At 74.8% G+C, this 52710-nt stretch carries 44 protein-coding genes and 1 pseudogene; 19 read left to right on the top strand and 26 right to left on the bottom strand.

The genetic code is table 11. The features are described from left to right. A partial coding sequence (locus tag IEZ12_RS04150) for a 3-methyl-L-tyrosine peroxygenase-related protein (RefSeq protein WP_229847221.1) occupies window positions 1-936 on the top strand: 936 nt, incomplete at its 5' end. Window positions 937-970: 34 nt separating this feature from the next. After that, window positions 971-1975: a clavaminate synthase family protein gene (locus IEZ12_RS04145; RefSeq protein WP_189270854.1), complete on the top strand. Its 1005-nt coding sequence runs from the start codon at window positions 971-973 to the stop codon at window positions 1973-1975. Window positions 1976-2084: 109 nt separating this feature from the next. Here IEZ12_RS04145 and IEZ12_RS04140 read toward each other — a convergent pair whose 3' ends face one another. Both IEZ12_RS04140 and IEZ12_RS04135 read right to left on the bottom strand, forming a co-directional pair. Continuing rightward, window positions 2085-3020, bottom strand: a complete 936-nt coding sequence (locus tag IEZ12_RS04140) for a hypothetical protein (RefSeq protein WP_189270853.1) — start codon at window positions 3018-3020, stop codon at window positions 2085-2087. Window positions 3021-3279: 259 nt separating this feature from the next. Further along, window positions 3280-3498, bottom strand: a complete 219-nt coding sequence (locus IEZ12_RS04135) for a hypothetical protein (protein WP_229847220.1) — start codon at window positions 3496-3498, stop codon at window positions 3280-3282. A 284-nt stretch (window positions 3499-3782) separates the two neighbouring features. Between IEZ12_RS04135 and IEZ12_RS39940 the strand changes: the two genes are divergently transcribed. Continuing rightward, on the top strand, window positions 3783-3908 hold the full coding sequence (locus tag IEZ12_RS39940; protein WP_268250231.1) for a hypothetical protein: 126 nt from the start codon (window positions 3783-3785) through the stop codon (window positions 3906-3908). Window positions 3909-3965: 57 nt separating this feature from the next. On the opposite strand, the gene IEZ12_RS04130 is transcribed toward IEZ12_RS39940, so the two are convergent. The 5 genes from IEZ12_RS04130 to IEZ12_RS04110 all read right to left on the bottom strand — a co-directional run bounded on the left by IEZ12_RS04130 (window position 3966) and on the right by IEZ12_RS04110 (window position 7814). Further along, the gene (locus IEZ12_RS04130) at window positions 3966-4604 is read right to left on the bottom strand and encodes a class I SAM-dependent methyltransferase (RefSeq protein ID WP_229847219.1); all 639 of its coding nucleotides are present in this window, start codon (window positions 4602-4604) and stop codon (window positions 3966-3968) included. 84 nt (window positions 4605-4688) lie between these two features. Continuing rightward, the gene (locus tag IEZ12_RS04125) at window positions 4689-5834 is read right to left on the bottom strand and encodes a 3-oxoacyl-ACP synthase III family protein (protein WP_229847218.1); all 1146 of its coding nucleotides are present in this window, start codon (window positions 5832-5834) and stop codon (window positions 4689-4691) included. Next, complete coding sequence (locus IEZ12_RS04120; RefSeq protein WP_189270850.1) at window positions 5822-6736, bottom strand: MBL fold metallo-hydrolase; 915 nt, start codon at window positions 6734-6736, stop codon at window positions 5822-5824. The genes IEZ12_RS04125 and IEZ12_RS04120 overlap by 13 nt, the downstream gene beginning before the upstream one ends. Further along, entirely contained in the window at window positions 6733-7347 is a 615-nt protein-coding gene (locus IEZ12_RS04115) for a flavin reductase family protein (protein WP_189270849.1), read from the bottom strand. The genes IEZ12_RS04120 and IEZ12_RS04115 overlap by 4 nt, the downstream gene beginning before the upstream one ends. Further along, window positions 7347-7814 (bottom strand): SRPBCC domain-containing protein, encoded by a 468-nt coding sequence (locus IEZ12_RS04110; RefSeq protein WP_189270848.1) that lies wholly within the window; start codon window positions 7812-7814, stop codon window positions 7347-7349. The genes IEZ12_RS04115 and IEZ12_RS04110 overlap by 1 nt, the downstream gene beginning before the upstream one ends. A 239-nt stretch (window positions 7815-8053) precedes the next feature. On the opposite strand from IEZ12_RS04110, the gene IEZ12_RS04105 reads away from it, so the two are divergent. From IEZ12_RS04105 to IEZ12_RS04090, 4 genes are read left to right on the top strand one after another with little or no spacing between them, the layout of a single operon-like run. Next, on the top strand, window positions 8054-9169 hold the full coding sequence (locus tag IEZ12_RS04105; protein ID WP_189270847.1) for an acyl-CoA dehydrogenase family protein: 1116 nt from the start codon (window positions 8054-8056) through the stop codon (window positions 9167-9169). Between the two features lie 13 nt (window positions 9170-9182). After that, entirely contained in the window at window positions 9183-10031 is an 849-nt protein-coding gene (locus IEZ12_RS04100) for an LLM class flavin-dependent oxidoreductase (protein WP_043910448.1), read from the top strand. Continuing rightward, entirely contained in the window at window positions 10028-11293 is a 1266-nt protein-coding gene (locus tag IEZ12_RS04095) for a beta-ketoacyl-[acyl-carrier-protein] synthase family protein (protein WP_043910450.1), read from the top strand. The genes IEZ12_RS04100 and IEZ12_RS04095 overlap by 4 nt, the downstream gene beginning before the upstream one ends. Beyond that, window positions 11290-12504, top strand: a complete 1215-nt coding sequence (locus tag IEZ12_RS04090) for a ketosynthase chain-length factor (RefSeq protein ID WP_189270846.1) — start codon at window positions 11290-11292, stop codon at window positions 12502-12504. Before IEZ12_RS04095 ends, IEZ12_RS04090 begins: the two co-directional genes overlap by 4 nt. Window positions 12505-12570: 66 nt before the next feature. Here the strand turns inward: IEZ12_RS04090 and IEZ12_RS04085 are convergent, their stop codons facing one another. From IEZ12_RS04085 to IEZ12_RS04050, 8 genes and pseudogenes are all read right to left on the bottom strand, one after another. Then, window positions 12571-13266, bottom strand: a complete 696-nt coding sequence (locus IEZ12_RS04085) for a LuxR C-terminal-related transcriptional regulator (protein WP_189270845.1) — start codon at window positions 13264-13266, stop codon at window positions 12571-12573. Window positions 13267-13517: 251 nt separating this feature from the next. Then, on the bottom strand, window positions 13518-14675 hold the full coding sequence (locus IEZ12_RS04080) for an acyl-CoA dehydrogenase family protein (RefSeq protein ID WP_043910458.1): 1158 nt from the start codon (window positions 14673-14675) through the stop codon (window positions 13518-13520). A 150-nt stretch (window positions 14676-14825) separates the two neighbouring features. After that, a complete protein-coding gene (locus IEZ12_RS04075) occupies window positions 14826-16007 on the bottom strand; it encodes a 3-hydroxyacyl-CoA dehydrogenase family protein (RefSeq protein ID WP_189270844.1) in 1182 nt (393 codons plus the stop codon). Beyond that, on the bottom strand, window positions 16004-17236 hold the full coding sequence (locus IEZ12_RS04070; protein ID WP_189270843.1) for an SRPBCC family protein: 1233 nt from the start codon (window positions 17234-17236) through the stop codon (window positions 16004-16006). The genes IEZ12_RS04075 and IEZ12_RS04070 overlap by 4 nt, the downstream gene beginning before the upstream one ends. Before the next feature lie 54 nt (window positions 17237-17290). Beyond that, window positions 17291-18070, bottom strand: a complete 780-nt coding sequence (locus IEZ12_RS04065; RefSeq protein ID WP_189270842.1) for an SDR family NAD(P)-dependent oxidoreductase — start codon at window positions 18068-18070, stop codon at window positions 17291-17293. A 132-nt stretch (window positions 18071-18202) separates the two neighbouring features. After that, window positions 18203-24250, bottom strand: a pseudogene (locus tag IEZ12_RS04060) (type I polyketide synthase); the annotation flags it as partial. A gap of 17 nt (window positions 24251-24267) precedes the next feature. Beyond that, on the bottom strand, window positions 24268-27219 hold the full coding sequence (locus IEZ12_RS04055; protein WP_189270840.1) for a type I polyketide synthase: 2952 nt from the start codon (window positions 27217-27219) through the stop codon (window positions 24268-24270). Between the two features lie 148 nt (window positions 27220-27367). Continuing rightward, on the bottom strand, window positions 27368-28375 hold the full coding sequence (locus IEZ12_RS04050) for an acyltransferase domain-containing protein (RefSeq protein WP_189270839.1): 1008 nt from the start codon (window positions 28373-28375) through the stop codon (window positions 27368-27370). Between the two features lie 204 nt (window positions 28376-28579). Between IEZ12_RS04050 and IEZ12_RS04045 the strand changes: the two genes are divergently transcribed. The 6 genes from IEZ12_RS04045 to IEZ12_RS04020 all read left to right on the top strand — a co-directional run bounded on the left by IEZ12_RS04045 (window position 28580) and on the right by IEZ12_RS04020 (window position 33119). Then, complete coding sequence (locus tag IEZ12_RS04045; protein WP_229847216.1) at window positions 28580-29638, top strand: ketoacyl-ACP synthase III family protein; 1059 nt, start codon at window positions 28580-28582, stop codon at window positions 29636-29638. 2 nt (window positions 29639-29640) lie between these two features. After that, window positions 29641-30978, top strand: a complete 1338-nt coding sequence (gene ccrA, locus IEZ12_RS04040; RefSeq protein ID WP_189270838.1) for a crotonyl-CoA carboxylase/reductase — start codon at window positions 29641-29643, stop codon at window positions 30976-30978. A gap of 6 nt (window positions 30979-30984) precedes the next feature. Continuing rightward, on the top strand, window positions 30985-31218 hold the full coding sequence (locus IEZ12_RS04035) for a DUF6059 family protein (RefSeq protein ID WP_189270837.1): 234 nt from the start codon (window positions 30985-30987) through the stop codon (window positions 31216-31218). Further along, window positions 31215-31532 carry a hypothetical protein gene (locus IEZ12_RS04030; protein WP_189270836.1) on the top strand — a complete coding sequence of 106 codons (318 nt, stop codon included), beginning with the start codon at window positions 31215-31217 and terminating at the stop codon, window positions 31530-31532. The genes IEZ12_RS04035 and IEZ12_RS04030 overlap by 4 nt, the downstream gene beginning before the upstream one ends. A gap of 323 nt (window positions 31533-31855) precedes the next feature. Beyond that, window positions 31856-32623 carry an AfsR/SARP family transcriptional regulator gene (locus IEZ12_RS04025; RefSeq protein ID WP_229847236.1) on the top strand — a complete coding sequence of 256 codons (768 nt, stop codon included), beginning with the start codon at window positions 31856-31858 and terminating at the stop codon, window positions 32621-32623. Window positions 32624-32678: 55 nt separating this feature from the next. Continuing rightward, entirely contained in the window at window positions 32679-33119 is a 441-nt protein-coding gene (locus IEZ12_RS04020) for a nuclear transport factor 2 family protein (protein ID WP_189270834.1), read from the top strand. A 34-nt stretch (window positions 33120-33153) separates the two neighbouring features. Here IEZ12_RS04020 and IEZ12_RS04015 read toward each other — a convergent pair whose 3' ends face one another. Next, window positions 33154-34245, bottom strand: coding sequence for a winged helix DNA-binding domain-containing protein (locus IEZ12_RS04015; protein WP_189270833.1), 1092 nt, complete (start codon window positions 34243-34245; stop codon window positions 33154-33156). 33 nt (window positions 34246-34278) lie between these two features. After that, entirely contained in the window at window positions 34279-35244 is a 966-nt protein-coding gene (locus IEZ12_RS04010) for a helix-turn-helix transcriptional regulator (protein ID WP_189270832.1), read from the bottom strand. 254 nt (window positions 35245-35498) lie between these two features. Here IEZ12_RS04010 and IEZ12_RS04005 point away from each other — a divergent pair, with 254 nt between their 5' ends. Continuing rightward, window positions 35499-36971 carry an MFS transporter gene (locus IEZ12_RS04005; protein ID WP_189270831.1) on the top strand — a complete coding sequence of 491 codons (1473 nt, stop codon included), beginning with the start codon at window positions 35499-35501 and terminating at the stop codon, window positions 36969-36971. 73 nt (window positions 36972-37044) lie between these two features. Here IEZ12_RS04005 and IEZ12_RS04000 read toward each other — a convergent pair whose 3' ends face one another. The 6 genes from IEZ12_RS04000 to IEZ12_RS03975 form a co-directional block, all read right to left on the bottom strand. After that, window positions 37045-38193 carry an epoxide hydrolase family protein gene (locus IEZ12_RS04000; RefSeq protein WP_229847215.1) on the bottom strand — a complete coding sequence of 383 codons (1149 nt, stop codon included), beginning with the start codon at window positions 38191-38193 and terminating at the stop codon, window positions 37045-37047. 132 nt (window positions 38194-38325) lie between these two features. Then, window positions 38326-39525: an FAD-dependent oxidoreductase gene (locus IEZ12_RS03995; RefSeq protein ID WP_189270830.1), complete on the bottom strand. Its 1200-nt coding sequence runs from the start codon at window positions 39523-39525 to the stop codon at window positions 38326-38328. 72 nt (window positions 39526-39597) lie between these two features. Beyond that, a complete protein-coding gene (locus IEZ12_RS03990) occupies window positions 39598-40794 on the bottom strand; it encodes a cytochrome P450 (RefSeq protein WP_189270829.1) in 1197 nt (398 codons plus the stop codon). Window positions 40795-40946: 152 nt separating this feature from the next. After that, a complete protein-coding gene (locus IEZ12_RS03985; RefSeq protein WP_189270828.1) occupies window positions 40947-42122 on the bottom strand; it encodes a CapA family protein in 1176 nt (391 codons plus the stop codon). Between the two features lie 145 nt (window positions 42123-42267). Next, a complete protein-coding gene (locus IEZ12_RS03980) occupies window positions 42268-43344 on the bottom strand; it encodes an SDR family oxidoreductase (protein ID WP_189270827.1) in 1077 nt (358 codons plus the stop codon). A gap of 51 nt (window positions 43345-43395) precedes the next feature. Then, entirely contained in the window at window positions 43396-44583 is a 1188-nt protein-coding gene (locus IEZ12_RS03975; RefSeq protein ID WP_189270826.1) for a wax ester/triacylglycerol synthase domain-containing protein, read from the bottom strand. Between the two features lie 420 nt (window positions 44584-45003). Here IEZ12_RS03975 and IEZ12_RS03970 point away from each other — a divergent pair, with 420 nt between their 5' ends. From IEZ12_RS03970 to IEZ12_RS03960, 3 genes are read left to right on the top strand one after another with little or no spacing between them, the layout of a single operon-like run. Continuing rightward, on the top strand, window positions 45004-46749 hold the full coding sequence (locus IEZ12_RS03970; RefSeq protein ID WP_189270825.1) for an acyl-CoA dehydrogenase family protein: 1746 nt from the start codon (window positions 45004-45006) through the stop codon (window positions 46747-46749). After that, entirely contained in the window at window positions 46746-47603 is an 858-nt protein-coding gene (locus IEZ12_RS03965) for a 4'-phosphopantetheinyl transferase family protein (RefSeq protein WP_100586131.1), read from the top strand. The genes IEZ12_RS03970 and IEZ12_RS03965 overlap by 4 nt, the downstream gene beginning before the upstream one ends. Before the next feature lie 42 nt (window positions 47604-47645). Then, the gene (locus IEZ12_RS03960; RefSeq protein ID WP_229847214.1) at window positions 47646-48461 is read left to right on the top strand and encodes an AfsR/SARP family transcriptional regulator; all 816 of its coding nucleotides are present in this window, start codon (window positions 47646-47648) and stop codon (window positions 48459-48461) included. A 53-nt stretch (window positions 48462-48514) separates the two neighbouring features. Here IEZ12_RS03960 and IEZ12_RS03955 read toward each other — a convergent pair whose 3' ends face one another. From IEZ12_RS03955 to IEZ12_RS03945, 3 genes are all read right to left on the bottom strand, one after another. After that, window positions 48515-48823: an acyl carrier protein gene (locus IEZ12_RS03955; RefSeq protein WP_043910482.1), complete on the bottom strand. Its 309-nt coding sequence runs from the start codon at window positions 48821-48823 to the stop codon at window positions 48515-48517. A 94-nt stretch (window positions 48824-48917) separates the two neighbouring features. After that, window positions 48918-50252, bottom strand: coding sequence for an acyltransferase domain-containing protein (locus tag IEZ12_RS03950; protein WP_189270824.1), 1335 nt, complete (start codon window positions 50250-50252; stop codon window positions 48918-48920). A 21-nt stretch (window positions 50253-50273) separates the two neighbouring features. Continuing rightward, window positions 50274-51098 carry an AfsR/SARP family transcriptional regulator gene (locus IEZ12_RS03945; RefSeq protein ID WP_043910483.1) on the bottom strand — a complete coding sequence of 275 codons (825 nt, stop codon included), beginning with the start codon at window positions 51096-51098 and terminating at the stop codon, window positions 50274-50276. 229 nt (window positions 51099-51327) lie between these two features. Here IEZ12_RS03945 and IEZ12_RS03940 point away from each other — a divergent pair, with 229 nt between their 5' ends. Both IEZ12_RS03940 and IEZ12_RS03935 read left to right on the top strand, forming a co-directional pair. After that, window positions 51328-51864 (top strand): anthrone oxygenase family protein, encoded by a 537-nt coding sequence (locus IEZ12_RS03940; RefSeq protein ID WP_189270823.1) that lies wholly within the window; start codon window positions 51328-51330, stop codon window positions 51862-51864. Between the two features lie 35 nt (window positions 51865-51899). Beyond that, entirely contained in the window at window positions 51900-52679 is a 780-nt protein-coding gene (locus IEZ12_RS03935; protein WP_189270822.1) for a cyclase family protein, read from the top strand. Window positions 52680-52710: the final 31 nt, after the last annotated feature.

Raw genomic sequence — 52710 nt, 5'->3', positions numbered from 1 at the left:
GCGGCGACGGCGGGGGAGTTGGTGGGCGCGCTGTCGGCGCTGGCTCCGGCCATGGCCGGTGAGGACGTGCCGGCGGAGTCGACCAGTCAGTCGTACTTCCGGGTCCGCGAGGTGGAGCTGTCGGACCAACAGGCTGCCCTGCACGGCGCCCTGGTCGTCCACCGCGGCCTGGAGGACCTGCGCGAAGCGCCGCTGTCGGGTGCCGACCTGGCGCTGGAGACGGCCGGGATGCGGCAGGCCGTGCTCGACCTCACCGGCACGACGCCCGGCGCCGGCCCCGAGCCCGCTCCGCCGGCGGCCGCGCCCGAATCCGGCCCGGGCCCGTCGCTGGAGAGCGTGTGGAGCGCCCGCTGGCTCATCGGGCACCAGGTCCATGTCCTGTTCAACGTCTGCGCCGCCGTCGCCGTGGCCGACGCCACTCGCGGCCTGCGCCACGGCGATGCCGATGCCGCACTGACCCGGCTGGCGGACGCGACGGTGTACGTGCGCGGCTTCCCGGCGGCGATGAATCACGCCAGTACGATCCCGGCCGACCACTACATGGCGGAGATCCGCCGGACCATGGCGCCCCCGTCCACGGACATCCCGCTCAGCGGGCGCCAGCACCGGGGCTACAAGCTGTTCCGGGCCGCGATGAAGGACCTGCTGATCGCACTGCCCGACTCCTACGATCAACTGGCCGACCGATCACCGGAGTTGGCCGACGCGCGCGGCGCCCTGCTGGAAGCCGACATCGTGGACGCCGAACGGCACGTCACCCTCGCCTACTCGATGGTCCACCTGCGCCGCTCCATCGCCCAACGGCCCGAGGGCCCCGACAACGCCGTCGCCGAACTGCGGCTCATGCGTCACCGCCGCGCCGCCCAGTACGCCCCACTGATCCGGTTCGGCGACCACTACATCGCCGACGCCGTGGCCGGCCTGCGCCACCCCTGAAACCCACGCCCCCGCCCCCTTCGGCAGGAGACCGATGACCGAGACGACGTCAGGCACCGAACGGCGCACCGCCATCGCCGCCGACTGGCAACTCGATCCCGCCGACGCCCACGCCTGCGAGCAACTGGCCCGCACCCTGTGCACCGACGGACCCGACCAGGTCGACAACCCCGCATGGGTGGACCGGGCCAGAGACGCCTGGGACGAACTCCCGCTGCCGCTGCGCCGCGAACTTCGACGGTTCCGCAGGCACTCCGGCCCGCACGGCACCCTGGTGATCGGCGGCCTGCCCGTCGGCCGGGCGACGCTGCCCCCGACACCTGCCGTACCCGGCTCGGTGCAACGCCGGGCGACCGTCCCGGCCGCGCTGCTCGCCATGGTGGCCTGCGGTCTCGGCGAGCCGCTCGCCTACCGGGCCGAGAAGTCCGGGGCCCTCGTGCAGGACGTCGTCCCGGTGCCCGGACAGGAGTCCTTCCACGGCAACGCCGGATCGGCGCCGCTGTCCTTCCACAGCGAGAACGGCTTCCACCCCCACCCGCCCGACTACGTGGTCTTCCTGTGCCTGCGCGCCGACCACGACGGGACGGCCGGCATGCGCGTCGCCGGCATCCGCCGAGCGCTGCCGCTGCTCACCCCGGCCGGCCGCGAGGCCCTGTTCGCACCGGAGTTCATCACCGCACCGCCGCCCTCGTTCGCCCCCGACGCGAGCGGGGCCGCACCCGAGCCCGTGCCGGTGCTGTTCGGTGCGGCCGACGACCCGGACATCCGCATGGCCCAACTCGTCACCACGCCGCTCACCCCTCGGGCCGCCGCCGCACTCGCCGAGTTCGGCCGCGCCTGCGAGGCGACCGCCCGCACCCTGCGCCTGACCCCCGGTGACCTGGTCGTCCTCGACAACCGCGTCACCGTCCACGGCCGCACCGCCTTCCGGCCCCGCTACGACGGAGCGGACCGCTGGCTCCAACGCACCTACGTCACCACCGACCTGCGCCGCTCCCGCGACCACCGCCCCGACGACGGCCACGTCCTCGCCCGCTGACCGGCTGCCGACACCCGGCAGCCGGTCCCGCGCCGTCAGCAGTCCTCGCGGCCCTCCGGTCGGTGAGCTGTTGTTCGCGCCGACCGGGGTACTCGCAGCACCTCGGCAGTCAACGACCTGTGCTGCGTTCGGTCAGCGGCCGACTGTCCTCCACGAACACCTTCAGCGACCGTTGATGCTCCTCCGCGCGGGCCGTGGCCCGTCCGCCCATGTTCCGCACCTGCTGCATCGTGCGATCGAAGTAGTCCCGGGGGGTGGAGTTCAGGTCGGACAGCGGCAGATTTCCGTAGTAGGCCGTGAGTGCGTCGCCTTCGGCGCGCAGCGTGACGTCGAACGACTTTTCCTGTGTCACGCTCGCCAGCGCCGCACGGCTGCCGGGCAGCCAAGGTGTCCAATGGCCGATGAACGGGAGGATCAGGTCGGGGCGGACCCCTCGGGCGTAGCCGACCGTCAACTCCTGGAGCCTGTCCCAGCGCGGCATCAGCAGGCGCAGCCCGCCAGTCCAGTACGCGACCTGCCGCTCGTCGGTGATGACGAGAGCGCCGCCGTCCTCTTCGTCCGGGCCGGACTCCGATTCGAACTCGTCGTGCTCGGCCTCGTCCAGCTCGATGAAGGCGTGGCAGCCGACAGGGAACGGGGACAGGGCCGCCAGGCTGCGCAGGGCTCCGCCGAGGGAGACGAGGTGCCTGTCGTACATGTACGCCATGTGCCGCTCGTGATCGGTGCCGCCGTAGGCGGGCGGAGCCGCGATGCTGATGGCGTCCGGGTTGTAGGTGTTGTCCGGGCGGGGAACGAGTTGGACGACCACGGGAAGGACGTTGCTGTCGTCCTTCCGCCCGCGACCGGTCCCTGCCAGGCCACTGTTCCGACGCTGGGACAGTTGGTCCTGGGCGAAGGCACGGAACGTCTCGCGCGGTCTACTCTCCTGCCACAGCCCCACGCCGATGGCGAACGTGGGGTCTGCTGCCGGGATCATCGTGATCCGAGCCTCGGGATCGGATTCGATGGAGCCGGCTGTGGCATCCGCTCGCTGTCGTTCGCTCATTGTCTGGTGTTCCTGGAGATCGCTCTGTCATTTGATGGACCGTCATGAGGAAGTCGCCCCAAGGCGTGCAGGGATCTTGCCCAGGGGCCTGGACCAAGCCCTGACTGCCAGTGCTTTTCGGGCGAAGCCTGTCGCCGTGCGGACGGAGCACTTCCCGATCCTGCTGATGGTATCGGCTGAAATTGTGACGTTGCGTGTGGGGAATCCTGTGGGGCGGGAGCGAGCGCAGGGGCCGGTTGGAGTGGGTTTCGTGAGCCTGTCAGCTGACGGTCAGGGTGCGGTCGTTGAAGTCGGCGACCATGCGGAGCCGGCCACCGAGGGCTTCGACGTAGGCGCGGATCGTTGAGGGCGCTGCGGTGTCGAGCGCGCCGTTCTCGAGTCGGGAGACGTCGGGCTGGGTGAGGTCCTGCTCGCGGCGGATCTCGGCGAGGCGGTGGACCCGTACCCCGGTGTCGAGCTTCTCCCGGCGTGCGGACACGCGAGGGCGGGGAATGCGGGGCTGCCGGTGGCGTCCGCGACGATGGCCGGCCATTGGGTGACCAGGTTCGGATCGAGGCCAAGGCAGGTCGCTTCGGTGCTGATCGCGCGGACAGGATCGAAGGGGCCGGGAACCTTTACGGCGGACCCGTTCACCCCTGACGCTGAGGACCGGTTGACGCCCTGATCTCCTGGCACCGGGAGCGCAGCCGCTTCCTGCCGAGCTGATCCTGACGCCCGCTCATATCCCCGGACCGTGGCGATCCGCTGCGGCTGCAGGGAATCATGCTCGCGAAGTCACATCTGAAGGGCTACCTCCTCGAAGAAGCCCTGGTCCGACTGCTGCGCAACAGCGGGTACCGCCGCCGCTCCCGGCTCCCGTCGGCCGGTCACCGCCGATGGCGCTCGTAGACCGTTTCCCGTGGGCCGAACCGCTCGGGCAGGTCGTGCCAGGTCGGTGGCCCGGGGTCAGCCCTGCGCGCGGCTCAGGATCCAGACGCTGTAGGTGTCGTTGGCCGGGTGCAACTGGTAGGTGCCTGCCCGGAGGTCGACGCGGAGGCCGGCGGCTGTCAGGTCTGCTTCGAAGTCTGCGGGGGTGTAGGTGCGGGCGTGCGGGGGTGCGTCCTGGAGGTGGAAGCCGATCAGGAGGCGGCCGGTGTCGGTGAGGACGGTGCGCATGGCGTGCAGGGCTTCGCGTTCGGTGTTCTCGGCCAGGTAGAGCATGACGTTGCCGACGCAGACGACCAGGTCGAAGGGGCCGTCGTCGGGGCCGAGGTCGAGGATGTCGCGTTCCTCGATGGGGAGCCCGGGGTAGGTCTCCCGGGCCTGTCGGACCAGTGCCTCGTCGGGCTCGATCGCGACCACGTCGTGTCCTCGCCGCAGGAGTGCCGCGGCGACCCGGCCCATGCCGGCGCCGGCGTCGAGTACCCGGGCGCCGCGTGGCAGGAGGGTGTCGGCGAGGCGGGCCTCGCCGTCGATGTCCTCACCGGAGGAGACGAGTTCGGCGAACCGCTTGCCGAAGTTTCCGCTGTTTCCCGCCTCCTGCCAGCGGGTTCGCCGCGTCGTCGACGGTATGGGATCCCCGGGTGCCGGCGTGGTGCTGTCCATGGTCCGCATCCTAAGGCGACGACGGCGCCGGAACCGGCGCCGTGGGGTCGGGCTGCCGGTCGGGCGGCGTCTTCGGCAGTCCGGTCAGGGTGTCGATGCCGAGGCGGTCGAGGAGCGGGGCGTTCCGGTTGCGGGTGCGCTGTCCTGACAATTCCCTTTCTCCGGGCGGCCGTTGGCGACCGGTCGGTCGATGGCCGGTCCGGGGCGGGGGCCGGTCCAGGTGCAGAGGGCGGCGGCGAGGTTCATGCCGCCGCCGAAGGCGGCGAGGAGGAGGTGGTGGCCGGGGGCGAGGAGGCCGGCGCGGAAGGTGGCGTCGAGGGTGAGGGGGATGGAGGCGGCGCCGGTGTTGCCGTAGTGGGTGACGGTGCGGCGGAGGGTGTCGGGGCGCAGGCCGAGTCGGGGGGCGAGTTCGTCGAGCATGACGCCGTTGGCCTGGTGGGGGATGAAGTGGTCGAGGTCGGAGGCGGGGAGGCGGTGGGCGGCGAGGGTGTCGTGGACGAGGGCGGGCAGTTCCTCGGCGACGAAGGCGCGGACGGCGCGGCCGTCCATCCGGAAGTGGTGGGAGCCGTCGGCGACGGTGCGGGCCGAGGCGGGGAGGCGGCTGCCGCCGGCCTGCACGCCGATCAGGCGGTGCTCGGCGCCGACGCCGCGCAGGATCGCCGGGTGCAGGCCGGGCCCGTCCGGGGTGGGGCCGAGCAGGACGGCGCCGGCGCCGTCGCCGAACAGGACGGCGGTGCGGCGGTCGGTGGGGTCGAGGATCCGTGAGTACACGTCGACGCCGATGACGAGCGCGTACGGGGTGGGGCCGAGTCCGGGGAGCAGGGTGCGGGCGACCTCCAGGGCGTAGACGAATCCGCTGCACACCGCGTTCAGGTCGAACGCGGCGGCGCGGTCCGCGCCGATCAGGTGCTGGACCAGGTTGGCGGTGGCGGGCTGCGGATGGTCGGGGGTGGAGGTGGCGACCAGCACGAGGCCGACCGCGCCGGGGTCGATCCCGGCCGTGGCCAGTGCGGCGGTCGCGGCGTGCGCCGCGAGGTCGGAGGCGGCCTGGTCGGGGCGGGCGTGGCGGCGCTCCCGGATGCCGGTCTTGCGGACGATCCACTCGTCGGTGACCCCGGCGGCGGCGGCGACCGGCCCGTTCGGCACCACCACCGGCGGCAGGTACGAGCCGGTGCCGAGGATTCCGTACCCGCCGGCCGGGGCCTGCGGGGGCGCGGTCAGGCGTGGCACTGCGGGAGACCTCCGTGGTAGGCGGCCATCTCGCGGAACGAGGCTGCCACGTCGAGCCGTTCGCCCGGGGCGAGGCCGTCGAGCTCGGCGTACGCCCGGTGCAGGTTGCCGACCAGCCGCTCGGCGTCGACCAGGCTCGCGTAGGGGCCGAGGTCGGCGGCGCGGGCGGTCTCCAGGGCGGACCGGCCGGCTTTGCGCCCGGCCTCGGCGAGGTCCCGGAGCCAGCGCAGGTACGCGGCGGTGGCGTGCAGCACCTCGGGCCCGCCGACCGGTCCGTGGCCGGGGACGACGACCTGCGGCTCCAGCGCGAGCAGCCGGTCCAGGGCGCGCAGCGAGCCCTCGATCGAGCCCATCAGCACGTACGGGGTGACGCCGGACCAGGCGACGTCGCCGGTGAACAGCACGCCGCGTTCGGGGACCCAGGCCACCACGTCGTCGGGGGTGTGGGCGGGGCCGACCTGCAGCAGTTCGACGGTCAGTCGGCCGGTCCGCAGCACCAGTCGGTCGCGGAAGGTCAGGTCGGGCAGCCGCAGGCCGGTGTCGCCCCAGTCGACGTCCGGCCAGATGCCGCGCAGGCCGAGTCCGGCCTCGGCGATGTCCGCGCGGGTGCCCTCGTGGGCGATCACGGTGGCCCGTGACGGGAACACCGCGTTGCCGAACACGTGGTCGCCGTGGAAGTGGGTGTTCACCACCAGGTCGGGGCCGTCGGGGGCGATCCGTTCGACCTCGGCGCGCAGCTGCCGCGCGCGGGCCTCGGTGGCGGCGGTGTCGATCAGCACCGAGCGGCCGTCGTCGACGATCAGCCCGGCGTTGTTCAGGCACCAGCCGCCCGGCAGCTGCTCGAAGGCGTACACGCCGGCGGCGATCTCCCGCAGGGTCGGGGGTCCGGGCGGCACGGTCATGGTTCCTCCGTAAGGGGTCGGTCGGCCCCGGACTGCCGGGGGCGGTGGGCGGGCCCGGGGGCGTCCCCGTCGGCCGGGGCGGCCAGGCCGGTGAACGAGCCGCGGTGGAAGACCAGCGGCGGCGTGCCCCGGTCGCCGAGGTGGATCGCCACCACCCGGCCGATCAGCAGGACGTGGTCGCCGGCCTCGACCTCGGCGTGCAGTTCGCACTCGACGCCGGCCAGCGCCGAGGGCAGCACCGCGTTCCCGGTGACGCCCTCGACGGCGGCGGTGCGCCGGACCGCGGCCCCGCCCTCGGGCCGGTCCGGCCGGGCGAAGGCCAGCGCGAGCTCGCGCTGCCGGTCGGTGAGCAGGTTCACCGCGAACGCCCCGGCCTTGGACACCAGGGGCCGCATCCGTCCTTCGCGGTTGACCGACACCAGCACCAGCAGCGGGTCCAGCGACACCGACACCAGGCTGTTCAGCGTCATCGCGGTGGTCTCGTCGCCGTATCCGCAGGTCAGCAAGGTCACCCCGGTCGGGAAGCGGCCCATGGCCTGGCGCAGCCCGGCGGCGTCCGGCTCACCCGGGTGGGGCGCCCGGCCGGCCCGCTGCGGGGAGCCGGTCCGCATCAGAGCACCTGGGCGAAGCGCGCCAGGGTCTCGCCCGGGCTGGGACCGTCGAGGGCGGAGAAGATCCGCTCGGCGTCGGGGCCGTGCTTGTGCAGGCGGACGTGCGCGAGGGAGACCAGGGTGCCGTCGTCGGTCGGGGTGAACTCCACCTCGATCTCGCTGGCCCGCTCGTCGTCGGGGATCGACCGGAAGCGGCCGTCCACCCGCCAGGTCATCGCCAGCCGGTGCGGCGGCTCCCAGACCAGGACCACGCCCCAGTCGATCTCGTTGCCCTCGACGTCCCACTCGTAGTAGCGGCCGCCGACGCCCGGCTCGAACGCCAGGCCGGCCCGCTCCTTCTCCAGCAGGACGTGCGACGGCGGCCACCACTCGGCGAGGCGTTCGGTGAACGCCCGGAAGCACTCCTCGGGGGTGGCGTTCACCGCCACCGACTTCCGGACGTCCGGGATCTGCTGCTGTTCGGGCACGGGCCCTCCTTCGCGGGTCGGGGCCCCTGGACCGCGGGGCCGTCGGCCACCCTGGCGCGGGCCGTTCGACGTCCGGTACAGCCCGGTTCGAGGCGGCCGGGCCGGGCGCCGCCGGGGCGGGGCCTTCCAACACGGCTGGATCGGACGTCGAAGCGCTCCGGCCACCCTTCCGGTGCCGGCCGGAGCCGGATGGACCGTCCGCGGCTGCCCGGCGCAGCGCGGGGTGAGGAACCGATGACGTGACAGAGATCCTGACCGACGACCGGGCGGCCCGTGCCGCCCTCGCGGCGGAGTCGGCCGGGCGGTACGCCCGGGAGGCGGACCGCGGCGGCGCGCTCGACCCGGAGACCGTGAAGGCGCTGACCGCGGCCGGCTACCCGCGGCACTTCGTGCCGGCCCGGTGGGGCGGCGCCGAGGGCACCTTCACGGAGCTGACCGCGGCGATGACCCGGGTCGGCCGGGCCTGCGCCTCCGCCGCCTGGTGCGGCTCGATGTTCGCCTACAGCGCCCGGTTCTCGGCGCACCTCCCGCTCGCCGGGCAGGAGGAGGCCTGGGGCGACAGCCCGGACGTGCTCTGGGTGTCCGGGCTGGTCCCCAGCGGCCGGGCGGAGGCCGTCGACGGCGGCTTCCGGCTGGACGGCCGCTGGTCGTACGTGAGTGGCGCGCTGTTCGCCGACTGGGCGCTGCTGGCCGGGCCGACCCCCGGGCCGGGCGCGCCGCCGCCGCGGTTCTTCGCCGTGCCGCGCGCCGACTTCGCGGTCGAGGAGAGCTGGGACACCGTCGGCATGCGGGCCACCGGCAGCCACACCGTGGTGCTGTCCGACGTGTGGGTGCCCGAGCACCGCACCGTGCCGCTGGCCGAGGTGGTGGGCGGGGTCAACCGGACCTCGGACCGCCCGCAGCACGCCGTCCCGCTGATGTCCCTGGGCGGGCTCACCTGCCTGGCGCCGGTGCTCGGCGCGGCGGCCGGCATGGTCGACGCCTACACGGGGCTGGTCGCCGCCCGGCGTTCCGCCCCCGGCGCCGGCCCGACCCCGCTGAACGACCAGGTCCTCGCCCGGGCCGCCGCCGAGGTCGACGCCGCCACCCTGCTCGCCGAGCGGGCCGCGCTGCTGCTCGACCAGGGCCGGGCCCGCCCGTTCGCGGCCCGCAACGCCCGCGACACGGCGCACGCGGCCCGGGTCCTGGTCGACACCGCGCACGAACTGGTCCGCACCGCGGGCACCGCCGCGCAGGACGCCGCGCACCCGTTGCAGCGCCACTGGCGGGACATCACGGTCGCCGCCACGCACGCCGCGCTGCGCTTCGACCGGATCGCCACCGCGTACACCGACGCCGTGCTCGCGGCCCGCTGAGCGGGGGCGGGAGATGGAGATCGGAATCGGCCTGCCCACCATGGCGGGCGAACTGACCGGGCCCGAACTGGCCGAATGGGCCCGCCGGGCCGAGGAGTGCGGCTTCTCGACGCTGGCCGTGCTCGACCGGCTGGTCTGCGACGGCTGGGAGCCGCTGCTCGCGCTCGGCGCGGCCGCCGCGGTCACCCGCCGGATCCGGCTGGCCACCCAGGTGCTGGTCCCCGGCTACCGGGGCAACACGGCGCTGCTCGCCAAGCAGCTCGCCACCCTGCAGCAGCTGTCCGGCGGGCGGCTGGTGCTCGGCGTGGCGGCCGGGATCCGCCCCGACGACTTCGAGGCCGGCGGCACCGACTTCCGCCGCCGGGGCCGCGCGCTCGACCGGCTGCTGACCGACCTCGCCGCGTTCTGGGACGACGGCGCGATCGGCCCGCGGCCCGCGTCCGGCCCGCCCCCGGTGCTGGTCGGCGGCCGCAGCCGGGCCGCCCTGGACCGGATGGCCCGGCACGGCGAGGGCGCGGTGCTGGTCGCCTCCGCGGCGATGTTCGCCGAGCGGGCCGTCGAGGCCCGGGAGTGCTGGACGGCGCACGGCCGCCCGGGCCGCCCCCGGTTGGTCGCCCAGACCTACTACGCGCTCGGCCCGCAGGGCCCGGACGAGGCGCTGGACCACCTGCGCTCCTACTACGCCTTCGCCGGTCCGGCGGCCGACCTGATCGCCCGTACCGCGCTGACCTCCGAGGACGCCGTCCGGCAGGAGGTGGCCCGCTTCCGGCAGGCCGGCTGCGACGAACTCGTCCTCATCCCGTGCTCCACCGACGTCCGGCAGCTGGACCTGCTCGCTGCCGCAGTGAAGGAGAACGCATGACCCGCAGGGCAGTCATCACCGGCATCGGCGTCACGGCGCCGGGCGGCGTAGGACGCGAGCCGTTCTGGGAGCTGATCAGCAGCGGCACCACCGCGACCCGGGAGATCACCCGGTTCGACGCCTCCGGGCACCGCTGCCGGGTCGCCGCCGAGTGCGACTTCGACCCGCTCGCGCTCGGCCTGACCCGTCAGCAGGTGCGCCGCACCGACCGGGTGTCGCAGCTGGCCATGGTCTCGGCGCTGGAGGCGGTCCTCGACTCCGGCCTGGAGATCGACGGCCGGCTCGCGGAGCGCACCGGCGTCGCGATCGGCAGCGCCGTCGGCGGCACCACCACCATGGAGTCGGAGTACGCGGTGCTCAGCAACTCCGGCGCGGACTGGCTGGTCGACCCGGCCTTCGCGGTGCCGCACCTGTACGACTACTTCCTGCCCAGTTCGATCGCCGCCGAGGTGGCGCTGACCACCGGCGCGCTCGGCCCGGCGTCCGTGGTCTCCACCGGCTGCACCTCCGGCATCGACTCGGTGGGCTACGCCGCCGAGCTGATCCGCGACGGCGACGCCGACGTGGTGATCACCGGGGCCACCGACGCGCCGATCTCGCCGATCACCCTGACCTGCTTCGACGTCATCAAGGCGACCTCGACCCGCAACGACGACCCGGCGACCGCCTGCCGCCCCTTCGACCGCACCCGCAACGGCCTGATCCTCGGCGAGGGCGCGGCCGTCCTGGTGCTGGAGGAGTACGAGCACGCCCGGCGGCGCGGCGCCCGGATCTACGCCGAGGTGGCCGGCTACGCCAGCCGCTGCAACGCCTTCCACATGACCGGGCTGAAGCCGGACGGCCGGGAGATGGCCGACGCCATCGACGCGGCGCTGGTCGAGGCCAGGGTCGCCCCGGACGCCGTCGACTACGTCAACGCGCACGGCTCCGGCACCAAGCAGAACGACGTCCACGAGACCGCGGCGGTCAAGCGCAGCCTCGGCGAGCACGCCTACCGCACGCCGATGAGCGGCATCAAGGCGATGGTCGGGCACTCGCTGGGCGCGATCGGTTCGATCGAGATCGCGGCCTGCGCGCTCGCCATGCAGCACGGCCTGGTCCCGCCGACCGCCAACCTGCACGAGCCGGATCCGGCGTGCGACCTGGACTACGTGCCGTTGGTGGCCCGGGAGCGCCGGCTGGACACGGTGCTGACGGTCGGCAGCGGGTTCGGCGGTTTCCAGAGCGCGATGGTGCTGACCGGAACGGGGCGTGCGGCATGAGCGAGGTCGTGGTGACCGGGATCGGCGTGGCCGCCCCCAACGGGGTCGGCGCCGAGGAGTACTGGAAGGCCGTCGTGGCCGGGGAGTCGGGCATCCGCCCGATCAGCCGGTTCGACACCGCCCGCTACCCGATCAAACTCGCGGGCGAGGTGCCGGAGTTCGACGCCGAGCAGGACTTCACCCGGCGGCTGATGCCGCAGACCGACCGGCTGACCCGGCTGGCCCTGTTCGCCGCCGAGTTCGCCCTGGAGGACGCCGAGATCGTCCCCGAGGAACTGCCGTCCTACTCGATGGGCGTCGCGGTCTCCAGCTCCACCGGCGGCCTGGAGTTCGGCCAGCGCGAGCTGCAGGCGCTGTGGGGCACCGGCTGGGAGTCGGTCAGCGCCTACATGTCCTTCGCCTGGTACTACGCCGTGCACACCGGCCAGATCTCCATCCGGTACGGCATGCAGGGCCCCAGCGGGGTGGTGGTCTCCGAGCAGGCCGGCGGCCTGGACGCGCTCGGCTACGCCCGGCGCCGGGTCCGCAAGGGCACCGCGGTGATGACCGCGGGCGGCCTGGACGGGCTGATCTGCCCGTACGGGGTGGCGATCCAGTCGTCCACCGGCGAGGTCGGCACCGGCACCGACCCGGAGCGCGCCTACCTGCCGTTCCACCTGGACAGCGCCGGCCACGCGATCGGCGAGGGCGGCGCGGTGCTGGTGCTGGAGAGCCGGGAGGACGCCGAGCGCCGCGGGGCGCCGCGGCTGTACGGCACGCTCGCCGGGTACGGCGCGGCCTTCGACCCCGACCCGGCGGGGCCGGGCGGCGACGGGCTGGTGCGGGCGGCCCGGCAGGCGCTCGCCGACGCCGGGCGCAGCGCGCAGGACGTGGACGTGGTGTTCGCCGACGCGGCGGGCACCTCGGCGCTCGACCGGGCCGAGGCGGACGCGCTGTGCACGCTGTTCGGCGAGCGCGGCGTGCCGGTGGCCGCCCCGAAGGCGCTGACCGGGCGGCTGCTGTCCGGCGGCGGCCCGCTGGACGTCGCCACGGCGCTGCTGGCGATCCGCGACGGGCTGGTCCCCGCGGTGGCCGCGGCGCCGCCCGGCCGGGTGGATCCGCGGATCGACCTGGTGGCGGGCGCCCCCCGGTCGCTGGAGATCGGCACCGCGCTGGTGCTGGCCCGCGGCCGCGGCGGCTTCGCCTCCGCGCTGGTGCTGACCGGGCCCTGAAACGCGGTACGGCGGCCGGGCCGGGGAGTCGTGGGCTCCCCGGCCCGGCCGCCGCACCGAGGCGGGCTACCGCTCGGTCAGCACCAGTGGACCGTGGGTGCGCCGGGAGGGCCGCTTCGGGGCGTGGCGGAGCGGGGCCGGCTCGGACCGCTGGGCGGGCAGGATCCGCGCCTCGTGCGCCTTGTTCACCGCGTCCAGCCGGGAGACCGCGCCGAGCCGGCGGAAGACGTTGCGCAGGTGGCGTTTGACCACGGCCTCGCTGACCGACAGCCGATTGGCGATCTGGCCGTTCGTCAGGGCGGCCGCCACCATGGAGAGGATTTCTATTTCCAATTGCGGGATCTGGATATTGTTCCGCTGATTGTCGATGCGCCGGAGCCCGTCCCGGGGAATCGATATGATGACCCGGTCGGAATGGGTGGCGATCGCCCGCACGGCGGATTTGAGTTCCAGTGGCGTGGCCCGTCTGGGAAGATAGGCGGCGATTCCGAGGCCGAGCGCCTCCAGGGCGCGGTGCGAGGCGTCCGAGGTGTCGGCGAAGACCGTCCTGGCCCGGCTGTCGGGGCAGCGCAGGCTGGTCGCCGCGGCCTCGGCGAGGTGGTCGAAATCTCCGCTCAGCACGACCACGTCGACGCTTTCCGGAGAGACCGGGGGGGCCTGGTCGGAGGGGTCCAGGGTGGCGACGACCCGAATGTCGTCCTCTTCGTCGAGGAGCCGGCACAGGCCGTCCAGCAGCAGGGTGTGTTTACCGGCGAGTAGCACGGTGATCAGAGGGGTCGGACCCGGTCGGCCGACCCCCGGAAAGGGCGGTTCCACCGGATTGGAATGCGAACTGTGCGACACACTTCCCCCTCATGATTCGAATCGAGGCTGACGCTCAGCGGCCAAGTCTGTCGCACGTCTGTCAATAACGCAATTGCTTTGGTGATTGACCACGGGGAAATCAAGATATTTCCGTGATTACCGCCCGACTGTCCGCCATTGTCCGCAGTCGCCGGGCTGCGGTGAAGTGCTCAGCGCCGTTTTGCGGTGGGGATCACGTAGCGGGTGTACAGCAGGTCGCGGATCACGTCGTCGCCGCCCTCCACCAGGCCGACGTAGCGCAGGTCCCGGACCAGCTTGCCGATCAGGTGGTCGTGCGTGTAGCCGAGCCCGCCGAACAGCTCCGAGCCGATCGTCGCCACCTCCCAGCCGGCCTGGCCGCAGTACATCTTCGCGGCGAGCGCCGAGCGCAGCGTGCCGGCCCGGTACAGCGCCGCCGCCGGGTCCGCCGAGGCCATCGCCCGGTCGAACTCGGCCGCGGCGGACCGGCACTGGTTGCGCATCACGTCGATCAGCATCTCCACCTGGCCGAGCTTGCCCGCGAACACGGCGTTGCCCAGCAGCGGCGCGCCCTTGACCTGCTTGGCCGCCGCGTACTCCATGGCGAGGTCCCGGATCCGCCGGCAGACGCCGATCGCGGTGGAGGCGATCAGGATTCGGCTGGCGTTCAGGCCGGCCTCCAGCAGCCGCAGCCCGTGCCCGCGCAGCAGGTTGGCCGCCGGGACCTCGCAGCCCGACAGCCGCACCTGGTAGGTGGCCGAGCCGCGCATGCCGATCATGTCCCAGCGCTTGACGATCTCGACGCCGGGGGTGTCGCGGGGCACCAGCACCACCCCGAACACCGCGTCGTCCTCCGCCGACCTGGCGGCCACCAGCAGGAAGTCCGCGGCGTCGGTGTTCGTGGCGAAGTACTTGTCGCCGTCCAGCACCAGCCGGTCGCCCTTGGCGGTGAACAGCGCGGCGGTGCGGCCGAGTTCGCTCCCGGCGTCCTCCTCGCTGACCAGGATCCCGCAGAAGCCGCCGCCGGCCGCCATCCGGCCGAGGTACTGCTCGGCCAGCGCCGGGGCGCCGTACAGCCGGAGCATCGTGGTGCCGAGCACCGAGAGGAACGAGGAGAAGGCGAATCCCGCGTCGGCGTAGGAGAGTTCGGACACGATGTCGACGCTGTCGGTCAGTGAGGCGCCGGCCGTGCCGTATTCGGCGGGCAACCACCAGTTCGCGAGCCCGGCCGCGTGCAGGGCCGCCGACGCGGCGGTCGGGGCGGGGGGCTTGGAATCGAACCAGCGCTCCCGGCCCAGCAGCTCCCGCTCGGCGAAACCGCGGGCCCGGTCGATCAGTTCGGCATTCATCGGTGCTCCTCGAATTGGCTCTTCCCGACCCGGCGGTCGGTGATCAATGGGGTCGGCGGCCGGTGCCCGGGCCGCTCTCCCGGACCGGCGCACGGCGTCGGGCGCCCGGCAGGATCCGAGAGAGCGGGCCCGAGGCCCGGCCGCCGGTGCTCACCCGGTGCGGAAGCCGCGTCCGTTCTTGCGGCCCAGCAGGCCCTGGGCGACGGCTTCGCGCAGCAGCCGCGGCGGCTCGAAGTCGGGCTCGCGGTACGCCTCGTGCAGCTGCTCCAGGATCGCCAGCGAGACGTCCAGACCGATGGTGTCCAGCAGCGCGAACGGTCCCAGCGGGAAGCCGAATCCGGACTCCACCGCGGCGTCCGTGCCGGCCGGGTCGGCATCGCCGCGCTCGACCGCGCGGACCGCGCGGGCCAGGTAGGCGAACAGCAGGTAGTTGACCAGGAAGCCGGTGCGGTCCGGCGACTCCACCACGGTCTTGCCGAGCCGCCCGCACAGCGCGCGGGCGGCGGCCAGCGCCGGCCCGCCGGTGGCGGGGCCGCGGACCAGTTCCACCAGCCGCATCACCGGCGCGGGGTTGAAGAAGTGCAGGCCGACCAGCCGCTCGGGCCGCCCGGCCGGCTCGGTGCAGCGCGCCACCGACAGGCTGGAGGTGGAGGTGGCCAGCACGGCGTCGGGCGCGCAGAGCGCGCCGAGCCGGGCGAACACCTCCCGCTTCACCCGCTCGTCCTCGGCGACGGCCTCCACCACCAGGTCGCAGTCGGCGAGCGGCGCCGGGTCCGCGCCGAAGCGGATCCGGGCCAGCGTGTCCGCCGCGTCCTGCCGGGTGGCCCGGCCGCGCCGCACCGCCCGGTCCAGCGAGCCGTCCACGCCGGTCCGGGCCCGCTGCGCGGACTCCGGCGCGCGCGCCACCAGCACCACCGGGACGCCCGCCCGGGCGGCGGCCTCGGCGATGCCGCCGGCCATCGTGCCCGAGCCCAGCACGCCCAGCCGGGCCGGCACCGCGGACCCGACCGGGTCCGCGGCGGAGGCCGGCCCGGCGTCCGGCCGGGCGGCGAGCAGGCCGGCGGCCGGGGCGAACGCCGGGTCGCCGGTGCGGGCCAGCAGGGCGACCAGCCTCCGGTGCACCCGGTCGGGGCCGAGCCGGTCGATGGCGCCGAACGGCCCCTCCGGCAGGCCGCAGCCCAGCCGCATCGCGGTGTCCAGATCGGCCCGGGAGGCGGCGCCCTCGTCGTGCAGCGCCACCGCCCGGTTCAGGTGGCCGAGCACCAGCGCCTCGGCGACGGCGTCGCACTGCTCGGCGAGCGCCGTCCCCGCCGCTCTCCGGCCGGGCGTCACGCCGAGGTCGCGAGGACGCCGTTGACCAGGTCGAGCAGGCCGCGCGGGGTGGTCGCCTCGGCGGTGCTCTCCTCCGGCAGCTTGATGCCGAAGTGCTGCTCCAGCTTGCTGGTCACGTCGATCACGGCCAGGGAGTCGAAGCCGAGGGCGGACAGCTCGGCGTCCAGGTCGTCGGCGGACAGGTCCGTCGAGTCCTCCTCGCCCACCGCGCGCAGCAGGAAGCCCCTCAGCTGGTCGAACGTCAACTCGGACACGGCAGTACCGCCTTCGCTCTCATGGGTGGTCGGGTCACGGTGCAGGTTCTCGGTGTACTGGCGGGCCACCGCGATGGTGGCCCGGCTGTTCGCGCCGAGCGCGGCGCGGACCGCGGCCCGGGCGTCGGCGAGGGTGCCGGGCGGCTGCGGCAGCGAGGCGAGCTTGCCGGGGTCGATCACCACCCGGTGGCGGGAGGTCACGGTGACCAGGCCGTCGCCGGCCGCCTCGAAGGCCCACTCGCCGGTGTGCGCGGCCAGCACGCCGGGCAGCCGGGTCTGCTTGTAGGCGATCAGCGTCGGCGCGAGGCAGACCCGGCCGGAGCGGGTGGTGTGCACCGAGCCGTCCGGGGACCTGGTGTCCATCTCCATCGACTGCAGGCCCGGCACCTCCTCGCGGACCTCCATCCGCAGCACGTGCGGGATCCGCTCCGGCCACTTCGCCAGGTCGCGGACGAACTCGTAGGCGTCCTCGACGGAGCCGGCGAAGGTGTCGGAGTCCTCGAACGCGACCAGCAGCTCCGGCTCCTCGGCGGTGCGCTCCACGGCGGCCTTCAGGGCGGCCAGTTCGGAGGTGCTGTTGGCGTCCACGGCGGAGGCGATCCGGTCCCGGTTCTCCGGGGTGTCGCCGACCGCCCGGTAGTGGTGGTCCAGCTCCACCGTGCAGGTCCCGTCCGGGCGGCCGGTGATCCGCCAGGCGCCGCCCATCGCCGCCACCGGGTCGCGCGGGGTGGTCTGCTCGAACTCGACGGTCAGGGCGGCCTCGTCCAGCGTGCGGGCGGAGGTCCAGGTCCGGAGCTCGCCGTTGGCGAGCGCCCAGATCCGGATCACCTGCGTGCGGTCGTCGCCCGACACCAGTTCGGCGCGGACGGTCGGCGGGAAGTACAGCGGCCAGGAGGTGACGTCGGCGACGACGCGGTACACGGCCGCGGCGGGGGCCGACACCTCGATCCGGTGGGTCGTCCGGATGGTGGTCACGATTGCGGGTGCCTTCCTGTTGCGAGGGTCCGAGGGATGGGGCGTGCGGGCGGGTCAGAAGTTGCCGAGGCCGCCGCAGACGTTCAGGGCCTGCGCGGTGATCGCGTCGGCGGTCGGGGTGACCAGGTAGCCGACCAGGCCGGCCACCTCCTCCGGGGTGCTGTACCGGCCGAGCGGGATCTTGGCGGTGAACTTCGCCAGCACCTCGTCCTCGGTGACCTCCCAGTGCTGCGCGTACCCGGCCCGGATCCGCTGGGCCATCGGCGTCTCCACGTAGCCCGGGCAGACCGCGTTCACGGTGATCCCGGTGCCGGCCAGCTCCAGGCCGAGGGCCTTGGTGAACCCGACCACGCCGTGCTTGGACGCCGAGTACGGCGCCCCGTACACCACGCCCTGCTTGCCGGCGGTCGAGGCGATGTTCACCACCCGGCCCCAGCCGCGGCCGCCCAGGCCGGCGGCGAGCACCTCCCGGGTCATCCGGAAGACGCTGGTCAGGTTGGTGGCGATCACGTCGTCCCACAGCTCGTCCGGGACCTCCGCGGTGATCCCGCCGCCGCTGCGGCCGGCGTTGTTCACCAGCACGTCCAGCGGGCCGAACGCGTTGGCCTCGGCGACGGTGCGGCGGATGTCGGCGACGTCGCGCACGTCGCAGGCGGTGCCCGCCGCGCGCACGCCCTCGGCGCGCAGCTTCGCCACCGTCCCGGCGACCGCGTCGCCGTCCCGCGCGCACAGGAAGACCGCGGCGCCGCGCCCGCCGAGCTCCCGGGCGACGGCCAGGCCGATGCCGCTGGTCGCGCCGGTGACCAGGGCCGTGCCGCCTTCTCGAAGTTCCATCGGACGCCTCTCCTTCACGATGTCGTCGGTCGCGCCCGAGCCTGGCAGGGGCGTTTGGAGAACGGATCCAGAGCGCTTCTCGCGCTCCGGCGGGCCGGCCCCGCGGCGGCGCCGCGGGGCCGGCCGGGCCGGTCAGCCCTCGGCGAGCCGGGCCCGGATGAACGCGACCAGCAGGTCCGGGGTCGGGTTCTCGATCACCACCTCGGCGGGCAGCCGCAGGCCGGTCACCGCGTTCAGCCGGTTGCGCAGGTCGACCCCCAGCAGCGAGTCGAAGCCGAGCTCCTTGAACGGCGTCCCCGGCTGGATGTCCTCGGCGCCGCCGTAGCCCAGCACCTCGGCCGCCTGGCCCCGCACCAGCTCCAGCAGGTCCGCGCCGTCGGGCCCGGCGCCGCTCGGCTGCGCGGGCTCGGGCCGGGCGGCCGCCACCACGGGCGCGGCCGCCGCCGGCCGAAGGTCGCCGAGCAGCCCGCCCAGCCGGCCGCCGCGCGCCGCCGCCGCGTCCAGCGCGATCGGCACGGCCAGCGCCCCGCCGCCCGCCAACGCACGGTCGAACAGCTCCAGCGCCCGCCCGGTCGGCATCGGCAGGATCCCGGAGCGGCCCAGTCGGGCCACGTCCTGCTCCGACAGGTGCGCGGTCATCCCGCTGCGCTGCTCCCAGAAGCCCCAGGCCAGGCTGGTGGCCTCCAGGCCGAGCGCCCGGCGGTGCTGGGCCAGCGCGTCCAGGAAGGTGTTGGCCGCCGCGTAGCTGCCCTGCCCGGGGTCGCCGAGCACGCCCGCCGCGGAGGAGAACAGGACGAACGCCGACAGGTCGAGGTGCGCCGTCAGCTCGTGCAGCGCCCACGCCGCGTCCGCCTTCGGCCGCAGCACCCGGGCCAGCCGGGCCGCCGTCAGGCCGGTCAGCAGGCCGTCGTCCAGGACGCCCGCTGCGTGCACCACGGCGGCGGGCGGGTACTGCGCCAGCAGCGCGCCCAGCGCCTCCCGGTCGGTCAGGTCGCAGGCCTCGACGACCACCTCGGCGCCGCGCGCCGCGAGGTCCGCGGCCAGCTCCCCGGCGTTCTCGGCGTTCGGGCCGCGGCGGCTCACCAGCAGCAGCCGCCGCACCCCGTGCCGGTCCACCAGGTGCCGGGCCAGCGTGCCGCCCAGCCCGCCCGTCCCGCCGGTCACCAGCACCAGGCCGTCCGGGTCGAGCCGGCGCGGCAGGGTCAGCACCATCTTCCCGCGGTGCCGGGCCCGGCTGAGGTGGCGCAGCGCCTTCGCGCCGTCGTGGACGTCCCAGGTGGTCAGCGGCGGATGCCAGAGCGCCCCCCGTTCGAACAGGGCGATCAGCTCGTCCAGCACCTCGCCGATCCGGTCCGGCGCCACGCCCAGGATGTTGTACGCCTCGTAGTGGACGCCGGGGTGGGCGGCCGCGGTCGCCGCCGCGTCCCGGATGTCGGTCTTGCCCATCTCGGCGAACCGGCCGCCGTCGGCGAGCAGCCGCAGCGAGGCGTCGATCGCCTCGCCCGCCAGCGAGTTGAGCACCACGTCGACGCCCCGGCCGCCGCTGGTGCGGCGGAAGTGCGACTCGAAGTCGAGGGTGCGGGAGGACGCGATGTGCGCGTCGTCCAGGCCGAGTTCGCGCAGCAGATCGTGCTTGTCGGGGCCCGCCGTGGCGTACAGCTCCGCCCCCAGGTGGCGGCAGAGCTGGATCGCGGCGAAGCCGACGCCGCCGGTCGCGGTGTGCACCAGGACCGACTCGCCGGGCTTCACCCCGGCGATCTCCACCAGGCACTGGTAGGCGGTGATGTAGGTGATCGGCACGCCCGCGGCCTGCGCGAACGACCAGTCGGCCGGGATCGGGCGGACCATCCGCGCGTCGGCGACCGCGACCGGCCCGAGCGAGCGCTCGAACACGCCGAACACCCGCTGGCCGACCGCCAGACCGGTGACGGCGGAGCCGACCTCGGTCACCACGCCCGCGCCCTCGCTGCCCATGGTCTTCTCGCTGGCGACCAGGCCCAGGCCGACCGCGATGTCGCGGAAGTTCAGCCCGGCGGCCCGCACCGCGATCCGCACCTCGCCCGCGCCCAGCGGCGCGTCGGCCTCCGGGTGCGGCAGCAGCGCCAGATTGTCCAGCGTGCCCTTCGTCGTCACGTCCAGCCGCCAACTCCCCTCCCGCGGAGGATCGTTGAGGTCCGCCGGGGCCGGCTCGGCCAGCCGCCGGGCGTACAGCCGCCCGGCCCGGACGGCGACCTCCGGCTCACCGCAGGAGAGCGCCGCGGGCAGCGCCGCCACCGACGCCGGGTCCGCGTCCAGGTCGACCAGCAGCACCCGGCCCGGGTGCTCGGCCAGCGCGACCCGCAGCAGTCCGGTGACCGCCGCCTGGGCGACCCCCGACACCGGCTCGCGGCCGAGCACGGCCTGCGCGCCCCGCGTCACCACCGCCAGCACGGACCCGGCGAACCGGGGGTCCGCCACCCAGCGCTGCAGCGCCTCCAGCGCCGCCGCCGCGCCCTCGCCCGGCAGCGCGCCCGCCGACTCGAAGGACACCGCCACCACCGGCGGCACCGGATCCGGCAGCGCGTCCAGGTCCGGGTACGCCGTGCCGGAGCCCAGCCCCCGCCCGACCGCCGCCCACCGCAGGGGCTCCGGCGCCGGCCCGTCCTGCACCGGCCGCCACACCACCTCCAGCAGCTCCCCGCTCTCGTCCGCGACCGGCCGCAGCGACAGCGAACCCACCGACGCCACCAGGTCGCCCCGCTCGTCGGTGGCCACCAGCGCGCAGCGCCCCTCCTCGACCGTCAGCGCCACCCGCAGGACCGCCGACCGGGTCGGCCGGAGCGTCACGTCGCGCCAGGAGAACGGCAGCCGCAGCCCGGTGGAGCGCAGCACGGCCGGGTGCAGCGCCGCGTCCAGCAGCGCCGGGTGCGGGCCCGCCCACTGGCGTCCGTCCCGTACGCCCGGACCGGCCTCGACCTCCGCGAACAGCTCGGCGCCGCGCACCCACATCGCGCGCAGCCCGGTGAACGACGGGCCGTACCGGTAGCCGCGGGCCGCCAGCGCCGGGTAGGCGTCCCGCAGGTCGACCGGGGTCGCGCCGATCGGCGGCCACACCGCGGGGGCCGGCCGCGGCGACCCGGCCCGGGCCGCGAGCACGCCGGCCGCGTGGTCCTGCCAGGAGCCGTCCGGCGCGGTGCGGGCACTGATCGAGACCGTCCGGCGGCCCGCCGGGTCCGCGGGCCGCACGACCACCCGCAGGTCCGCCTCCGCCGCGGCGGGCGCCGGCAGCGGCGCGGTCACCGTCAGCTCCTCGACGGCGGGCAGGCCGAGCCGGGCGCCGGCCTCGGCCAGCAGCTCCAGGAACCCGGTGGCGGGCAGCAGCACCGCGTCGCCGACCCGGTGGTCGGCCAGCCACGGCTGCCGGGCCGCGGACAGCGTCCCGGCCAGCACCGTGGAGCCGTCCGGCAGGTCCAGCGCGTCCGGCAGCAGCGCCGGGCCGGACGGCCGGGCCGGACCGGACGGCTCCAGCCAGTGCCGGGTCCGTTCGAAGCGGTACCCGGGCAGCGCGACCGGCCGGCCCGCGGGCTGCGCGGCCGTCCAGTCGACCGACACGCCGGCGCCGTGCGCGGCGGCCGCGGCCGCCAGGAACTGGCCCGCGCCGCCGCTGCCCCGGCGCAGCGTGCCCAGCACCGTGCCGTCCGCGTGCAGGTCGTCGAGGATCTCCTGGACGCCCAGGGTCAGCACCGGGTGGGGACTCATCTCCAGGAACACCCGGTGTCCGGCCCGGGCGAGTTCGCGCACCGCCGGGTCGAACAGCACCGGGTTGCGCAGGTTGTCGAACCAGTACCCGGCGTCCATCGGGGCGCCGTCGAGCAGCCGCCCGGTCAGCGTGGAGGCCAGCGCGACCTCGGCGGGACCGGCCGTCACGCCCGCCAGGTCCTCGGCGAGGGCCTCGCGCAGCACGTCCATGTCGGCGGTGTGCGAGGCGTAGTCGACGTCGATCCGGCGGGCGTCCACGCCGTCCCGCTCACAGGCCGTCAGCAGCCGCTCCAGGGCGGCGCTCTCGCCCGCCACCACGGTGATCGCGGGGCCGTTCACGGCCGCCACCGACACCGCGCCGCCGAAGCCCGCCAGCAGCTCCCGGGCCCGATCGGCGGGGAGCGGCAGCGACACCATGCCGCCGGTGCCCGCCACCGCGCGCAGCGCCCGGCTGCGCAGCGCGACGATCCGCGCCGCGTCCGCCAGCGACAGCACCCCGGCGACGTGCGCGGCGGCGATCTCGCCCTGCGAGTGGCCGACCACGGCGGCCGGCTCGACGCCGACCGAGCGCCACAGCCGGGCCAGCGACACCATCACCGCGAACAGCGCGGGCTGCACCACGTCCACCCGGTCCGGCAGGGCGCCGGTCAGGGCGTCCGTCAACTTCCAGTCGCAGTACGGGGCGAGGGCCTCCGCGCAGGCCTCCATCGAGGCCCGGAACACCGGGTGGGAGTCGATCAGCTCGACCGCCATGCCCTGCCACTGCGAGCCCTGCCCCGGGAAGACGAACACCGGCCGCACCGGCCCGGCCGCCGCCTCGCCCCGGCCGACGGCCGGAGAGCGGTAGCGGCCCGGCGCGGCCGGCGCCGGCCGGCCCTCGGCCAGCGCCTCCAGGCCGGCCAGCAGCTGCGCGCGGTCGTCGGCGACCACGGTGCCGCGGTGCGCGAACCGGGTGCGCAGCGCCAGCGTGTGCGCGATGTCCGCGGCCCGCAGCCCGGGCCGGCGGTGCAGGTGCTCGACGAGGGCCGCGGCCTGGGTGCGCAGCGCGTCGGGGGTCGGCGCGGAGACCGTCCACACGTACGGGCCGGCGGCCTCCGGCGAGGGCTCCGCCTCGGCCTCGGCGGGCGGCTGCTCCAGCAGCAGGTGGGCGTTGGTGCCGCTGATGCCGAACGAGGACACCGCGGCGCGCCGCGGCCGCCCGGTCTCCGGCCAGGGCCGGGCCGCGGTGAGCAGCCCCAGGCCGCTGCCCTCCCACTCGACGTGCCGGCTGGGGGTTCCCACGTGCAGCGTCGCGGGCAGTCGGCCGGCCCGCATCGCCTGCACCATCTTGATCACGCCGCCGACTCCGGCGGCGGCCTGGGCGTGCCCGATGTTCGACTTCAGCGAGCCGAGCCACAGCGGCTCCGCGCCGCTCCGGCCGGCCCCGTACACGGCGGCCAGGGCGCGCGCCTCGATCGGGTCGCCGAGCGGGGTGCCGGTGCCGTGCGCCTCGACCGCGTCGACCTGGTCCGGGGTCAGGCCGGCCCGCCGCAGCGCGTCGCGGACGACCTGCTCCTGGGCGGGGCCGCTGGGCGCGGTCAGGCCGTTGCTGGCGCCGTCCTGGCCGAGCGCGCTGCCGCGCAGCAGCGCCAGCACCCGGTGGCCGCGGGCGGCCGCGTCGGAGGCCCGCTCCAGCAGCAGCAGGCCCGCACCCTCCGCCCAGGCGGTGCCGTCGGCGGCGTCAGAGAAGGCCTTGCAGCGGCCGTCGGGGGACAGCCCGTGCTGGCGGCTGAAGTCGATGAACAGACCGGGGGTGGGCATCACGGCGACGCCGCCGGCCAGCGCCAGGTCGCACTCGCCCTGCCGCAGCGCCTGCGCGGCCAGGTGGATGCCGACCAGCGAGGAGGAGCAGGCGGTGTCGACGGTGACGGCCGGGCCCCGGAGGCCGAAGAAGTAGGAGAGCCGGCCGGAGGCGACGCTGGTGCTGCTGCCGGTGATCCGGTAGCCGCCGGCGTCCGCGCTGTCGTCGGCCAGCCGCGGGCCGTAGTCCTGGGCCATCGCGCCGACGAACACGCCGGTGCTGCTGCCGCGCAGCGCGCGCTGTTCGAGTCCGGCCCGTTCGAAGAGCTCCCAGGCGAGTTCCAGCAGGATCCGCTGCTGCGGGTCGATGCCGGCGGCCTCCCGGGGGGAGATGCCGAAGAACCGGGCGTCGAACCGGTCGGCGTCGGCGAGGAAGCCGCCGTGCCGGGTGATCGAGCGGCCGGGGGTGCCGGGGGTGGGGTCGTAGAGCGCGTCGAGGTCCCAGCCGCGGTCGGTCGGGAACGGCCCGATGGCGTCGCGGCCCTCGTCGGCGAGCTGCCACAGGTCCTCGGGGGAGCGCACGCCCCCCGGGTAGCGGCAGGCCATCGCGACGATCGCGATCGGTTCGTCGGGGGAGCGGGGTGCGGTGTCGGCGTCAGTCATCGCTGCAGCGGTGTCCTTCATCGGTGGGATGCCCGGGGGCTCTGGCTGGGTGCCGCGGCCCGCAGGGCTTCGATCAGCCGGGCCGGGGTGGGGTGGTCGAACAGCACGGTGGCGGGGACCTTCCGGCCGAGGTCGCGGGAGAGCCGGGTGCACAGGGCGAGCGCGGCGCGCGAGTCCAGGCCCAGGTCGTTGAACGAGGCGTCGAAGTCGAGCGGGGCGCCGGCCGGCCGGCCGAGGATCTCCAGGGTGTGCCGGGGCACCAGTTCGGCCGGGTCGCCGCCGGCCGGCTCCGCAGACTCCTGCGCCGCCGGCTCGGCGGCCGGGGCGGCGGCGTCCGCCAGCCGGTACGGCAGGCGCTGGAACGCGTAGCCGGGCAGGTCGACGGGTGCCACCGTCGGGCCGAAGTACGCCCGCCAGTCCACCGGCCGACCGAACACGTGGGCGGCGGCGGCCAGTTCGGCCAGCCCCCGGCGCTCCTCGGCGGTCGCCAGCGGCGCGGCGAAGACCTCCGCGCCGCCCCCGGCGACCTCCTCGGCCATGGTGCTCAGCCCGTGCCCGGGACCGACCTCGACGAAGAACCGCCCGCCGAGGGCGTGGGCGGCGCGCACCGCGTCGCCGAACCGGACGGTGGCGCACAGGTGGTGCGCCCAGTACGCGGCGCTGCCCAGCTCCTCCGGTCCGGCGGGGGCGCCCGTGACGGCCGACACCACCACCGGGCCGGACGCCCGGTGGAAGGTCAGCTTCTCCGCGAAGGCGCGCAGCTCGTCCTGGATCGGGGCCATCAGCGGGGAGTGCCCGGCCCGGCTGATCCGCAGCGGCCGGGTGCGGCGGCCGAGCGCCGCGAACCGGGCGGCCAGCGCCAGCACCGGCTCCTCGGCGCCCGACACCACCAGCGAGCGGTCGCTGTTCACGGCCGCCACCCCGACCAGGCCGGACTGCTCGGCGATCGCCTCGCGCACCTCGTCCTCGGCGGCCTGCACCGCGACCATCGCCCCGCCCGGCGGCAGGCTCGCGATCAGCCGGCCGCGCTCGACCACGAACGCCGCCGCGTCCTCCAGCGACAGCACCCCGGCCAGATGGGCGGCGGTGATCTCGCCCTGCGAGTGCCCGACCAGCAGGTCGGGCACGATGCCGCGGGACTCCAGCAGGCGGTACAGCGCCACCTCCAGGGCGAACAGCACGGGCTGCGCGTACTCCAGCCGGTCCAGCAGGTCCTCGCGGTGCCACGCCACCTCGTGCAGGCCGGTGCCCAGCAGCGGCCCGACGACCTCCGCGACCCGGTCGAAGGCCGCCGCGAACTCCGGGTGCGAGCCGTGCAGTTCACGGCCCATGCCGGTGCGCTGCATGCCCTGGCCGGGCAGCAGGAACACGGTGCCGCCGGTGCCGCGCAGCCCGGTGCGCACCCCGTCCGGGTGCGCGCCGCGGGCCAGCGCCCGCAGGCCCTCGGCGAGCTCCTCCGGGCCGGCGCCGACCACCGCGGCGCGGTGCCGCAGCCCGGCCCGGGTGACGGCCAGCGACAGGCCGAGCGCCGCCGGGTCCGCGGCCCGGGCGCCCGACAGGTGCGCGGCCAGCCGCAGCGCCTGGCCGCGCAGCGCCGCCGGGGTGTGCCCGGACAGCACCAGCGGCACCGGGCCGGCCGGCCGGTCGGACCGATCAGGTCGGTCGGGCGCGGGCGCGGGCGCGGGTGCGGGCGCGGGGTCGGACGCGGGCGCGGGTGCGGCGCCCAGCACCACGTGGCAGTTGGTGCCGCCCAGGCCGAACGAGGAGACGCCGGCGACCGATCCGGGCCATGCGGTGCGCGTGCGGCACACCGCCAGGCCGAGTGCCGCCGGGTCGATCGCCGGGTTGGGCTCGGTGTAGTGCAGGCTCGGCGGCAGTTCGCCGTGGTGCAGTCCGAGCGCGGTCTTGACCAGCCCGGCCAGGCCGGCCGCGCCCTCCAGGTGGCCGATGTTGGTCTTCACCGAGCCGACCAGCAGCGGGCGGTCCGCGGGCCGGCCCGCGCCGAGCACCGCGCCCAGCGCGGCCGCCTCGACCGGGTCGCCGCTGCGGGTGCCGGTGCCGTGCAGTTCGACGTGGCCGACCTGCCGCGGGTCGACGCCGGCGTCCGCGTACGCGGCGGCCAGCACCCGCTGCTGGGCCTGCTGCCCGGGGGCGGTCAGGCCCGCGCCCCGGCCGTCGTTGTTGACGGCGCCGCCCAGCACCGTGCAGTAGATCCGGTCGCCGTCGGCGAGGGCCCGCGCCAGCGGTTTGAGCACCAGCACCGCGGCGCCCTCGCCGCGCACGATGCCGTCGGCGCGGGCGTCGAAGGTGCGGCAGCGCCCGGTCGGGGAGAGCGCGCCGAGCGCCTCGACGACCGCGTCGCCCTCTGCGGTGGGGTTCAGCTGGACCCCGGCGGCCAGCGCCAGCGTGCTCTCGCCCGAGCGGATGCTGCGCACGGCCTGGTGGACGGCGACCAGCGAGGACGACTGGCCGGTGTCGGTCACCAGGCACGGCCCGTGCAGGCCGAACGCGTACGACAGGCGGTTGGCCAGGAACGCCCGGCCGGTGCCGGTGAGGGTGTACGCGGACAGCGCGGCGGGCCCGGCCGCCCGGGCGAGGAAGGCGTGTTCGTCCGCGCAGGCGCCGACGAACACGCCGGTGTCGGTGCCGTGCAGGGCGTCGGGGGCGATCCGGGCGTCCTCCAGGGCCAGCCAGGCGAGTTCCAGCAGCAGCCGCTGCTGCGGGTCGGTGGCGGCGGCCTCGCGGGCCGACATCCCGAACAGCTCGGCGTCGAACAGCTCGGTGTCCTCCAGGTAGCCGCCCGGCCGGCGGCCGGCCCGGGGGCCGGTGCCGGGAGCGACCGCGTCGCGGCCCTCGGCGAGCAGCCGCCAGAACGCCCGCCGGTCGGGGGCGCCGGGGAACCGGCAGGCGAGGCCGACGATCGCCACCGGCCCGTCCGGGGCCGGTGGTTGCTGCGGTGGTGCGGACATCTGTCTCCTCCGTTCGGCGGACCGCCGGGGCCGGGCGGGGACCGGTCCGGGCAGGCGGGTTCTGGGCGACGGGTCCCGGGCGGGCCCCGGGCGGTCTCGGGCCGGCCCGAAGCGGTCGGGGCCGGGCCCCGGGCGGTCGGGCCGGGTCTCAGGCGGTCGGGGTCTGGGCGAGCGGGCCGAGGACGGTGCGGTGGACGGCGGCGACGGCGTCCAGGTCGGCGCGGTCCCCGGACGGGCGGTCCGGCAGCAGCGGCAGGATCCGGCTGCGGCCGCGCAGCACCCCGGGGTGCCGGCGGGCCAGGGCGCTCAGGCTGTTGCCGGGGCCGGCCTCCACCAGCAGGCAGTCGTGGTCGGCGAGCAGCCGGTCCAGGGTGGGGGCGAACAGCACCGGCTCGGCGGCCTGCCGGGCCCAGAACACCGGGTCGACGGCCTGACGGGCCGTCAGGACGCCCCGGGTGTAGGCGGAGTAGAGGGTCCGGCCGGGCGGGCGCAGCGGGGTCGCCGTCCAGTCCGGCATCGACTCCTCGACGGCGCCGTCGACCAGCGGGCTGTGGAAGGCCTGCCGGGCGAGGGCGTCCCGGCAGGCCACGCCGCGCTCCCGGAGCGCGTCGGCGGCCCGGTCGAGGTGGTGGCGTTCGCCGGCCAGCAGCAGCTGCCGGGTGGCGTTCAGCGCGGCCAGGTGGATGTGTTCGCCGAGCAGGTCGGAGACCTCGGCGAGGGAGGCGGCGACGGCGAGCATCCCGCCGGGCGGGGTGTCGGCGAACACCCGGATCCGGTTGCGCATCAGCCGGAAGCCGTCCTCGGCGTCCAGGACGCCGGCCAGCGTCGCGGCGGCGAGTTCGCCGACGCTGTGGCCGAGCATCGCGACCGGTTCGACGCCCCAGCCGAGCACGGTCCGGCCGAGCGCCAGGTTCACCGCGTACAGCAGGGGCTGGGCCACCGTCACGTCGTCGAAGGCGGCGGAGGGCTCGGCCGCCAGCCACTCGGCGCGCAGCCGGGGCCCGTCGGGGCCGAGCAGCTCGAAGGCCCGGTCCATCGCCGCGGTGAAGACCGGCGACTCGCCGTACAGGCCGGCGGCCATCCGGGGGTGCTGGGCGCCTTGCCCGGGGAACAGCAGGGCGACCCGCAGGCGGCCCTGGTCGGTCGGTGTCTCCATCGCATGCCTCTCGTCGCGCGTCGAAGGCATTGCAACGGGCCGGCATCCAAGCTGGTACGAGGATCGATCCAGGCGCTGACCTCGGGCGATCCTCGAACTCCCTTGGACGGGCGGCCTGCACACTCGGCCCCGACCGGCGGGAGGCGCCGTCGGCCGCAGTACGGCGGCCGGGCGGGCCCGCCATTGCCTGGGAGGAGGGCCGCAGTGAGGGTCGACGGGCTGTACGTGTCGGGGACCGGGGTGGAACTGCCGGTGCCGATGGCCGCAGAGGCGGCGCGGGACGCCGGGCTGTGCGACGACTGGACGGTGCGGCGCACCCGGATCCGCTCGGTGTGCGTGTCCGAGGAGCCGGGGCCGGAACTGGCGGTGCGGGCGGCTCGGCGGGCGCTGGCTGCGGCCGGTGCCGGACCCGACCGGATCGAGCTGGTGCTGCACGCGGACACCTACCACCAGGGCCACGACCTGTGGGCGCCCGCCTCGTACGTGCAGCGCGGCGCGGTCGGCAACGCCTGCCTGGCGGTCGAGGTGCGGCAGTTGTCGAACGGCGGGATGGCGGCGCTGGAGCTGGGCGCGGCGTACCTGCTCGCCGACCCGGAGCGGGACTCGGTGCTGATCACCACCGGCGACCGGTTCTGCCTGCCGGGCTTCGACCGGTGGCGGACCGACCCGGGAACGGTGTGCGGCGACGGCGGGACGGCGCTGGTGCTGTCCGCGCGGGGCGGCTTCGCCCGGCTGCTGAGCCTGGTGACGGTGTCGGCGCCGGAGCTGGAGAGCATGGGCCGCGGCGACGACCCGTTCGGCGACGCCCCGCTGACGGCCCGCGCGCCGATCAGCATCGAGGCCCACCGGGCCCACCTGCTGAGGGAGTTCGGCGCCGGTGCGGTGCTGGAGCGGCTACAGGCCGGGCAGCGGGAGGCCTACGAGCGGGCGCTGAAGGAGGCCGGGCTGGCGGCCGCCGACATCGACCGGTTCGTGCTGCCGAACCTGGGCCGCCCCAAGATGGACTTCCAGTTCTTCGAGCCGCTGGGGATCGACCCGGAGCGCACCACCTGGCCGTGGGGCAGCGGGGTCGGCCACCTCGGCGCGGGCGACCAGATCGCCGGCCTGGACCGGCTGGCGTCCACCGGCGCGCTGTCCGTCGGGCAGACCTGCGTGCTGATCAGCGCGGGCGCCTCGTTCGCCTGGTCCGTCGCCGTGCTGCAGATCGTCGGCGACCCGGCCGGCGCCCCGTTCCCGCACCGCCCGTCCCCGCGAGGAGTCTGACCATGGACCGGATCCGTGACGCCCTGCTGTCCGGCGAGCGCGACCGGGCGGCGCTGGCCGCGCTGCCGCTGCCGGAGCACTACCGGGCGGTGACCGTGCACCGCGACCAGGCCGCCATGTTCGAAGGGCTGGCCGGCCGCGACAAGGACCCGCGCAAGAGCCTGCACGTCGAGGACGTGCCGGTGCCCGAACTCGGCCCCGGCGAGGCCCTGGTGGCGGTGATGGCCAGCTCCGTCAACTACAACACCGTGTGGAGTTCGATCTTCGAGCCGGTCCCCACCTTCGGCTTCCTGGAGCGCTACGGCCGCACCTCCCCGCTCGCCCGCCGGCACGACCTGCCGTACCACGTGCTCGGCTCGGACCTGGCCGGGGTGGTGCTGCGCACCGGGCCCGGGGTGCACGCCTGGCACCCGGGCGACGAGGTGGTCGCGCACTGCCTGTCGGTGGAGCTGGAGCACCCCGACGGCCACGACGACACCATGCTCGACCCGGCGCAGCGGATCTGGGGGTACGAGACCAACTTCGGCGGCCTGGCCGAACTGGCCCTGGTGAAGGCCAACCAGCTGATGCCGAAGGCCGCCCACCTGACCTGGGAGGAGGCCGCCGCGCCCGGGCTGGTGCACAGCACCGCCTACCGGCAGCTGGTGTCCCGCAACGGCGCGGGCATGAAGCTCGGCGACGTGGTCCTGGTGTGGGGCGCGGGCGGCGGCCTCGGCTCGTACGCGACGCAGCTCGCGCTGGCGTCCGGGGCGACCCCGGTGTGCGTGGTGTCCGACCCGGGGAAGGCGGAGGCGTGCCGGGCCATGGGCGCCGAGCTGGTGATCGACCGGGCCGCGGAGGGCTACCGGTTCTGGAAGGACGAGCGGACCCAGGACCCGCGCGAGTGGAAGCGCCTGGGCGCGCGGATCCGCGAACTGACGGGCGGCCGCGACCCCGACATCGTGTTCGAGCACCCGGGCCGGGAGACCTTCGGGGCGAGCGTCTACGTGGCCCGGCGCGGCGGCACCGTGGTGACCTGCGCGGCCACCTCCGGCTACCTCCACGAGTACGACAACCGGTACCTGTGGATGCACCTGAAGCGGGTGGTCGGCTCGCACTTCGCGAACTACCGGGAGGCCTGGGAGGCCAACGAGCTGGTCCGGCGCGGGGTGGTGCACCCGACGCTGAGCCGCGCCTACCCGCTGGCCGAGGCCGCGCAGGCCGTCCACGACGTGCACCGCAACGTGCACCGCGGCAAGGTCGGCGTGCTGGCACTGGCCCCCCGGGAGGGCCTCGGCATCACCGATCCGGGGCTGCGGGAGCGGCACGCCGGGGCCATCGACCGCTTCCGGGCCGGCTAGCCGGACATGCGGTACCTCCTCGGACTGGTCGTCAGGTACCTGATGCGGCCCGGCTGGCGGGCCCTGGTCGTCTACGGCGCGCTGTACGTCCCGCCGCCGCCGCTCGACCCCGACCCCGACGGCGGCGGGCCGCCCCCCGGGCACCCCGAACGGCTCTGCGCCGACCGGCCGCCGGACCGTCAGGAACGGCTGCTGTGGCGGCAGTTGACGGAGGACCGCTGGTTCGGGGACGGCCCGTGACCACGGGCGCGGGACCGGCCGGCGGCCTGCCCCCCGACAGCGTCCGGGGCGCCCGGGAGCAGATCACCGAGGCGGTCGCCGCCCTGCTCGTCCACGGCCGGGGGCTGGAGCTGGCCGCCTGGCTGATGCTCGACTCGGGCGAGAACAAGAACGAGAACGAGAACGAGCGCGAGGGCGGGGGCGGGGGCGGCGGCGAGAACGCGGCGGCCGCCGGTGGGCGCGGGTGCGGGGCCGAGGGCGAGAACGCGGATGCGGGCGGCGGACGCGGGCGGCGGGGCGGACGGGCCGGGGCGCGGGCGGTGAAGAGAACGTGAACGCGGACGGAGCGCCGGGATCCCGGACCGTTCCGGGCCCCGGGCCGGGCTGACCGGCCCGCCCCGCGAGGGCCCGCTGCACCGTCCGTCCGCCTCTCAAACCCCGTTTTGCGGATCGATCGGTCCGCGGGGCGGTCCGAAAGATGCCCGTCCGGGCCCGGTCGGGTCCGGACGGGTATCCGGCGGTCCATTCGGAAGGCCGTTCGGTGTCCGGCAATCGGTCCGAAACGCCGCCTTCCTATATTCGGTACCGCCGCGCCCCAACATCGGGAAGTAATGAGGTTCCTGTGCTGAGTTTCCGCATTCTCGGGCCCTTGGAAGTCATGAACGACCACCGCTCCTGCGCCCCCACGGCACCCAGGACCCTTGCCACGCTCGCCCTGCTGCTCCTGCGCGCCAATCACGTGGTGCCGCTGGAGACGATCATCAAGGAACTCTGGAACGACCAGCCGCCGCGCAGCGGCGCGACCACCGCCCAGACGTACATCTACCAGTTACGCCGCCTCATCGACGAGGAGACCGGCGGCGACGCCAAGCAGGTGCTGGTCACCAGAGCCCCGGGCTATCTGCTGTCCGTCGACCCCCAGCAGGTCGACCTCTTCCAGTTCCAGCGCCTCACCGCCGAGGCGCAGAGCCTGCTGGAGGCGGGCCGCCCCGACCAGGCCGGGCCGAAACTCCGCCGGGCACTGGACCTGTGGTCCGGTCCGCCGCTCGCCAATGTGGACGCCGGGCCGGTCCTGGAGGGCTACGTGGCTGCCCTGGAGGAGCAGCGCATGCAGGCGCTGAACCTGCGGATCGAGGCCGACCTGCGGCTCGGCCGGCACCACCAGATGGTCGCCGAACTGCGCGCCCTGATCGTCGAGCACCCGTACAACGAGTGGTACCACAGCCTGCTGGTGTTCACGCTGGCCCGGATCGGCCGCCGGCACGACGCGCTGCAGGCGTACGCCCGCACCCGCCGGGTGCTGTCCGAGGAGCTGGGGCTGGCCCCGTCGCACGAGTTGCGGCGGATCCAGCAGGCGGTGCTGCACGACCACGAGATCGAACCGCCGCAGCCGATCGCGCCTTCGATCGAGTCTCGAAGCGCGTGAGGCAGCCTCGGCATCCAGGCCGGGCGGGCCCGGCACCGACAGGAGGAGCAACCGCATGACCACCGATTCGAGCACCATCGAGGTCGACGCCGAACTGCGGGCGTCGGTCGAGCAGTTCTACGCGCACCACATGCAGTTGCTGGACGCCGGACGGATCCCCGAGTGGGCGTCGTTCTTCACCGAGGACGGCACCTTCGCGGTCGACTCGCACCCGGAGCCGGCCCGCGGCCGCGGCCAGATCACGGCCGGCGCCACCCGGACCGTGGAGCAGCTCCGCGGCCAGGGCATCGCCCGCCGGCACTGGCTCGGCATGGTCGACATCGCCCCGGCCGACGACACCACGGTCCGGGTGCGCAGCTACGCGCTGGTGTTCCAGATCACCGAGGCCGAGGGCGCCGCCGTGCGCTCAAGCACCACCTGCGAGGACGAGCTGGTCCGCGCGGGCGACTCCTGGCTGATCCGGGCCCGCACGGTGCGCCAGGACCGGCCGGCCTGACCGGGTCGGCCGACCTCACGCATCGTCGGCGCATCTAGCTCACGCCCTGGCCGTGGTCGGCGAACCGGACCGCCACGGCCGCCCCCGGCGGGGCCAGGAAGCGGGCCAACTGCTCGCCGGCCTCCGCCAGTTGCTCGCGCACCCGGTCGCTCGGCGGGTTGAACGGCCGGACCGTGACGGTGCCGTCGTCGGCGCGCCAGGTCCCCTCGACCAGGCCGTCGACGAGGAACGAGCCGGGCACGATGCCGTTGCGCAGGAACAGGTGCGGGCGGTGCTCGTCGCGGATGATCCGGGACCGCCGGGCGTGCGAGAGCACCACGTTGTCGAAGTCCGGCAGGAACCGGACCGGGGCCGGCACGTCCGGGTCCGGCCGGGGCGCGTCCGGCAGGTCGAGCAGCTCGCCGCCGTGCTCGTCGCGCAGCCGCAGCAGGCCCGGCATCGCGTCGGTGATCTCGCGCAGCCTGGTCAGTCCGCTCCAGGCCTGCACGTCGGCGACGGTGGCGGGTCCGAACGCGGCCAGGTAGCGGCGGATCACGGCGGGCAGTTCGGCGGCCTGCAGCGGCGCGCCGAGCCAGGACTCCGCGGTGGCGTAGCGGGTCGCGCCGCCCACGCCCCACACCGCGCGCGGCGGCACCTGGACCAGCGGCAGCCGGGCCCGGACGACGTCGCCGAGCTGCCGGGGGAGCACCCCGGGCAGGTGCTCGGCCAGCGCGTCGCCGATCTCCTTGGGCGTCAGCGCCTTCTCGGCGAGCAGCCGGCGGCCGCGGTCGGCGACCGCGTCCGGGTCGCCGACCGCGGCGGTCAGCTTGGCGGTGACGTACATCCGGTCGATCACCCGCTGCACCAGCGGCCGCAGGGCCAGGCAGTCCGCGCTGCTGACCAGGTGCACGGTGCCGCGGAACATCAGCAGCCGGACCACCGAGCGGTCCTCCAGCAGCCGGGCCAGATCCTTGTGGTCGAAGGTGCGCAGCCTGGTCCACAGGCCGACGTAGGGCGGCCAGGGCGCCTGAGCCTGCATGCCCACCAGGTGCTCGATCATCTCCAGGGCCGTCAGCCCGGCCGGTTCGAGCAGGTGCTGGCGGTGCAGGGTGGCGCGGCCCAGCGCGCGGTCGGACATGACGGCCATACAGGTTCCCCGTTCGGGTGGTGGTCGGTCGGCTCAGGCCTGCTGGTAGCAGGCCGCCAGCCGGGCGTGCTTTTCGGCGAACTCGCGGCAGGCGTCCCGCAGTTCGGGGGGTTCGAGGACGGTGAACGGGGCCCCGAAGGACCCCAGCCACTCGGCGATGGCGGCCGGGGACTCGCCGTACAGCCGGGCGATGCAGGCGTCCGGCCCGTCCGCGGCCAGCCGGCCCCAGCCGGCCGGGATCCGCTCGGCCATCCGTTCGAGCGGGGCGTGCAGCCGCACCCTGGCGCTGGCCTGGGTGAACGCCTGGCGCAGCCCGGAGGACACGAAGGCCCGCGCCCCGCCCTCGGGCAGCGGGCGGGGGTCGAAACGGGGCCCGGTGGGGCTCTTCAGTTCCATCCGGTCGATCCGGAAGGAGCGCCAGTCCGCTCGGTCCGGGTCCCAGGCGACCAGGTACCAGCGGGCGTCGACCCGCACCAGGCGGTACGGGTCGACCTCGCGCCGGCTCTCGGCGCCGCCCCGGGACCGGTAGTCGAACCTGACCCGTTCCCGGTGGTGGCAGGCCGTGGCGAGCTCGGAGAGCACCGCCGCGTCGACGGCCGCGGCCTGCGGCCGGTCCAGCACGTCGACCTGCAGGGCGTCCAGGCGGCGTTGGAGCCGGGACGGCATCACCTGGCGGAGCTTGGTGAGGGCCCGCAGGGCCGGCTCGGCGATCCCGATCACCGGGCCGGTCGCCCCGGACTGGAGTCCGAGCGCCACGGCCAGCACCTCCTCGTCGTCGAGCAGCAGCGGGGGCATCTCGGCGCCCGCGCCCAGCTGGTAGCCGCCGCCGACGCCGATCCGGGCGTTGACGGGGTAGCCCAGGACGCGCAGCCGGTCGACGTCCCGGCGCAGTGTCCGGGTGGTGACGTCGAGCCGCTCCGCCAGTTCCGCCCCGGTCCACTCCCGACGGGTCTGGAGCAGGGACAGCAGTCGTAGCAGTCGTGACGAGGTCTCCCGCATTGCGCCACCCTAACGTCGATTCAGGACAGGAACGGTCCTACATTGCGGCGGGATCCGCCGCGGACGAACTGCGGTGCGGGGTTGGCCGATTGGTACCCGGATCCGGCCAATGGGGGACCGTCCGCGTCCTACATCTCTCCTACGGTCTCCCCCGGAAGCGCAGTGGCGGACCCGCAGGGCGGGATCCGCGGGCCCGGCCGCAGCGGCGGCGGGGTGACGAATCACCGGAACGGGATCGAGAGCAGATGGCGACGATGGAGAAAACGACGAGTACCGCCGCACCGCGGTTGGGCCTGATCCTGCTGGCGTGCTGTGTCGGGCAGTTCATGGTGGTGCTGGACGCGTCGATCGTGAACGTCGCGCTGCGGCCCATCCAGGACTCCCTGCACCTGGCGTCGAACAGCCTGCAGTGGGTGATCAACGCCTACACGATCGTTTTTGCGGGCTTCCTGCTGCTCGGCGGCCGGCTCGCCGACCTGTTCGGCCGCCGGCGGGTGTTCGCGATCGGCCTGGCGCTGTTCACCGTGGCCAGCCTGGTCGCCGGCCTGGCGGTCGACGAGACCACCCTGCTGATCTCGCGCGGCCTCCAGGGCCTGGGCGGCGCGGTGCTCGCGCCCGCCACCCTGACCGTGCTGTTCACCTCGTTCACCGATCCGGGCGGCAAGGCCAAGGCGTTCGGCACCTGGAGCGCGGTCGCGGCCGGCGGCGGCGCGATCGGCGCGCTGGTCGGCGGCGTGGTCACCCAGTGGCTGTCCTGGCGCTGGATCTTCCTGGTGAACGTGCCGATCGGCGCGGCGCTGATGGCGCTGCTGCTGGTGGCCGTCCCGGAGTCCCGCAACGAGCAGGCCGACCGGCGGATCGACACCACCGGCGCGGTCGCCGTCACGGCCGGCCTGATGGCCGGGGTGTACGGGATCGTCGAGGCGCACGACAAGGGCTGGGGCTCCGCGACCACCCTGGTCTCGCTGGCCGTCGGCGTCGCGCTGCTGGCCTTCTTCGTGCTCAACGAGGCCAAGTTCGCCAAGCAGCCGCTGGTGCCGCTCAGCATCTTCCGCAACCGCTCGGTGTCCGCCGCCAACGTGGTCTCCTTCACCACCAACGCGGCGCTGGTCGGCGTGCTGTTCCTGTTCACCCTGCTGATGCAGTTCGTCTACGGCTACGACTCGCTGCAGACCGGCCTGGCCTACCTGCCGCTGTCGCTGGCGATCGTCACCACGGCGCGCGGCGTCGCCCCGGCGCTGATCACCAAGCTCGGCCCCAAGCCGGTCCTGGTGGCGGGCACCGCGCTCTCGCTGGTTTCGCTGCTGTGGCTGTCCTTCTCGGTCGGCGGGGGCGGCTTCGTCAGCGACCTGCTCGGCCCCTCGCTGGTGTTCGGCGCCGGCCAGGGCATGGTGTCCTCCACCGTCACCATGGCGGGCACCGCCAAGGTCCCCTACACCCAGGCCGGTCTGGTCTCCGGCCTGCTGAACGCGAGCCGGCAGATCGGCGGCGCGCTCTGGCTGAGCGTGCTGGCCGCGGTGGTGGCCGGCTACGCGAACAGCCTGGTGCCGGGCGCCTCGGCGGACGGCTACGCCCGTGCCTTCCTGATCGCGGCGGTCTTCCCGCTGGCCGGCCTGCTGGCCGGCCTGGCCGTCCCCGGCGTCTCGCCGGAGGCGCTGGCCGCGGCGAAGAACTGGTCGCAGCCCAAGAAGCCCGCCGCGAGCAGCGTCGGCGGCGACGCGGAGTAATCCCCCGGCTCCGCGGAGCGCGGCGGCCCGGCGGTGCGCAGGCACCGGCCGGGCCGCCGTGCTGTGCCCGGCCTCAGACGCGGCGCAGCGGGCGGAAGAACTCCCGGATGTCGCCGACCAGTTGGTCGGGGGACTGGAGGGAGGCGAAGTGGCCGCCGGTCTCGTACCGGGTCCACCGGGTGATGGTGTGGGAGAGCTCCGCCAGGGGCCGCAGCACCCGGTCGCCCTGGAAGACCGCGACGCCGGTGGGCACCGGGCCGGGGGCGGGGCGGGGGCCCCAGGCGTCGGGCAGCATCTCCCGGTAGAGGCGGGCGGCGGAGCCGGCGGTGCCGGTCAGCCAGAAGATCGACACGTCGCTCAGCACGTCGTCCCGGCGGATCGGGCTCTGCTTGGTGCCGGTCGGGTCCCAGTCGATGAACCATTCGAGGTTCCAAGCGAGTTGGCCGACCGGTGAGTCGTTCAGCGCGTACGCCAGGGTCTGCGGCCGGGTGCTCATCTGGGTGGCGTAGCCGGAACGCCCCTGCCACCAGCGGCCGTTGCGTTCGGCCTGCGCCAGCTCGGGGCCGGACAGCGCCGCCCGGTCGTCGGGTCCGGTCAGGGTGGCGGCCCCGACCAGGGCGTTGACGTGGACGCCGAGCAGCCGGTCGGGGGCGATCCGGCCGACCTCGGGGGCGACCAGGCTGCCGAAGTCGCCGCCCTGGGCGCCGTAGCGCGGGTAGCCGAGCCGTTCCATCAGCTCGACCCAGGCCCGGGCGGTGCGCCTGACGCCCCAGCCGGGTTCCCGGGTCGGGCCGGAGAACGCGAAGCCCGGGACGGACGGGGCGACCACGTGGAAGGCGTCGGCCCGGTCGCCGCCGTGCGCGACCGGGTCGGTCAGCGGTCCGAGGACGTCCAGGAAGTCGTACACGGTGCTCGGCCAGCCGTGCGTCACCAGCAGCGGCACCGCGTCGGGTTCGGCCGAACGGGCGTGCAGGAAGTGGACGTTCTGGCCGTCGATCGTGGTGGTGAACTGCGGCACCGCGTTGAGCCGGGCCTCGTGCCGGCGCCAGTCGTACCCGGTGCGCCAGTACTCGGCCAGGTCGGCCAGGTAGTCCCGGTCGACGCCGTACGACCAGCCGACGCCGGGCAGCGCCTCGGGCCAGCGGGTCCGGGCGAGGCGGTCGTCGAGGTCGTCCAGCGCGGACTGCGGGACATCGATCCGGTAGGGGTGAATTGCGGTCACCTGGGCAGCATGTCCGGAATGGGTGACCCCGGCTGTCCGCCTTCGCCCGGCCCCCGGACAGATTGCCTCGAACGGGTGAAGCGACGGGGACCTCGCGGGCGAGGTCCCCGTGCCGCTCCACCCGTGCCCGGGTCAGCCGGCCGCGCCGACCGTCACCGGGCCGTCCCAGTCGATGTGGTGGTCGTGCATCCACAGCGTCCGCTTGCCGTCCGCCTGCGGCTTCCGGAAGGTCCGGGCGATGAAGTAGTTGCGCAGCGCGGCCCGCACACCGCCGCTCAGGTTGCCCTCGATGTTGCGCTTGCCCTGCGCGACGACCGCCTCCACCCGGGCCCGCCGGGCCCGTTCGAAGGCGCGGAAGGCCTGGTCGGTCCCGGGCTGGTCGCGCAGGCACTTGGCGAGCACCACCGCGTCCTCCATGGTGATGGACGCGCCGGAACCCGAGGTCGGGGACGCCGCGTGCGCCGCGTCGCCGATCACCACCATGCCGTCCCGGTGCCAGCGGGTCAGCGAGGGCAGGTCGCAGTTCAGGAACGGGGCGGGCAGTTCGGGGGTGGCCCGGATGATGTCGGCGACCGGCATCCGGTCGGCCCGCACCAGCTCCAGCAGTTCGCTCCGCCAGGCCTCGCCGCCGCGCAGCGCCGCCGGGTCGGGCCGGACCGCCTGCGGCGGGTTGGCGTACCAGCGCAGTTCGCCGCCCGGGGCCTGGGTGTACATGAAGAAGCAGTGCCGGCCGAAGAACATCCGGATGATCCCGGGCGCCTCGCCGGACGGGTAGTCGGGCACGAAGCCCCAGGCGTTCAGCACCCCGACGTAGCGCGGCCGGGGCGCGGCCGGGTCGATGATCTCCCGGACCCGGGAGTGCAGGCCGTCCGCGCCGATCAGCAGGTCGCCCTCGGCGCGGGTGCCGTCGGCGAACTCGGCGCGCACCGTGCCGCCGTCGCGGCGGGCGTCGACGATCCGCCTGCCGTACTCGATCGGTATGCCGCGCCGCTCGGCCTCGGTGCGCAGCGCGATGTACAGGTCGGAGCGTTCCACGGTGGTGTTGCCGGTGCCGCGGACCAGGTCGAAGGGGATGTCGCCGGACAGCCGGCGGCCGTCGTGCCGGTAGAACGCCATGCCCGGGGTGTCGAAGCCGACCTTGCGGACCAGGTCGGCCAGGCCGAGGCAGTCCGCCGCGTCCAGGCCGTTGGGGGCGATGTTCATGAACGCCCCGACGCCGTCCGCGGTGCGTTCGTACGCCTCGTACACAGTGCTCTCGAAGCCGGCCTTCTGCAGGGCCATCGCCACGACGGGGCCGGCGATGCCGGCGCCGATGATCAGCGCGCGCGCCATCTGGTGGTCACCTCTGTTCGGGGAGCGGGCGGGCGACGGCGTCGACCGCGGGGACGGGAGGGGCCGCTGTTCTCACCAGGTCACCGGGAGGGCGGCCAGCCGGTAGACGAAGCCGCCGTCGCGGACCGTGACCTGCTCCTCCGGGACGGCGAGGCGCAGGTCGGGGAGCCGGCGGGCGAGTTCGGTGAACACCAGCCGCAGTTCCAGCCGGGCCAGGTCGGCGCCCAGGCACAGGTGTCGGCCGAAGCCGAACGCGAGGTGCCGGTTGCGCCCGGCGCGGGTCGGGTCGAACGTCTCCGGGTCCTCGAACACCTCTGGGTCCCGGTTGGCCGCGGCGGTGGCCGGGTACACGCCGTCGCCGGCCGGGATCGCGCTGCCCCCGATCTCCAGGTCGGCGGCGGCGACCCGGGCGGTGCTCAGATCGGTGACGGTCAGGTAGCGCAGCAGCTCCTCGACGACGTCCTCGGCGAACGCCTCGTCGGTGGCCAGCGCCCGGAAGTGCTCCGGGTGCCGGAGCAGCGTCAGGACGCCCAGCGAGATCATCGAGGCCGTGCTGTCGTGCCCGCCGTTGAGCAGCAGCCGGGTCAGGTGGACGGTCTCGGTCAGGCCCAGCTGCGGGTTGCGCCGGACGATCCGCCCGATCATGTCGTCGCCGGGCTTCTCCAGGCGGTCGGCGACGTACTGCTCGAAGTAGTGGTCGAGGAAGGAGATCGCGGCGTGCCGCTGCTCGGGGGTGCGGGCCGAGTCGAACATGCCGCGGGTGGCGTCGTGCAGGCTGTCCAGGTCCTGCGGCGGTATCGCCAGCAGTTCGCCGATGACGGCGAGCGTCAGCGGTTGCGCGAAGTCGGCGGCCAGGTCGCCGGGGGCGCCCTTGGCGACGAACCGGTCCAGGTGCTCGGTCACCAGCTGCTGCACCCGCGGGTGCATCGCGTGCACCCGCTGCAGGGTGAACTCGGCCTTCACCATCCGCCGGTACGCGGTGTGCTCGGGCGGGTCCATGGCCAGCAGCGAGCCGTTGGTCCGCATCGCCGGGGGGATGGCGATCGGGGACGGGTACCCCGGGTGGGTCCGGTCGTTGCTCAGCCGGTCGTCGTTCAGCGCGTTCTTCACGTCCTCGTACCGGGTCACCACCCAGGCGTCCCCGCCGGCCGCCAGCGGCAGCCGCGGGACGCTCCCGTCGGCGCGCAGCCGCGCGTACTCCTCCGGGACGGCGAACGGACAGGGCCGGGCGAACGGGAACGTCGCGCTCTCCTCCGGTGCACCGGTCACGATGTGTGCTCCTGACGGTCATGGGTTCGGTCATGGCGGCGGAACTCCGCCCGGGCCGACTCGCCGCGTTCGGAGCGGGCCCAGCCTGTCCTACCCCCTTCGAGCCTGATTCGAATCCGTCTCGCCGCCGCCCCCGGTGGGCCCGCACGGTCTCAGGACGGCGCCATGGTGAGTCCGTCGGCGGCGGCGCCGCGGCTGAGGACGACCGTCCGGATGTGGTCCAGGGCCCGGGCGAGGTCGGTGCGGTCCGGGTGGCGGCGGGCCGCCGCGGCGAGGTCGAGGACCCGATAGGGCGGGCCGTCCATCAGCTGGGGGAGGAACTCGGCCCTGGTGACCGTCCAGCGGCGGCCGGGCCCGACGGGCGGCGAGAAGGTGAACCTGGCGATCGAGCTCCAGTTGCCGCGCGGGTCCTCGGCGCCCGTGTAGTCGTACATCCGTCCGGCGATCTGGTCCCCCATGCCGTAGACGGTCCAGGTGCCGTTGACCTTCTCGTACGCCTGGGGGATGTGCGCGTGGGTGCCGAGGATCAGGTCGACGTCGGGTGCGTCGGGCTGCTGATCGGCGGTCAACTCGCGGGTGAGGGTGAGCTGTTGGTCGTTCGGCTCGTCCTGCCACTCGGTGCCCCAGTGCATGCTGACCACGACGATGTCCGCGCCGGCCCGGCGGGCGGCCCGGGCGTCGGCGAGGATCCGGTCGCGGTCGATGAGGTTGACCGCCCAGGGCTGTCCCGGCGGCAGCGGGATGTCGTTGGTGCCGTAGGTGTAGGCGAGTTGGGCGACGGTGGCGCCGTGCACCCGCAGCAGGGCCGGGGCGCCGGCCTCGTCGGCGGTGCGGGCCGAGCCGGTGTGCGCCAGGCCCGCCGCGTCCATGGCGTCGAGGGTCCGGCGGATGCCGTCGGGGCCGTCGTCGAGGGTGTGGTTGGACGCCGTGTCGCACGAGGTGTAGCCGGTGTCCTTGAGGGCGCGGGCGAGCTGCGGGGGAGACTTGAAGGTCGGCCAGCCGGTGAACGGCCCGCCGGCGGCCCCGGACACGGTCTCCAGGTGACAGATGGCCAGATCCGCGGCGCTCACCACCGGTTTGACGTCCGCGAGCATCGGGGCGAAGTCGTAGCCGTTGCCGCCGGCGTCGTCCGCGGCCTGCCGGATGATCTCGGCGTGCGGCAGGACGTCGCCCGAGGCGAGCAGCGTGAACGGCCGCGGTCCGGCGGGGGAGGCGGCCGCCGTGCTGCGGGCGGGCTGCGGGCGGGCCTGCGGCGACGGCGGCGGGGCGCCGCACGCCGCGAGGGCCGCGAACAGTGCGGCAGCCGTCGTCAGGGCCCGCAGGCGCATCGTGGAGCCTCCTCGCAGCCGGGGAACCCGGGCGGTCCCCCGACCAGGCAAGTGGCCGGTCGGCCGCGGCGGGCCGCCACGCGGCGAGCGGGTCGCCCGGCCGCACCAGCAGGAACCCCCGGGCGGCCGAACTCGCCGGCGTCCCCTACGCCACCGGGCTCGGGCCGGTGGCGTGCTCGGGCTTCCTGGGGCCGGGGACGACGTGCTTGCGCAGCAGCCACGCCATGTCGTTCGCGAACAGGGACCGGGCGGCGTCCCGGTCGATCTCCGGCACCCGGTGGCTCTCGGGCAGCGTGGAGGCCGGGAAGCTCTCGCCGTCGCCGAGCGCGAGCGCGCTCACGTAGAGGTTGCCGAGCGCCCGTCGCACGGACCGCCGCACGGTCTCCCACTGCGGGTAGGCCGTCAGCTCGGTGGTGAACGGGTCCAGCAGCGCAGGACGTCGGAACGGCAGCCCGGCGGCGGTCGCCGAGGCGCCGAGGACGTCGATCCACTCGGCCACGGTCAGCGCGGACGGGCCGGCGGTGGCCCAGTGCTCGCGGGGCAGCGGCGAGCCCTCCACGGCCAGGCGGGCCAGCGCGGCGACGGCCGCCGCGACGTGGTCGCGGGGGACCATGTCCACCCGCTGCTCGGGCCGGCCGAAGATCGCCGGCAGCCCGGAGGCGACGAACATCATGATCCGGTGCATGTTCTGCAGCTCGGGCATCGCCCCGTCCGGCGAGTCGCCCATGATGATCGACGGGCGGACGATCGACCAGGGCTGCGTGCAGGACCGGATCCGCTCGTCGGCGGCGGCCTTCGACCGGTGGTAGGCGGACGGCCGTGACGAGCACACCGCGCCGACCGAGTCCTCCCTGGCGGCCTGCGTGTGACGCCCCGCGAAGGCCGTCGAGGCGTAGATCAGCGGGCAGCCGGCCGTCTCGGCGAGCGCGACCATCTCCGCCGCGCCGCCCTCGTTGACCGCGTGCAGGTCGTCGGCGGAGGCCGTGTAGCGGACGTTGCCGGCCAAGTGGACGATCACGTCGGCCTGTTGGGCGAGTTCCTTGAAAGTGGGGCTGTCCAGACCCAGCTGTGCAGCCCGCAGGTCGATGCCGACCTGCCGGTACGGCAGATCGAGCGGGCGGCGTCCGGCCAGGGCCACGATGTCGAACGACTTGGCCATGGCCGGAACCACGGCCGAGCCGAGGACTCCTGAGATCCCGGTGACCAGGGCGACGGGTCGCATGAAGGGTGCTCCACTTCTTTCGTTGTCTTTCGTTGTCACGGCTCGACGCCGTCACATGCCGAGGCGTAAGGCGCGGCTCGGTTCGTGCTGGGGCAGGTCGAGGAAAAGGTTTCGGGCCGTTTCGACCAGGAGTTCGCCCGGCAGGTCCTTCCGGTGGAAGACCGAACACCGGACGGTCGTCCCGGTGGTGGCGAACGACACGTAGGCGTCGAGCGCGAGCGAGGAGGGGGCGGAGTGCGCCATGGCGGCGCCGATCAGTCGGGCGTCCCCGATTTCCAGGTGCGGGAGAGTCGCGGAACTCGCGGTCAGCCCGACGTTCACGATGACCGGTCGGGCCGCTCTCCTGGCGAGGGCATTCGGCAGGCCGGCGAGAACGGCCCGTCGGGTGTCCCGTTCGTTCGTCCGGCGGGCATTGCCCGCCTGTCTGCGGACGCTGCGGAGCGCGTCCTCCGGCGACAGCGGATTCCCGATCGGAATCCTGAGCAGATATCCGGCCGTGAAATTCCCGGGCGTGTACCGCTCGGCAGGGCGCCGGGTCGACATCGGGACGAGCAGCGTCGGGTGGCGCATGCCGACGGCCCGGACGGCGCGGGCGAGGGTGGCCAGGCACAGGTCGTTCACCGTGACGCCGCGGCTCTCCGCGGCCGCCGCGAGGTGCGACCGGTCGAAGTCCCTGAAGTGCCACTGCAGCGGCGCCGGGGAGCCCTCGACCGCGTCCGCCGCCGGGCCCTCCCGGGTGGCGCGGACGTCCCTGGCGATGTTGACCACCGCGCGTGCGGTCGGTCGGCGGCGGGGACGGAGCCCCAGGGGTTCGTCCCGCGGATCGCCCAGCAGGGCCTGGAGGTTCTGGATCATGCCGACCCCGTCCTGGAGGGCGTGATTCGCGCGGTAGATCACCGTGAACCGCTGCGCGTCGTACCCGGAGAGGAACAGCAGGTCCCACTGCGGGGCCGGTTCGGCCGGGAACGGGCGGTCGAAGAGCTCGGTGACCGCGATCCGCAGGGCGTCCTCGCCGGCGAGGTCCGGCCGGTGGGAGAACTCGACCGACGCGGCCTGCGCGGCGGCGCTCCACCTTCTCGATTTCGCGGAATCCGGGAAGGTGAGGCCGAGAGCGGGGAGTTCCGCCGCGCGCTCACGAAGGTGTTCGCGCAGCGCGGCCGCTTCGGGAAGGCGTCCGGTGAACTCCAGGACGAATCCGGCGATCAGGCCGGGGGACAGGTCCAGGAACACTCGGTCCACCGGGCCGATACGTCGCACACGCCGTTGCCGCGGCATTGTCATGGTGACCCTGGACTCTCTGCTGGTGCGAGGTGTTTGTACGAGCTGCTCGTGCGAGATGTTCGGTGCGAGCTGTCCGTGCGAGGAGAAGGACGGCCGCCGTTGCGCACCGGTCGAGATCCTGCCCCGGCGAAATGTCGGATGCCAGGCTGATCACGCGATCGAGTGATCTATCGGTCGATCCGACAACAAGGTGGGCGGGCGGCAGGGTATTTCCCGAGGTGACGCGGTCGGCGAGGCCGGGCGCGGCTGCCGTTCCCGCCGTTCCTGCGCGGCCTTCCGACCGGTGGCGGGATTCCGGTCTAGTGGCGCTCCATCATCGCTCCACCGGGCGGCGGAAGCATGGAACGCCCGCCCGGTCATGCGTCCTTGGGAGCGGCAATGACGGATCGCATCATGGACACCACCACCGCCGCAGCGCGTCATGCGGCGGTCGAGACGGCGTACGGGGATCCGTGGGACAGAGCCAACCCGACCGGCTTCGCGGCCCTGCTCGACGCCGACGAGCGCGCCGAACTTCCGCGGGCCGCCGTCGAGTTGTACCACCGTCTCGGCATGAACGCGGAGTACGTGCCGGCCACGCTGGGCGGCAGCCTGGAGCAGATCGACACCCTCGGGCTGATGCTGCGCCCGCTGTTCCGCCGCGACGCCACGCTCGCCGTCGGCGAGGCGCTGACCTCGCTGATGGGAGCGATGGTGGTGTGGCTGCTGGGCGACGCCGGGCAGCAGCGGCGCACCGCCCGGATGCTGCTCGACGGCGGCCAGGCCACCGTCGCCTACCAGGAGTTCAAGCACGGCAACGACTTCGTCGCCGACGAGTTCCGGGTCCGGCGCGCCGCCGGCGGCACCCTGCTGCTCGGCGGGCGCAAGGCCGCCGTCAACAACGCCGACCGCGCCGGGCTGATGCTCAGCTACGCCCGCACGGTCGGCCCGCAGGACCCGGAGGACGGCTACTCGCTGCTGCTGCTGGAGCCCGGTGCGATGCCCGCCGCGTCCTGCGAGCGGCTGCCGCGCTACCGCACCGAGGGCACCCAGGGCCTGCAGATCTCCGGGCTGCGGTTCCAGGACTGCCCGGCGCCGGCCGGCGCGCTGGTCGGGGAGTGGGGCGACGGCATCACGCTCGGCCTGCGGGCCCTCCAGGTGAACTCCGCCGCCGTGCCGTCGATGATCCTCGGCATGGCGGACACCGGGCTGCGCACCGCCATCCGGTTCGCCGTCGGCGGTTCGGTCCACAACAGCCCCGCCAAGCTGTCCGGTTCGGCCCGCGGGGCGATCGCCGGAGCCCTGGTCGACCTGCTGGCCTGCGACAGCATCGCGCTCGCCGCGACCCGCGCGCTGCACGTGCTCCCCGAGGAGTGCAACGTGCTGGCCGCCGCCGCCAAGTACCTGGTCCCCAAGATCGTGGGGGAGACCTTCTACCGGCTCTCGGCGCTGATGGGCGACGCCTTCCACACCCGCAGCGGCGAGCACGCCATCTTCCAGAAGCACGTCAGGGACCTGACCATGGTGAGCTTCGGCCACGTCAGCAGCGCGGTCTGCCAGGCCACCATCGCGCCCTTCCTGCCCAGCCTGCTCGCCCACGACTGGCCGGCCGAACTCGCCGCCCCCGCCGAGCTGTTCCGCACCGACGGCACGCTGCCGCCGCTGGCCTCCGAGCGGCTCGCCGCGTTCGGCGGCCGGGACGGACTGATCGGCTGGATCGCCCGCTGCCGCCAGGAGCGGCGGGCGGCGCCGCCCGGCGACCCCGACGCCCCGCTGCTGCGCCTGCTCTCCGACCAACTGGCGCTGCTGGAAGCCGAGTTGTCCGCGATCCGGGAGGGCTGCCCGGCGCTGGACGGCCCCGACGGACGGTTCGTCACCGACACCTCGGCGTTCCCGCTCACCGACCGCTACGCCCTGCTGCTGGTCGCCTGCGCCTGCCTGGGCGTCTGGCGGTGCGCCGACCCCGGCTCCTTCCTGGCCGGCCCCGGCTGGCTGGTGGCCGCGCTGGACCGGCTGCTGCGGCGGCTCGGCCACGCCGGACCCCGGGTGCCGGACGCCGTCACGGCCGAGCTCGCGGCCGAGGCGCTGCGGCGCGCCCGCGGCGCGGTCGGCTACGACCTGTACGCACTGGAGCTGGCCGGATGAGCGGCGGCGCCGACCTGGTCTTACCACCGAGGCTGGTCACCGGAGCCGACGGCCCCTGGGAGCCCGTCCGCGCCGACCTCGACCGGCACGGCGTCGCCCTGGTCTACAGCCGGCTGGCCGACTGGCCCGCCCCGCCGGGCGGCGAGGACGAACTACGGCGGCTGCTCGGCCGCGACTGGGCCCGCTACCGGGAGCTCGCCGGGCGACCGAACGCCGACCGGTTCCGCGCCACCCGCCTGCTGCTCAAGCACGTCGCCGCCACCGCGGTGGGCGCCCACCCGCACGAACTGGAGCTCGCCTACGGCCTCACCGGGCGGCTCTACGTGCGCGGCTGCGACCAGATCGACCTCAACCTCAGCCACACCAAGGACGTCGCGCTGGTGGGCATCACCTCGCTCGGCCTGATCGGCGTCGACCTGGAGCACGAGGGGCGCCGGGTGCACGGCAGCGGCATCGAGCCGGTCATGTGCACCCCCGACGAACTGCGCCGCCTCGCCGCCGCCCCCGAGTCGGAGCGCAACCTCCAGCTGCTGCGCCGCTGGACGCTCAAGGAGGCCTACACCAAGGCGCTCGGCCAGGGCCTGGCGTTCCGGTTCTCGCACTTCGGCTTCGACCTGCCGGACTCCTGCGGCCGGGCCCGGCTGCTGCGCCCGGAGGGCGACCCGGTGGACGAGCACTGGTGGACCTTCCACACCCAGCGGTTCGCCGACGGCTTCCTCGCCGGGGCCGCCGTCCGCGACGACGGCCGCGGCCGCAACCTCGACACCGGACTCGCCACCGCCCTCGACCGCCGCACCGTCCAGGTGCTCTGGGAACGGCAGTCGGCGGCCCACCAGCCGCCCGGCGGCGACTGACGAACACTCGCGCACGACCAGCAACGGGGGAGAACAACCGTCATGACCAGCGCAGTACCCAGCCGCATCCGCGTCGAGGTCCTCGGTCCGTTCGCGATCAGCGTGGACGGCCGCTCAGTGGTGCCCACCGCCAGCAAACCGCGCACCGTACTGGCGCTGCTGAGCGTCCGGCCCGGCCAGGTGGTGCCGGCGTCGACGCTGATCCGCGAGCTCTGGTCCGGCCGCCCGCCGGCCAGCGCCGCCGCCACCCTGCAGACCTACGTCTTCCAGCTGCGCCGGAGGCTGCGCGGCGCCGGCCTGTCCAGCCGCCTGATCAGCACCGTGCGCGGCGGCTACCGCCTGGAGCTGCGGCCGGAGGCCTTCGACGTCCACGAGTACCACTCGCTGGCCGCGCTCGGCGACCGCGCCGCCGCCCTGGGCGCGCACGAGGACGCGGCCCGGCTGCTCCGCGAGGCCCTGCGGCTGTGGCGCGGCCCCGGCGCCCTGCTCGACGTGGAACGCGGCCCGGCCCTCGAACCGGAGGCCCAGCAGCTGGAGTTGAGCCGCTCGGCGCTGACCGGGCGCCGTATCGACGCGGAGCTCGCGATCGGCCGACACGCCGAACTCCTCGGCGAACTGGCCGCGCTGACCGTCCAGGACCGGATGAACGAACGCCTCTGCGCCCAGCAGATGATCGCGCTCTACCGCTCGGGTCGCCGCCTCGACGCCCTGAGCACCTTCCAGCGCCTGCGCGCCGACATGGTCGCCGAACTCTCCGTCGAACCCGGCCCCGAGCTCCAGGAACTCCACCGCGCCGTCATCGACTCCGTCCCGGCCCTGGACCGCTTCACGGCGCCGATGCAGCTGCTGCCGCGCTGAGCGGCCCCGACCACCCTGGCGTGGGGACCCGCCGCTCACGGGCGCCGGCCCCGTCAGGCACCGCGTCGACCGCGGGCGTCGAGGTGCTCGGGGCGCGGCGCCCGGGGCACCCGCGGCAGCGTCGCCAGCATGTCCAGCAGCGACCGGGGGGTGTCGGCGTCCTCCAGCAGGTCGCGGGGCACCGTCAGCCCGAACTCCCGCCCGATCCTGGTCAGCAACTGGGCCACCGTCAGCGAGTCGTGGCCCAGTTCGTACAGCGGTACGTCCAGGTCGTCCGGCCCGATCGGGCCGCCCGGCTCCGCACCGCCGCACTCGCGCAGCAGGCGGGACAGCGCCGCCACGTCGATCAGTTCGTCGGCCATCGGTGCTCCCTCTCTCCCGGTGGCTCCCCGCCCGCGGCGCGGAGCGGATGTCCGTCCGTCCGGGGCCGCCGATGCTCGGAATCGGCCGCCCCGGTCAGCCGGTGCTTCGGATCGCCTCGAAGTCGAGGCGATGGCCGCTCAGCCAGAGGCCGGCGGCGGCGGACAGCGCGGCCCGCTGGTCGTCCGCGCCGCTGCCGGGCCGGGCCCGCAGCGCGCTGAAGGTCCGCGCGGCCGCCGGATGGCGGCGGACCAGGGCGCCGAGCCCCGGCCCGGGGCCGGTCTCCACGCACGCCCAGTCGCCGTCCGCGAACAGCGCGTCCAGCGCGTCGCGCAGCCGGACCGGGGTGGCCGCGAGGCCGGTCCAGTGGAGCCGGTCCTGGGCCGCGTCGACGGGCAGCCGGGCGCCCACCGACGGGGAGTAGAGCGGCAGTCGGGGTGGTCGCAGGGCGGTGACGGGCAGCCGCTCGGCCACCTTGGCGCAGGCCTCGGCCAGGTGCGGGGTGTGGTAGGCCGCCTCGGTGCGCACCGGCAGGCACTCGTACCCGGCGCCGGTCAGCCGGTCGGCGGTGTCGGCCAGGGCGTGCCCGGGGCTGGCCAGCACCGTCTGGGCGGGGCCGTTCAGGGCGGACACCGCGACCCCGTCGGTCAGTTGCCCGCGCACCTCCTCGACGCCGGCGGCCACCACCAGCATCCCGCCGGGGGCCAGCGCGGCGGCCTCCTCGGCCAGCAGCGCCAGCAGCCGCACCGCGTCCTGCAGCGCCATCACGTCGGCCAGCACGGCGGCGACCAGTTCGCCGATCCCCTGGCCGAGCAGCGCGGCCGGGCGCACCCCCCAGCCGACCAGCAGCCGGGCCAACGCGTAGTCCACCGCGAACAGTTGGACCAGGGAATGGTGGATCCGGGCGGCGCGCTCCGCACCGAACGCGTCCCGGCGGGTGCGGGCGGCGGGTTCGGCCAGCCAGTCCTCGCGGGCGCCGCGGCCGGCCAGACCGAGCACCTCGTCGGCGGCCCGGGTGAAGACCGGGTCCCACGCGTACAGGCCGCGGGCCATCCGGGGCCGCTGGGCGCCCTGGCCGGGCAGCAGCAGCACCACCGGCGGCGGCGCGGCGCCGACCTGCCGGACCTGCGCGGCCCTCGACGACGGCGCCGACGGGCCCGGCTCGCCCAGCAGCGCCAGCGCCTCGGCGCAGTCGGCGGCCACCACCGCCCCGCGCACCGGCCCCGGTTCGGCCTGCCCCCAGGCCTGCGCCACCTGCGCGAACCCGGACTCGCCGCGGGCCCGCAGCCAGCGCCGCAGCGAGCGCCGGACGTCCTGCTCGCCCTGCGGGTCGGCCGCCGACCAGACCATCAGCCGGGGACGCCGGGCGGCGCCCCGGTCCGCCGCCACGGGTGCGGGGCCGCTGAGGCCGCCGCCGCGGACGATCTGCATGACCCTGCCCCCCGCCTTCGGTCAACCGGTCAGTTCGTGGGCCGGCGCCCAGCGTCCGACGCCGTCCAGCTCGGGCGAGGACTCCAGGATCGCCCGCTGGAGGTGCTGCAGCCGGGCCGACGGCTCCAGCCCGAACTCCTCGATCAGGGTGGCGCGCAGCCGCTGGTAGATGTCCAGGGCGCGCCACTGCCGGCCGCACCGGTACAGCGCGATCATGTGCAGCGCGTGCAGGTTCTCGTGCCAGGGGTGCTCGGCGGCCAGCACCGCCAGCTCGCCGAGGAGCGTGTGGTGGCGGCCGAGGCGCAGGTCCGCCTCGATGCGGCGCTCCAGGATGCCCAGCCGGGTCTCCTCCAGCCGCATCACCTCGATCGCCAGCCGCGGCCCGGTCTGCACGTCGGCCAGTACGGGGCCGCGCCAGAGCGCCAGCGCGGAGCCGAGCAGCCGGGAGGCGGCCTCCGGGTCGTTGGCCTCCTGGGCCCGGCTGCCGGCCGCCGCCAGCCGCTCGAACTGCTGGACGTCGGTCTCCTCGCCGCGCAGGTCCAGCAGGTAGCCGTTGTAACGGGTGGCCAGCACGGTCTTGGCGCCGGCCGCCGGGTCGGCGTGGTCCTGGGCGGCGAGCGCCCGCTGCACCTGGCGCCGCAGCTGGAGGATGTAGGTCTGCAGGGTGGTGGCCGCGCTCCGGGGCATCGAGTGGTCCCAGAGCTCCTCCATCAGCGAGGTCACCGGGACGACCTGACCCGCCGAGAGTGCCAGCAGGGCCAGGATCTGACGGGGCTTGGCGGCGCTCGGCGCGACCGATCTGCCGTCCTCGGTGGCCTCGAACTCGCCCAAGACGCGGACCTTCATGATGGCGGTACCCCCTGTGTTCCCACGATCTTGGGATCTCATTCTCGAAGGCGGGGAAGCCTTCCGGACAGTGTCAGGGTCACGGAAAAACCGTGACTCCGTCACAGGTGCACCCGGTCACCGGTCACGACCCCGACGGGCCGTCACAAGCCGCGCCGCCGGTCTTGAGCAGGTCTCTAGCACCAGCACCGACCCTTCCTCCACGACTATTCACGAAGGAGGCGGCACCGTGCCGTTCCGCGTCTTCCTCCACCTGGCCGCCCTGTCGGCCGGGCTCTTCGCCGGCTTCTGCTTCTGCTACGCGGTCGTCGTCACGCCCGCCCTGGAACGGCTGGACGACGAGGCGTACGTGACGACGATGCGCCGACTCAACGAGGCGGTGCCGGGCGTGCTGTTCTTCCTGGTGATCGTCGGTTCGGTGGTCTGGCCGCTGGCCGCGTTCCTGGTCCGCACGCCGTGGCGCGGCGCCGACGCCCGGGTCTGGCTGATCGGTGCGGCCGCACTGCTCTCCCTCACCGCCTTCGTGGTCTCGCTGGCCGTGGAGGTGCCGATGAACACCCAGCTGGCCGACGCGGTCACCACCACCGCGGACCAGTTCCACCAGGCCCGGGCGGCCATCGAGCACTCCTGGAACAACTGGCACGTGGTGCGCACCGTCTGCGCGGTGCTCTCGACGGTGCTCCTGGTCGGCGCCTGCCTGACCCCGGACCGGGCCGGCAGCGTCCAGCCCGCGGCGCCGAGCGCCGCACCCGTCCGAAGCAAGTGAACGACGCCCCGTCAATCCGAAAGGGCCGAGCGGCCATGCGACTTATCGACCTCTCCGCGCCGGTGGACGCCTCCGGCTGGGAACCCGAGCCGGTCAAGCACACGGTGATGTCGGCCGCCGAGGGCGCCCGGCACATGACCGACGGCATGCGCAAGAACTTCGGCATCGACCTGCGCCCCGAGGAGCTGCCGGGCGGCGAGTTCCTCACCAACGACATGCTCTACCTCTCCTCGCACACCGGCACCCACGTGGACGCCCCCGCGCACTACGGCACCCGCGCCGACGGGCAGGTGGCCCGCACCATCGACGAGATGCCGCTGGACTGGTTCGACCGGCCCGCGTTCGTGCTGGACGTCCGGGACACCGCCGGCCGCACCGTGGACGCGGCCGCCGTGGAGCTGGCCCTGAAGGCCATCGACTACCGGCCGCAGCCGATGGACATCGCGCTGTTCCGTACCGGCGCCGCCGAATGGGCCGGCAGCCAGCGCTACTTCACCGACTTCATCGGCCTGGACGGCTCGGCCGTGCGGTACCTGATGGACCTGGGGGTGCGGGTGATCGGCACCGACGCGTTCAGCCTGGACGCCCCGTTCGGCGCCATCATCGAGAAGTACCGGGCCACCGGCGACCCCGGCGTGCTCTGGCCGGCGCACTTCGCCGGCCGGGAGCGCGAGTACTGCCAGATCGAGCGGCTCTCCAACCTGGAGGCGCTGCCCGCGCCGCACGGCTTCTCGGTGACCTGCTTCCCCGTCAAGATCCGGGGCGGTGGCGCCGGTTGGACCCGCGCGGTGGCCCGGGTCGCCGACCCGGAGTGACCCGGCGGCGACCCGGTGACTCCCCGCCCGC

Source organism: Kitasatospora griseola (assembly GCF_014648555.1).
Lineage (GTDB): Bacteria > Actinomycetota > Actinomycetes > Streptomycetales > Streptomycetaceae > Kitasatospora > Kitasatospora griseola.
This window is presented reverse-complemented; position numbering and strand designations above follow the sequence as displayed.

Excerpts from the sequence above, each read along its gene's own strand:
- IEZ12_RS04145 (WP_189270854.1), top strand. The coding sequence starts at position 971 with ATGACCGAGACGACGTCAGGCACCGAACGGCGCACCGCCATCGCCGCC.
- IEZ12_RS04140 (WP_189270853.1), bottom strand. The coding sequence starts at position 3,020 with ATGAGCGAACGACAGCGAGCGGATGCCACAGCCGGCTCCATCGAATCC.
- IEZ12_RS39940 (WP_268250231.1), top strand. The coding sequence starts at position 3,783 with ATGCTCGCGAAGTCACATCTGAAGGGCTACCTCCTCGAAGAAGCCCTG.
- IEZ12_RS04130 (WP_229847219.1), bottom strand. The coding sequence starts at position 4,604 with ATGGACAGCACCACGCCGGCACCCGGGGATCCCATACCGTCGACGACG.
- IEZ12_RS04120 (WP_189270850.1), bottom strand. The coding sequence starts at position 6,736 with ATGACCGTGCCGCCCGGACCCCCGACCCTGCGGGAGATCGCCGCCGGC.
- IEZ12_RS04115 (WP_189270849.1), bottom strand. The coding sequence starts at position 7,347 with ATGCGGACCGGCTCCCCGCAGCGGGCCGGCCGGGCGCCCCACCCGGGT.
- IEZ12_RS04100 (WP_043910448.1), top strand. The coding sequence starts at position 9,183 with ATGGAGATCGGAATCGGCCTGCCCACCATGGCGGGCGAACTGACCGGG.
- IEZ12_RS04095 (WP_043910450.1), top strand. The coding sequence starts at position 10,028 with ATGACCCGCAGGGCAGTCATCACCGGCATCGGCGTCACGGCGCCGGGC.
- IEZ12_RS04090 (WP_189270846.1), top strand. The coding sequence starts at position 11,290 with ATGAGCGAGGTCGTGGTGACCGGGATCGGCGTGGCCGCCCCCAACGGG.
- IEZ12_RS04080 (WP_043910458.1), bottom strand. The coding sequence starts at position 14,675 with ATGAATGCCGAACTGATCGACCGGGCCCGCGGTTTCGCCGAGCGGGAG.
- IEZ12_RS04065 (WP_189270842.1), bottom strand. The coding sequence starts at position 18,070 with ATGGAACTTCGAGAAGGCGGCACGGCCCTGGTCACCGGCGCGACCAGC.
- IEZ12_RS04055 (WP_189270840.1), bottom strand. The coding sequence starts at position 27,219 with ATGTCCGCACCACCGCAGCAACCACCGGCCCCGGACGGGCCGGTGGCG.
- IEZ12_RS04050 (WP_189270839.1), bottom strand. The coding sequence starts at position 28,375 with ATGGAGACACCGACCGACCAGGGCCGCCTGCGGGTCGCCCTGCTGTTC.
- ccrA (WP_189270838.1), top strand. The coding sequence starts at position 29,641 with ATGGACCGGATCCGTGACGCCCTGCTGTCCGGCGAGCGCGACCGGGCG.
- IEZ12_RS04035 (WP_189270837.1), top strand. The coding sequence starts at position 30,985 with ATGCGGTACCTCCTCGGACTGGTCGTCAGGTACCTGATGCGGCCCGGC.
- IEZ12_RS04025 (WP_229847236.1), top strand. The coding sequence starts at position 31,856 with ATGAACGACCACCGCTCCTGCGCCCCCACGGCACCCAGGACCCTTGCC.
- IEZ12_RS04020 (WP_189270834.1), top strand. The coding sequence starts at position 32,679 with ATGACCACCGATTCGAGCACCATCGAGGTCGACGCCGAACTGCGGGCG.
- IEZ12_RS04015 (WP_189270833.1), bottom strand. The coding sequence starts at position 34,245 with ATGGCCGTCATGTCCGACCGCGCGCTGGGCCGCGCCACCCTGCACCGC.
- IEZ12_RS04010 (WP_189270832.1), bottom strand. The coding sequence starts at position 35,244 with ATGCGGGAGACCTCGTCACGACTGCTACGACTGCTGTCCCTGCTCCAG.
- IEZ12_RS04005 (WP_189270831.1), top strand. The coding sequence starts at position 35,499 with ATGGAGAAAACGACGAGTACCGCCGCACCGCGGTTGGGCCTGATCCTG.
- IEZ12_RS03995 (WP_189270830.1), bottom strand. The coding sequence starts at position 39,525 with ATGGCGCGCGCGCTGATCATCGGCGCCGGCATCGCCGGCCCCGTCGTG.
- IEZ12_RS03985 (WP_189270828.1), bottom strand. The coding sequence starts at position 42,122 with ATGCGCCTGCGGGCCCTGACGACGGCTGCCGCACTGTTCGCGGCCCTC.
- IEZ12_RS03980 (WP_189270827.1), bottom strand. The coding sequence starts at position 43,344 with ATGCGACCCGTCGCCCTGGTCACCGGGATCTCAGGAGTCCTCGGCTCG.
- IEZ12_RS03970 (WP_189270825.1), top strand. The coding sequence starts at position 45,004 with ATGACGGATCGCATCATGGACACCACCACCGCCGCAGCGCGTCATGCG.
- IEZ12_RS03965 (WP_100586131.1), top strand. The coding sequence starts at position 46,746 with ATGAGCGGCGGCGCCGACCTGGTCTTACCACCGAGGCTGGTCACCGGA.
- IEZ12_RS03960 (WP_229847214.1), top strand. The coding sequence starts at position 47,646 with ATGACCAGCGCAGTACCCAGCCGCATCCGCGTCGAGGTCCTCGGTCCG.
- IEZ12_RS03955 (WP_043910482.1), bottom strand. The coding sequence starts at position 48,823 with ATGGCCGACGAACTGATCGACGTGGCGGCGCTGTCCCGCCTGCTGCGC.
- IEZ12_RS03950 (WP_189270824.1), bottom strand. The coding sequence starts at position 50,252 with ATGCAGATCGTCCGCGGCGGCGGCCTCAGCGGCCCCGCACCCGTGGCG.
- IEZ12_RS03945 (WP_043910483.1), bottom strand. The coding sequence starts at position 51,098 with ATGAAGGTCCGCGTCTTGGGCGAGTTCGAGGCCACCGAGGACGGCAGA.
- IEZ12_RS03935 (WP_189270822.1), top strand. The coding sequence starts at position 51,900 with ATGCGACTTATCGACCTCTCCGCGCCGGTGGACGCCTCCGGCTGGGAA.